The following is a 55,865-nucleotide window of genomic DNA, read 5'->3' on the forward strand; positions in this document are numbered from 1 at the left end:
GGGGTGGAGCAGCCCGGTAGCTCGTCAGGCTCATAACCTGAAGGCCGCAGGTTCAAATCCTGCCCCCGCAACCAAATCAAAAAAAAGCCCGCCGAGAGAAATCCGGCGGGCTTTTGACGTTCAAACAACACAAAACATAAACCAGAACAACCCAAAAGCCGGAGACGTCAGCCGTAAACCGCGCAACGCCAGGGTAGCGGCAGCGGCAGGGGCAGGGCAGGGCGCCAGCCGGAAAGCGCCCCGCCAGCGGCGGCACAAACGTCACCCCATAATCCGAAGGGCCAGATACCGTACCGGGGTACAGCCGTCCTTGATGCCGCGCGCTGCGCTGGACAATCGCGCAAAAATAGAAACTATCGCCGTGACCGGAACCGAAACGCGGCCCGGACAGGGCGGGGGGAGTGGCGCGGCATGAGTTATCAGGCAACCTTGGACGGTCAACGAAATCGACCGGTCCACGCGCTGTTCTTCGCTTGTGCCGGCCTCGCCGTCCTTGGCAGCCTGCTTGCGACCTCGGACGATTCCCACTGGCGCTGGATGCATTACCTGACGAAACCGACTGCGACCCTGTTGCTTCTCGTTGTGGTGTTGCGAACTCTCTCCCAGAGATCCAGCGCCTATGCCTGGGCGGTCGCGATCGGTCTCGTCTTTGCGGCGGCCGGCGACGTCTTCCTCATGCTGCCGGGGGATTATTTCCTCGCGGGCCTCGTTTGTTTCCTGCTGACCCATTGCGCCTATATCTATGCACTCACCCGCGATGCCAAATTTGCCGAAAGCAAAGGCATCTTCGCAGCCTTTGCCCTCATGGCGCTCGCCGTTGTCGGTGGGCTCTGGACCTCGCTTCCGGAGGCTATGCGCATTCCCGTCATCATCTACGCCCTGGCGCTCGGCGCCATGGCGGCGCAGGCGATTTCTCGCGCCCGGCAACTTTCGGGAACGCCTGAGGCGACGGCTGCGCGCTTCGCCGCCTATGGCGGCCTGCTCTTCATGATCAGCGACAGCATCCTCGCCTATGGTCGTTTCCGCTTCGCGATCCCTTTCAACGCGCTCTGGGTGCTTGGCACCTATTATGCCGCCCAATGGCTCTTTGCCCGCTCGACCGATGACCGTATCCGCTGACAACCCTTCAGAACTTCACGCCACCTTCGACCGCCTGCGTGCGGACTGGCGCGACAATCGGCCGTCCGTCGAGCAGCGCCGTGCGGACCTGAGCCGGCTCAGGGATCGCCTGCGCGCCCGCATGGAGGAGATGTGCCAGGCGATCGATCGGGACTTCGGCCATCGGGCGCGGCACGAGACGTTGCTTGGCGAAGGCGGCGTCGTGCTCTCGGAAATCGACCACACGCTGGCAAAGCTCAAACACTGGGTCCGGCCGGAACGACGCAAGGCCGGCTGGAAGCTGTGGCCGGCGACGGCGGAAGTGCGCTTCGTGCCGCTCGGCGTCGTCGGCATCATTTCGCCGTGGAACTATCCGGTCAACCTGGCGCTTGCTCCCTTGGTGGCGGCGATCGCCGCCGGCAACCACGTGTACCTGAAGCCGTCCGAACACACGCCGCGCACTGCGGAATTCCTCCGCTCGCTGCTCGCCGAAGTCTTTCCCGAGACGAGGGTTGCGGTCGCGCTCGGGACGGCCGAGCTTTCGGCTGCCTTCTCGGCGCTGCCTTTCGATCACCTCTTCTTCACCGGCTCGACCGCCGTCGGGCGCAAGGTGATGGCGGCCGCCGCAGAGAACCTGACGCCTGTCACGCTGGAGCTCGGCGGCAAATCGCCGGCGATCGTTGGCCAAGCCGCGGACCTTGCCAAGGCCGCCGCGCGCATCGCAACCGGCAAGTTCTTCAATGCCGGCCAGACCTGCATCGCGCCCGATTATGTGCTGATCCCTGAAGGCAGGCGCGACGCCTTCGTCGACTTGCTGAAACGGGAGATCGCCGCCCGTTATCGTTCGAAGCGCGGCCTCGACGACTACACATCGATCATCAACGACGGCCAGTACGAGCGCCTGAAGCGGCTGATTGCCGACGCGGCGGCGCGCGGCCATAGGGTGATCCCGCTTTTCGAAGGGACAGAGGGGACCGTGGCGCGTCTGCGCGTGCTGCCGCCGACGCTTATCGTCAATCCGGACCGCGACAGCGCCGTCATGGGCGAGGAGATTTTCGGGCCGATCCTGCCGGTGATCGGCTATACGTCGATCAATACGGCCATCGCCTATGTGCTCGACCGCGACCGTCCGCTGGCGCTCTACTGTTTCAGTCGCGACAAAGCCGAAATCGAGGCCGTGTTGTCCCGTGTCGTCGCCGGCGGGGTCTGCGTCAACGACACGCTTTACCAGTTTGGTTGCAACGACCTGCCCTTCGGCGGCGTCGGTGCCAGCGGCATGGGCCACTATCACGGACGCGACGGCTTCCTGACCTTCTCCAAGGCGATGCCGGTCTTGAGAAAGCTCGACCCGGCGCCGAGCGACCGGGTGAAACCGCCCTATCGCGGCATTGCCGACTGGGTCGTCCGCTTCCTGTCGCGATAATTCGCCGAAAATCCGCATTCGGGCAGCAATTTGGCCTTGTAGCTCTAGTTGCTAGAGGTCGTAGCCTTGCTTCAGAATTTGCAAGGAGCAGGTTATGGCGAGCACTATTCGGGAAGCCCGTTATCGCGTCGAAGGCATGGATTGCGCGTCCTGTGCGTCCAAGATCGATACGGCGGTGCGCAGGCTTTCGGGCGTCGAGGACGTGTCGGTTTCGGTTTCGGCGGGCACCATGTCGGTCAAGTTTGCCGACGAGAACGATCTTGCGACCTCCATTGTGATGAAGGTTGGCAAGCTCGGCTATCGGTTGCATCCGATCAACGCCGGCCAGGCGGCGGAACGGAAAACGGCGCATGTCTGCTCCGGGCACGATCATGATCATGATCATGACCATGACCATGACCATGATCACGGCAGTCACGGCCATCACCACGACCATGATCATGATCATCGACACGGCGACCACGCCCATCATCACGAGGGCAAGGCTGGCCAGAAGGGCGAGCACGCGGCGGCGATGGGCCTCCACGGCCACGACCACGGCCCGACCACTGGCCCCTGGTGGAAGTCGGGCAAGGGCAAGCTGACGATTGCCAGTGGCCTGGCGCTGATCGCCGCCTATGCCGTCGGCAAGACGATCCCGGCGACCGAGCCCTGGATCTTTACCCTCGCCATGCTCGTCGGTCTGCTGCCGATTGCGCGCCGGGCTTTTGCCGCCGCCACCATGGGCACGCCGTTTTCGATCGAGATGCTGATGACGATCGCCGCCATCGGCGCAGTCTTCATCGGTGCGACGGAAGAGGCGGCCATGGTCGTTCTTCTGTTCCTGATCGGCGAGTTGTTGGAAGGCGTGGCCGCCGGAAAGGCGCGCGCCAGCATCCAGTCGCTGACGGCGCTCGTTCCGAAGTCCGCCTTTGTCGAGCGCGATGGCCGGCTGGATGAGGTTCCGGCCGAAACGCTTCGCGTCGGCGCCGTCATTCTCGTGCGTCCCGGCGACCGGATCCCCGCCGATGGCGTCATTCTCTCCGGCGAGAGCGCCGTCGACGAAGCGCCGGTGACCGGCGAGAGCACGCCGGTGCGCAAGGAAGCCGACGACGCGGTGGTCGCAGGCACCGTCAACGGCTCCGGCGCGCTGCGCGTGCGGGTCACGGCCGCGGCTGCCGACAACACCATCGCGCGCATCGTTCGCATGGTGGAGGAAGCACAGGAAAGTAAGGCACCGACCGAGCGCTTCATCGACCGCTTCTCGCGCTACTACACGCCTGGCGTCGTCGTCGTTGCGGCGCTGGTTGCCGTGTTGCCGCCGCTGTTTTGGGGCGGCTCCTGGGATGCGTGGATCTACAAGGGGCTCGCCATCCTCCTGATCGGTTGCCCCTGCGCGCTCGTGATTTCGACGCCCGCCGCGATCGCCGCCAGCCTTTCGGCGGGTGCCCGCCGCGGGTTGCTGATGAAGGGCGGCGCCGTGCTCGAAAATGTCGGCAAGGTCACGGCCGCCGCCTTCGACAAGACCGGAACGCTGACCGAAGGCAAGCCGAAGGTGACCGACATCGTCGGCTTCGGCCGGACGGAGAGCGAGGTCTTGCGTCTGGCGGCAGCGCTGGAGCAGGGCTCCAGCCATCCGCTTGCCAGGGCCATCCTCGAGCGCAGTACGGCCGATGGCGTCGCGATCCCCAATATCGCGACCGTGAATGCGGTCGGCGGTAAGGGGCTCGAAGGCACCGTCGAGGGTGTTGCACTGTTCTTCGGTTCTCCCAAGGCCGCTGGCGAGCGGGTGGCGATGTCGCCGGACGAAAAGGCGCGCGTTGCTGCCCTCAACGATGAAGGCAAGACGGTTTCGGTGCTGGTGGCGGGCGGTGTGATCGCCGGCGCCATCGCCATGCGCGACGAACCGCGACCGGATGCGGCCGCCGGTGTGAAGGCGTTGACCGATGCCGGGCTGCGCGTCGTCATGCTGACGGGCGACAACCGTCGCACGGCCGAAGCGATCGGCCGCCAGTTCGGCATGGAGGTCCGCGCCGAACTCCTGCCCGAAGACAAGCAGCGCATCGTGCGCGAACTGAAGGCGGAAGGCTTCACCGTCGCCAAGATCGGTGACGGCATCAACGATGCGCCGGCGCTGGCGGCTGCCGACATCGGCATCGCCATGGGCGGCGGCACGGACGTGGCGCTGGAAACGGCGGATGCGGCCGTGTTGCATGGCCGGGTGGGCGATGTGGCGGCGATGATCCGGCTCTCCCGCTCGACCATGCGCAACATCGTTCAGAACATCACCATCGCGCTCGGCCTGAAGGCGGTCTTCCTGGTGACGACGATCATTGGCGTCACCGGCCTTTGGCCGGCGATCCTCGCCGACACCGGCGCCACCGTGCTGGTCACGATGAACGCGCTCAGGCTGCTTCGCCCTGTGCGCGCCGCCTGAGCGACCCCGATCTCCAAAAACGAGAGCCGGCGGCACCCGTTGTCGCCGGCTTTTCGCGTCCAAGTGCCTGTGTATATTCACGCTGGACTCTCACCAGCGATCTGATGAGAGTATAAGGAGATCACGGTTGAGGGCTTTCGCCCCGAAAAATCGATGATAAACTTAGACCAAATGGTAAAAAAATCGCCGGCACGGTTTCTGGGAAGAATGCCGAAGCGGGCCAGTTTGGGGATCGCAAGGCCAATATGGACAATATTGCCATCGAGCTGCGTGGGATCGACAAGAGTTTCGGTCCGGTCCACGCCAACAAGAACATTAATCTAAAGGTCCGCAAAGGGACGATCCACGGCATCATTGGCGAAAACGGTGCGGGAAAATCGACCCTGATGTCGATCCTCTACGGCTTCTATCAGGCCGATAGCGGTGAAATCCTCGTCGACGGCAAGGCGGTTTCGATCCGCGATCCGAATGCCGCGATCGCCGCCGGTATCGGCATGGTCCACCAGCACTTCATGCTGGTCGAGAATTTCACCGTGCTCGAAAACATCATGCTCGGCGCCGAGGACAGCCAGATCCTCAACAAGGGCATCGCCAAGGCGCGCGTCGAGTTGAAGCGGCTGGAGCGCGAATACGCGCTGGAAGTCGATCCGGATGCCGTCATCGAGGAACTGCCCGTCGGTCTGCAGCAGCGGGTCGAGATCCTGAAGGCGCTCTATCGCCGCGCCGATATCCTGATCCTGGACGAGCCGACCGGCGTGTTGACCCCGGCGGAGGCCGATCACCTCTTCCGCGTGCTCGAACAGCTGAAGAGCCAGGGCAAGACCGTCATCCTCATCACCCACAAGCTGCGCGAGATCATGGCGATCACCGACGAGGTTTCGGTCATGCGCCGCGGCGAGATGGTGGCGACGCGCACGACGGCCGAGACCTCGGTCGAGGAACTCGCCGAGCTGATGGTCGGTCGTCGCGTGCTGCTGCGTGTCGAAAAGGGCGAGGCCAGGCCCGGTGAGGTGAAACTTGCGGTCGAGGGACTGACGGTCAAGGACGGCCGCGGCGTCACCATGGTCGACAACGTCTCCTTCAATCTGAAGGCGGGCGAGATCGTCGGCATCGCCGGTGTTGCCGGTAACGGCCAGTCGGAGCTGCTCGAAGCGATTTCTGGCATTCGCCGCGCCGTCTCGGGTTCCGTGCATCTGAACGGCAAGCCGATCGAGGTCACCGGACGGGCCGATCCATCCGACCTGCGCAATCGCGGCCTCGCGCACGTGCCGGAAGACCGCCATCACGTCGGGCTCGTCTTGAAGTTCGAGGAATGCGAAAACGCGATCCTCGGCTACCATCACGACAAGCGCTACCTCAACGGCGTGTTCCTGAACGTCGATGCGATCCGCAAGGATGCCGAGAAACGTATCGCCGAATACGACATCCGCCCGCCGAATCCGCGGCTGAAGACTGCCAACTTTTCCGGCGGCAACCAGCAGAAGATCGTGCTGGCGCGTGAAATGGAGCGCGGGCCCGATGTCCTGATCATCGGTCAGCCGACGCGCGGCGTCGATGTCGGCGCCATCGAATTCATCCATAGACGGATCATCGAGATGCGCGACCAGGGCATGGCTGTTCTTTTGGTCTCCGTCGAACTCGATGAAATCCGCGCCCTGTCGGACCGTATCCTGGTCATGTTCGCCGGTCGTGTCGTCGGTGAACGTGGCCCGGACGCGACAGAAGGCGAACTCGGCCTGCTGATGGCCGGCGTTGAAGGCCGCAAGGAGGCCGCAGAATGAGCACCCCCTATGCCAAGCTTCCGGGCTGGGCCGAATATGGCCTCATCCCCCTGGTCAACCTCGCGGTCGCCTTCCTCGTTGCCGGTCTCGTCGTGCTGCTCGTCGGTGAAAACCCGCTGGAAGCGGCCTATCATCTGATCAACGGCGCCTTCGGCCGCGGCGAGTATCTCGGCTTCACCCTTTACTACGCCACCACCTTCATCTTCACCGGCCTTGCCGTCGCGGTCGCCTTCCATGCCGGCCTCTTCAACATCGGCGGCGAAGGCCAGGCCTATGTCGGCGGCATCGGCGTGGCACTCGCGTGCCTCTGGCTCGACCAGACGATGCCGTGGTTCGTGGTGTTCCCGCTTGCCATCCTCGGCTCCGCCTTCTTCGGCGCCGCCTGGGCCTTCCTGCCCGGCTGGCTGCAGGCCAAGCGCGGCAGCCATATCGTCATCACGACGATCATGTTCAACTTCATCGCCTCGAGCCTGATGGTCTACCTGCTGACGCGCGTCCTGAAGCCGCTCGGCTCCATGTCGCCGCAGACCCGCACGTTCGCCGAAGGCGGACAGTTGCCGAAACTCGACTGGCTGCTCGCGATCTTCGGGCTCGATATCGGCACGGCGCCGTTCAACGTCTCGTTCCTTTTGGCGCTGGTCGCTGCCTTCTGCGTCTGGCTGCTGATCTGGCGCACCAAGCTCGGCTATGAAATGCGCACCATGGGCCACAGCCCTTCGGCCGCGCGCTACGCCGGCATGAGCGAGAGCCGCATCACCGTCATCACCATGATGATCTCAGGTGCGCTCGCCGGCATGATGGCGCTCAACCCGATCATGGGCGAACAGGGGCGCATGCAGCTCGATTTCGTGCAAGGTGCCGGCTTCGTCGGCATCGCGGTGGCGCTGATGGGCCGCTCGCATCCGGCCGGCATCATCCCGGCTGCGGTTCTCTTCGGCATGCTCTATCAGGGCGGCGCCGAGATCTCCTTCGAAATGCCGTCGATCTCGCGCGACATGATCGTCATCATCCAGGGCCTGGTCATTCTCTTTGCCGGTGCGCTCGAAAACATGTTCCGGCCGGCGATCGCCCGGCTGTTCGCGATGCAGAGCCGCCGTTCGGCCGTCGTGGCACAGACCAAGGGAGCTTGAAGCCATGGATTTCTTCCACGTCCTCGTGGTGCTCCTTGAGTCCACCATCCGCGTGTCCGTCCCGCTGATCTTCGCAGCGCTGGCAGGGCTGTTCACCGAGCGCGCCGGCATCTTCGACATCGGTCTCGAAGGCAAGATGCTTGGCGCGGCCTTTGCCGCCGGCGCCGTCGCCGCGGTCACCCAGTCCGTCTGGATGGGGCTGCTTGCCGCCATCCTGATTTCGATCGCGCTGTCGCTGGTGCACGGCTATGCCTCCATCACCCAGCGCGGCAACCAGATCGTCTCGGGTGTCGCGATCAACTTCATCGTCGCCGGCTCGACCGTCATCCTCGGTGAAGCCTGGTTCCGCCAGGGCGGCCGCACGCCGGCGCTCGGCGAAGGCGCACGCTTCCAGACGATCACCTTCCCCTATGCCGACAGCATCCGGGAAATCCCGATCCTTGGCCCGATCTATTCGGACCTGCTCTCGGGACACTTCATCCTGACCTATGTCGCTTTCGCCATGGTTCCGATCAGCTGGTGGATCCTCTACCGCACCCGGTTCGGCCTGCGGCTTCGCGCGGTCGGCGAAAACCCGGGCGCGGTCGACACCGCCGGCATCTCGGTGATCTGGATGCGCTATCGCGCCGTCATCTGCTGCGGCATTCTCTGCGGCTTTGCCGGCGCCTATCTGTCGCTGGCGATGACCGCCGGCTTCGTCAAGGGCATGACCGCCGGCAAGGGCTATATCGCACTGGCCGCACTGATCTTCGCCAAGTGGCGACCGTTCAACATCATGCTCGCCTGCCTGCTCTTCGGCTTCCTCGACGCGCTGGCCATCCGTCTGCAGGGCAATCCGCTGCCGCTGATCGGCCAGGTGCCGGTGCAGCTGATGCAGGCGCTGCCCTATATCCTCACCGTGATCCTGCTTGCCGGCTTCATCGGCAAGGCCATCCCGCCGAAGGCCGGCGGCGTCCCCTATGTCAAGGAGCGCTAGAACCATGGAAAAGGAACTGTTCGAAGCCGCGCGTGACGCCATGGCCAAGGCGCATGCGCCCTACTCGAAGTTTCCGGTCGGCGCGGCGATCCGCGCCGAGGACGGCAAGATCTATACCGGCGCCAACATCGAGAACCTGTCCTTCCCCGAGGGCTGGTGCGCAGAGACCACCGCGATCAGCCATATGGTGATGGCCGGCCAGCGCAAGATCCTGGAAGTGGCCGTGATTGCCGAGAAGCTGGCGCTGTGCCCGCCCTGCGGCGGCTGCCGCCAGCGGCTGGCGGAATTTTCCGGCGCCAGCACGCGCATCTTCCTGTGCGACGAGACCGGCGTGAAGAAGACGCTGGCTCTTTCGGACCTGCTGCCACACAGCTTCGAGACCGAGATTCTGGGATGACCGCGGCTGCTGAACTGCTGAAGGCCCGGCTCGGCGGCCTTTCTCCGCGCTACGGCATCGTGCTCGGCTCCGGGCTCGGCTCGCTTGTCGAGGCCCTGGACGAGACGCTACGCCTCTCCTATGCCGACATCCCCGGCTTCCCGGTCAGCAGCGTCTCCGGCCATGCCGGCGAACTCGTGGCCGGAACGCTCTCGGGCGTGCCTGTTGTCATGCTTTCCGGTCGGGTGCACTACTACGAGCAGGGTGATGCCAATGCGATGCGCCTGCCGCTGGAGACGTTGAAGGCGCTTGGCATCGAATGCCTGGTGCTGACCAACTCCGCCGGATCGTTGCGGGAGGATCTGCCACCGGGATCGGTGATGCGGATTTCCGACCATATCAACTATTCGGGCTTCAACCCGCTGATCGGGGTGGAGAGCGATGATCGCTTCGTCGGCATGACCAATGCCTATGATGCCGAACACGCCGCGAGAATGCAGGAGAGCGCCGAGCGCCTCGGCATTCCGCTTCTCGCCGGCGTCTACATGTGGTTTTCCGGCCCGAGCTTCGAAACGCCGGCGGAAATCCGCATGGCGCGCATCCTCGGCGCCGACGCCGTCGGGATGTCCACCGTTCCGGAGGTCATCCTCGCGCGCTTCTTCGGCCTCCGGGTCGTCGCCGCCTCGGTGATCACCAATTTCGGCGCCGGCATGACCGGTGGCGAGATCAGCCATCACGAGACGAAGGACATGGCGCCGATCGGCGGCAAGCGGCTCGCCGCGATCCTCGCCGACATGATCGCAGCCGACGCGGTGCGCGGGTGACGATGCTTCCGCAGGAAACGATCAGGCGCAAGCGCAACGGCGAACGGCTCGCCCCGGCCGAGATCGCGGATTTCATCCGCGGCCTGTCGGAAGGCTCGATCTCCGAAGGGCAGGTCGCCGCCTTCGCCATGGCGGTCTGGTTCTCCGGCATGAGCCGCGAGGAGACCGTGGCGTTGACGCTTGCGATGCGTGATAGTGGCGAAACGCTGGACTGGAGCGGCATCTCACGCCCGATCGCAGACAAGCATTCGACCGGTGGCGTCGGCGACAACGTCTCGCTGATGCTGGCGCCGATCGCTGCCGCCTGCGGTCTTGCGGTGCCAATGATATCGGGGCGTGGCCTCGGACATACGGGCGGCACGCTCGACAAGCTCGAATCGATACCCGGCTATGATATCCAGCCGTCGGCGGCGGTGTTCCGCAAGACGGTCGACGAGGTCGGTTGCGCCATCATCGGCCAGACGGCCAATCTCGCGCCCGCCGACAAGCGCCTCTATGCGATCCGCGACGTCACCGCGACCGTCGATTCCGTGCCGCTGATCACGGCCTCGATCCTGTCGAAGAAGCTTGCCGCCGGTCTCCAGTCGCTGGTGCTCGACGTCAAGCTCGGCAACGGTTCCTTCATGAGCGACGCGCGCGAAGCCGAGATCCTGGCGCGCTCGCTGGTCGATGTCGCCAACGGCGCCGGCGTTCGCACCTCCGCACTTCTGACCGACATGAACGAGCCGCTGGCCGATGCCGCCGGCAATGCGCTGGAAATCGACAACTGCCTGGCGTTCCTTCGGGGCGAGAAGCAGGGAACGCGGCTTGAAGCGGTCGTGCTCGCCTTTGCCGCCGAAATGCTGGTGGCGGGCGGCGTCGCCGGCAATGCCGAACAGGCAGAAGCCATGGCGCGAAAAGCGCTCGGCAGCGGCGAGGCGCTCGAACGCTTCGGAAAGATGGTGCATGCGCTGGGCGGCCCAGCCGATTTCGTCGAGCGCTCGGTCGCCTATCTCGGCCGCGCGCCGGTCATCCTGCCGGTCGAAGCCGGACAGTCCGGTTATCTTGTCGCCTGCCAGACGCGGGAACTGGGCGTGGCTGTCATCGCGCTCGGCGGCGGGCGCTCGCATCCGGACGACAGGATCGACCACCGTGTCGGTTTCGACGCGCTGAAGCCGCTCGGAACACGGGTCGAGAAGGGTGACCTGATCGCCTTCGTTCACGCCGCCGACCAGGATGCCGCGGAAGCGGCCCGACGGCGCCTGTTGGAGCTCTATACGATCGACGACGTCGAACCGGAGAAAAGATCGCCGATCCTGGCGAAGATCACCTGACGAGGTGCAGGGCGCCGTCCTCGACGCGGAAGGACGACAATCGGTTGAGGAAAGTCATGCCGATCAGCGTACCGGAAAGCGCCTTGTCCGGGAGCACCAGCGCCTGCACGTCCCGCACCGATATGCCGCCGATCTCAATGCGGCTGAGCGTGGCCGGAGCTGCTTCGACGACGCCGTTGGCGGTGTTGACGCGCGCCGCCGTAAAGTCGAGCGCACCCGGAGAAATCCCGAGCCGCCGCGCGGTCGAAAGGTTGATGGCGATCGCACTGGCGCCGGTATCGACCAGTCCGCGCTCGGTTCGCCCGTTGATGCGGAAGGTTCCGAAGAAGTGGCCTCTCGCGTCCGCGCCGAGCACGACGCTGCGTCCCATCGCATATTTTGCGGTGCTCGCTGGCGAGGCTGCAAGTTCTTTTGCTGCCTTTCCGTTGTCTGCCTGGGACAGGAAGCTGGTGGCAAGATTGGGGACAACCATTGCCGCGACCGCCGCAGCGCCGGCCAATGTCAGTAGACGGGCGAGCATCGACACCACCTCTCGATCGAACGCATGCTCGCGCGAGTAGAGCGGATGACGCCTAAGACGGCATGAAAAAACCGCCGGGTTCCGGCGGTTTTTTCATCGACTTGCGATCCTGGTTAAGGATCAGGAAATCACTTCGTGCCGTACATGCGGTCGCCGGCATCGCCGAGGCCCGGCATGATGTAGCCGAGTTCGTTCAGATGGCTGTCGATCGAAGCGGTGAAGATCGGCACGTCCGGGTGGGCGCCCTGGAAGTTGCGGATGCCTTCGGGGGCGGCAAGCAGGCAGAGGAAGCGGATGTTCTTGGCGCCGCGCTCCTTCAGCTTGTCGATCGCCGCGATCGAGGAATTGCCGGTGGCAAGCATCGGATCGACGACGATGATCAGGCGCTCCGATAGGCTTTCCGGTGCCTTGAAGTAATATTCGACCGCTTCCAGCGTCTCATGGTCGCGATAGACGCCGATGTGCGAAACGCGGGCCGAGGGCACGAGTTCGAGCATGCCTTCGAGCAGCCCGTTGCCGGCACGCAGGATCGAGGCGAAGACGAGCTTCTTGCCTTCGAGGATCGGCGACTCGATTTCCTGCAGCGGCGTTTCGATGCGCTCCATCGTCAATTCGAGATCGCGCGTCACCTCGTAGCAGAGCAGCGTCGAAATTTCCCGGAGAAGCCGGCGGAAACCCGCGGTCGAGGTCTCCTTCTTGCGCATGATGGTCAGCTTGTGCTGCACAAGCGGATGATCGATCACTGTAACGCCGTTCATGGCTCACCTTTCCGGATTTTTTGTATCCGTCCTTTTTCCATGGAATGCGCCGTCGCCGCAAGGGTGTTGGCCGGCCGCAGACCGTCATCCCCAGCCGGCAATTGCGGATCCGCGGCTGCGGCCCTAGATCCGCGCGAGCAGCCGCTGGCGCGTCGCCTCGTCGACGAAGGCGGCTTCGATCGCGGTCCGGGTCATGCCGTTGATCTCCTCGTCGCTGAAACCCATCACCGCCGATGCGATGTCGTATTCCTGTGCCAACGACGTATGGAAGAACGGCGGATCGTCGGAGTTGAGCGTTACGCGCACGCCCGCTTCGTGCAACGCGCGGAGCGGATGCGAGGCGAAATCCGGGAAGACCTGCAGCGAGATGTTGGAGCCCGGGCAGACCTCGAGCACCACACCGGCGTCGGCCAGACGCCGCACCAGATCCGCGTCTTCGATCGCCCGCACACCGTGGCTGATGCGCGAAGGGCGCACGTGGTCGAGCGCGTCGCGTACGCTGAAGGCGCCGGAGAGTTCGCCCGCATGGATCGTCAGCCCGAGGCCGGCGTCGCGCACGATGTCGAAGGCGCGGGCGAAGTCGGCGACCTTGTGCATGCGTTCCTCGCCGGCAAGGTTGAAGCCGGTGACGAGCTTGTGTTCGCGCTTGGCGGCGAACTCGGCGGTCTTGATGACCGATTCCGGGCCGAGATGGCGGATGCCCGTGATCAGCATGCGCGATTCGATCCCGGTCTTCTGGCTTGCGGCCTCCATGCCGGCCGCAAGCCCTTCCAGATAGGCGTGGGCGCCAAGGCCGATCGTGTTGCCGTGATCGGGCGAAACGATGATTTCGCTGTAGATCGTGCCGGCTTCGGCAAGTTCCGTCAGATAGGCTTCGGCCAGCAGCGCGTAGTCTTCCTGGGTGCGAAACAGCGAGGCGATGGCATCGTAGCACTTCACGAAGCTGGTGAAGTCTTCCCAGACGTAGGCCTTGTCGCGGATGATCGCGCTCGTGTCGATGCCGTATTTTTCGGCCTGAGCCAAAGCCAGTTCGGGCGGCGTCGCGCCCTCGATATGGCAATGCAGTTCCGCCTTCTTCAGATGTGCGATCAAATGAGGCTTCTCCCATGCTGGCCCGGCGCGATGCCGAGATGCTTGGCGACGGTTTCGCCGATATGCGTGAAGGTGTTGGCGACGCCGAGCGAGCGGCTGCGCAGCGACGGCCCGAACATCAGCACCGGGACGCGCTCGCGCGTGTGGTCGGTGCCGCGCCAGGTCGGGTCGCAGCCGTGGTCGGCCGTCAGGATGACGATGTCGCCCGTCTGCAGGCGGCGGTCGAGATCCGGAAGGCGCGCGTCGAAGGCCTCGAGCGCCGCCGCATAGCCGGCAACGTCGCGGCGATGGCCGTAGAGCATGTCGAAATCGACGAAATTGGTGAAGACCAGACTGCCGTCCTCGGCCTCGTCGATGGCGGCAAGACTTGCGTCGAACAGAGCCATGTTGCCATCGGCCTTGGTCAGCTTCGTCACGCCCTGATGGGCGAAGATGTCGCCGATCTTGCCGATGGCGTGAACCGTGCGCCCCGCCTCCGACAACCGGTCGAGGACCGTCGGCTCCGGCGGCAGCACGGAAAAGTCGCGCCGGTTGCCGGTGCGCACAAAGGTCTGCGGGCCCGTGCCGACGAAGGGGCGGGCGATGACGCGGCCGATGTTGTAGTCGTCGAGAAGGCGGCGGACGATCTGGCAAAGCTCGAGCAGGCGGTCGAGGCCGAAGCTCTGCTCGTGCGCGGCGATCTGGAAGACCGAGTCCGAGGAAGTGTAGCAGATCGGCTTGCCGCTGCGCATATGCTCTTCGCCGTGGCGCGCGATGATGTCGGTGCCGGATGCATGGCAATTGCCGAGGATGCCGGGAATGTCGGCCTCGCGGCAGATCGCTTCGACCAGCTCCGGCGGAAAGGCGTCGCCTTCGGCGGAGAAGTAGCCCCAGTCGAACATGACGGGGGTTCCGGCGATTTCCCAATGACCAGAGGGCGTGTCCTTGCCGCGCGACACTTCGCTCGCAGCGCCATAGGCGCCGTAGACGCGATTGGGCACCGGCATGCCCTGGGGAATGCCACCGGTCGCAAGCCTGGCCGCATGCATGAGCCCGAGCGCCGACATGTTCGGCAGGCTGAGCGGACCTTCGCGCAAACCTGCCCGATCGGCCGCGCCCGCGGCGCAGGCCTCGGCGATATGGCCGAGCGTGTTGGCCCCGAGATCGCCGAAGGCTTCGGCGTCCGGCGCTCCGCCTATGCCGAAGGAATCGAGAACGAATAGAAATGCACGCGCCATGATGCACCTGACAGCGGGCGCGGTGGTCGCGGCCCGAAACTTCGTGAAGGCGCCGGCGCCCTTCTAGGGGGCCGGCGCAATCTCGAAGGGATAGCGCCGCTCGGTGCTCAATGCAATTGCGTCGGACGACTGTCCGATCAGCAATCCGTGCATTTTATCGGCTGGGCAAGGCGTGCGTGGAAGTAGGCCGTCTTGGAGATGTCGATGGTTTTCGCCGTGGCCTGAAGGCCCGACGCATAGATCAGAAGCTCGTGCGGCACGGTCAGTTCGGTGCGAATGACAAAGGACTGGCCGACCGCGAACTGACCGGGCAGGGAAACCTTCGTGTTGGCGGTGTAGGGCGTGCCGCCGCTTTGATCGCGTGACCACCGGATCGTGCCCTCATTGCTGTTCGTGACCTCGATGCCGGTGATCTTCAGCGTGTAGTTGGCATTTTCGTAGGGCGCCAGGATGCTCTTGGCGATGTTCGACATGTTGGCGAGGAAGGCCTTGTTCACCTCCGTCTGTTGCGCGACGACGTCGGCGGTCGCACTTGCGGCGCGCGCGGTCTTGCCGGCAACGGTAAACCCGACCGAGAACTCGAACGCGGTGAGATAAGCCACCACCAGCAGCGGGGCGACGATTGCGAATTCGACCGCGCCGACGCCGCTTCGGTCGCGCCGCAGCGCGCCAAGGGTATTGGTGATCGGCTTGAGGCGCAGGATTTCTAACGCGGAATACGGCTTCACGGGCGCCTCACTCGCTCTCGTTTCGGAAGGTGGCAGTCGCCACCATGAGATAGTCCTTCGGCATGCTTGAACCGGCGGGCCGCAGGTTGGTGATGAACGGTCGGACGAGGTCCGTGTACACGCTCCAGCGATAATAGGCGCGAAGCATGTTGAAGGATCCGGGGCCGCCCGGGGCAAACTTGAAGCCGGTCGTGTCGATGTCGTTCGAATCGGTCCTCCGGGGGATCAGCACGGGAAACTTGCTGAGGTCGTTGACCGCCTTGACGTCCAGGAAGAACCGCGAGGGCTGGCCGGCTTCGGTGGCCGAGCACTTCATCAGAACCGAGATCTCGTCGCAAAATGCCTGACGGAACTCGGTCTCGCTCATATCGGTCGGTTTACCCTGCTGGAAGGTAATCTGGCCGGTGCGGACCTTGCGCGCCATCGTCTCCGTCGCGTTCGCCAGCAACTGGTCGCCGTAGAAGGCGGCAAAGGTTTCAAGCGAGGCGAAGATCACCACGAAAAAGGGGAGTGCGAGGATGGCGAACTCGATGCTCGTCGTGCCCTTGCGGTTGCGAAGGAAGCGACTGAAAATGCCTTTTCGCCTGTTTTCGGCCGCCTCGCTCGGCAACCCCATGCCCTGCTCGATGTTCATTGCACCGTCCCATCATGTTACGCCAGACGGGCGGCACATTATGAGGCAACCGTTGATATTTCGTTCTCAGGGGTCATGCGCATTTTAACGAATCACGGGCTTTGGACCCATAAAAATCAATTGGTGCTACCTGCGGTTTTGCGATCCGCGTGCCGCTCGCAATTTGGCGTGCAGGAAAGAACGGTGCGGGACGTCTGTTTGTAGACGCGCACGGTGTTGCCCTCGTCGATCGATACCAGGATTCGTTCGTCGACCATGGCGTTGCCATCCTGATCGAGGATCACCAGATTGGTCGTTCCGAAGTTGCGGCCGGTAATGACGATCGTACGCGCATCCGCGACCGTTGCGTCCGCCACCTCGGCGTTGCCGATGATGACCTTGCTGATCGGCCGATCGAGCTTCAACACGCGCGCGTGATCCATATACACGCGCATCATGTCGCTTTCGGCGGCAGCTGCGGCCGATGGGACGAGGGCGGCGATCGCGAATGCGAATATGGCGGCGCGGCCGGCCGCGGATGGCGTGGTCATGGCGGGTCCCTGAGATGGTGGTCACGCCATACTCACCGGTCTTGGTGAATGAACCGTTAAGTCGGTCATGTCGAGGCTTTGCGTAGGCTTCGCCGTTTTCTGTTCGTTTACCCAAAAATCAGGGACGTCTCGTTAACCTTCAGGTAACCGCCTTCCTTAAGTCGATGGCAATGCGCCAGGACTAGTTTGAGGTTCATCCGATCAACGGCAACAGTTGGCGGAAGTGCTGAACAACAAACGTGAAGTAGGAGAATCATCATGAAGAAGATTTTTGCCCGTCTGATGAAGGACGAGTCCGGCGCGACCGCCATCGAATACGGCCTGATCGCAGCCCTCATCTCGGTTGCCCTGATCGCTGGTGCCAGCACCCTCGGCAACGCGCTGAACGATGCATTCGACACCATTGGTGACACGATCCAGACGAAGACGGACGCCATTCCGTAAGCAAGACCCTGAGGTGGAGCCGCTTCAAAGGCGGCTCCACCGCTATCTGGACTCCTGACGCGCAACGAAGGTTGCGTGTGTCACCTCGGAGGCGGGGATCATGACCGAGGCTGCGATCTTTGTGATTTTCCCCTTTTGCCTGGGGTTTGCAGCGTTTTCCGACCTGCTGACGATGACGATCCCCAATCGTGTCTCCGCGATCCTGCTGGGCGCCTTCGTTCTCGTCGCGCCGATGGCGGGACTGGGCTTTGCCGAGATCGGCCTGCACCTGGCCGCTGCCGCACTCGTCTTTGCCGTATGCTTTGTCCTGTTTGCTGCCAACGTTATGGGCGGCGGCGATGCGAAGCTGCTGACGGCCAGCGCCCTCTGGTTCGGCCTGACGCCGTCGTTGACGGCCTTTCTGCTCTACGTCTCGATCTTTGGCGGCCTGCTGACGCTTGCGGTCCTTTTGCTGCGCCGACAGGAGAACACGATTCTCGCGAGCGGCATTCCCTTCCCGCACCTGCTGCTGACGGCCAAGAAAATTCCCTACGGGATAGCGATCGCGCTTGGCGGCTTTGCTGCCTACCCCTCGTCGCCGCTCGTGGAAGCGGCCTTTGCGCGGCTGACTTGAGAGGCTCTTGCGCGCCGCCGGTCAGCTTTCGTTAACCGCCCTCATAAGTAATCCGTTAACCATAATTACACCAATTCCTGATCAATCTGAGCCTGGCATTCTTTCGGGGCTCGGAAACAATCATGAAACCGGTTCGCATCATCATACTGGCAGTGGCCGTTCTCTCGGCTGCGATGGCCGGTCTTTTGGCGATGAAGCTGACGCGCGCCCCTGCGCCGCGGCTGGCTGAACCGGTCCTTGAGCGCGCCCCCACCGTCAACGTGCTTGTCGCCAGCAAGAGCCTGCCCGTCGGGTCGCGATTGGGCGGTGATGCCATCCACTGGATGGCATGGCCGAAGGACGGGGTGGTCGATGGCGTCATCACCGAAGAAAGCCAGCCGTCGGCGATCGACGATCTGAGCGGCGCAGTCGTGCGCCTGCCGATCTTCAACGGCGAACCGGTGCGGCGCGAAAAGGTCGCAGACAGTTCCAGCCGCATCATGTCGTCGCTGCTGCCGGCGGGCAAGCGTGCGGTGGCGACCGAAATCACCGTCGCCACCGGTGCCGGCGGTTTCATCCTGCCGAACGACCGTGTCGACGTGATCATGGTGCGCAAGGGCGGCGGCGAGCTCTATCTGACCGAAACCGTGCTCAGCAATGTGCGCGTGCTCGCGATCGACCAGCAGGTCGAGGAGAAGGATGACGGCACGAAGGCGGTGGTCGGAACCACGGCCACGCTGGAGCTTACGCCCGACCAGTCGAAGGTGATGACGGTCGCGCAGCAGATGGCGGAACGCATATCGCTGGCGCTCAGAAGCGTCGCCGACGCGCAGGAGCCCGACACGGACGCCGCGGACTATCTGCTGAGCGGCGACGGTCAACCGAGCATTCAGGTCATCAAGTCCGGTTCCATCGTCAACAGCGATGGCTCGGTCGGCCAGACACAGCAGTAAGAAACACGAGCGGGAACCAGGGTAGAACGGGGCATATGGTGAAACGGAGCGGAAACACATTTCGGGCGTCTGTCGCAGCCGGCCTGTCATTCTGCCTGGCGGTTACCGGCATGTATCTGCCGGCGCCGACGGTGGCGCTGGCCGCTGCGTCCTCGGTCGTGCGGATCGTCGAAAGCGGCCCCGGCGCGAAGAAGAAGGTCAGCCTCGGCTTGAACAAGGCCGTGGTCGTCGATTTGCCCGCGGACGCGCATGACATCCTCGTCGCCGACCCGACGCTCGCCGACGCCGTGACCCGTACCTCGCGGCGCATCTATCTCTTCGGCAAGTCCGTCGGCCAGACCAACATCTTTGTCTTCGGCCCCAACGGCGAGGAGATCGTCTCCCTCGACATCGAGGTCGAGCGCGACATCGCCAACCTCCAGTCCAACCTGCGCCGCTTCATTCCGGACGCCGATATCAATGTCGAGATCATCTCGGACAACATCGTCTTGACCGGGACCGTGCGCACGCCGCTCGATTCCAGCCGCGCCGTCGACCTCGCCAAGGCCTTCCTCCAGGGCGGCGAGGCGACCACGCGCAACATCACCGCCCAGGGCAACAATGGTGACGCCGACATCTTCGCCGAAGACCGGCAGGTGTCGCAGATCGTCAATCTGTTGACGATCGACGGCGACGATCAGGTCAATCTCAAGGTCACCGTGGCCGAGGTCAGCCGGCAGGTGCTGAAACAGCTCGGCTTCAACGGTCGCGTAGGCGACGGTGAGAGCGGCATCGCCTTCCGCAACCCGGCCAACCTCGGCGACGCGGTCGGCGTCGGCGTGAATGCCATGATCAACAAAACCATCGGCGGCACCACGATCTCCAGCTACATCAACGCGATGGAGCAGGCCGGCGTGATGCGAACGCTGGCTGAGCCAAGCCTTACGGCAATTTCAGGACAGGAAGCCAAGTTCTACGTTGGCGGCGAATTCCGCCTGGCGGGAACGCAACAGGTCCAGGAAGACTCGGTCACCCGCGAAGTCAATGATGTCGAATATGGCATCCGCCTGAACTTCAAGCCGGTCGTGCTCGGACCCGGGCGCATCAGCCTGAAGATCGAAACGAACGTTTCCGAGCCGACCTACGAGGGTTCCGTCGTCACCGGCAACGGCAAGACCTCCATTCCCGGCAACACCTTCCTCGGGATTCGCAAGCGCGAGGCCTCCACGAGCGTCGAGCTGCCGTCCGGCGGCTCGATCGTGATCGCCGGTCTCGTTCAGGACAATATTCGCCAGGCGATGTCCGGTCTGCCAGGTGCGGCGAAGATCCCGATCCTCGGAACGCTCTTCCGCAGCAAGGACTTCGTGCGCAACGAGTCCGAACTCGTCATCATCGCCACGCCCTACTTGGTTCGCCCGGTCGCCAGAAGCGCGATCGCCCGGCCCGACGATAACTTCAATCCGGTCAACGATCTCGACAGCTTCTTCCTCGGCCGGGTGAACCGCATCTATGGCCGGCCGGAGGCAGCGGCGCCTGCGGGCCGCTACCACGGCAACGTTGGCTTCATCTACAAATAGGCTGGGTCATGACGCTTCGAACCGATTCCCACGCGAATTCCGAAAGGACGAATGCCATGTCCTTAAGCCCGTCCGAACCATCCCTTCGCCGCGCAGCCCATGTGGCCGTCCTGGCCCTGGCCGGCGCCTTGCTTGCCGCTTGCGGCACGAAGGACAATCTTGCGACCGGCTCCATCCCCGACGACTACCGCACCCGGCATCCGATCGTGCTTGCCGAAGGGGAGCGCGTTCTCGATATTCCGATCGCGTCGGGCGATCGCCGTCTGACCCAGGGCACGCGTGACGTCATCGCCGGTTTCGCGGCCGACTATCGCAACGCGGCAAGCGGCGTCGTGCAGATCATGATGCCGCGTGGTGCGGCCAACAGCCACGCAGCCCAGGCGATGCGCCGGGAGATCCGCGGCGTGCTCGCTGCCGCCGGCGTGCCGGCCAAAAGGTTGCTGGAGACGAGCTACGATGCGGGACCCTATGGCGACGCGGCGCCCATCCGCCTGAGCTACGTGGCGATTACCGCACAGACGGGGCCTTGCGGCACCTGGCCTGAGGACCTGAACCTCAACACCCTGGAAAACAAGAACTACTACAATTTCGGTTGCGCCTCGCAATCGAACCTTGCGGCCCAGCTTGCAAACCCGACGGACCTCCTCGGTCCGCGCCAGATGTCGCCGATCGACGCTACGCAGCGTGGCCAGGTGATCACGGATTGGCGTGGAACCGGGAAGAAGGGCAGCCCCACCAACTGATATCGGCTGGATGAAGAGATGAGTACGATCGATTACAGGATCGAGACCGGCGGCGACAGGGACGAACCGTCCTTCGAGGCACGGATGAGCGAACTGGAGCAGGTTCGGCCGCTGCCGCGGATTTCGATCCATGCGTTCTGCGAAAGCAACGCGATGCTGCGGCTGATGGAGCAGTGCGGGCAGGATCGCCGCATGGCGAAGGTAAGTCTGCGCATCAACAGCGGCAGCATCGATGCCGCCGCAAACATGTTTGCGACCGTATCGACGCCCAACCTTATCATTCTCGAGACGACGACGGAGCCGCAGTCGCTGCTGTCGGAGCTGGCGCCGCTGGCGGAGGTCTGCGACCCGAGCACCAAGGTAATCCTCGTCGGCAAGCACAACGATATCGGGCTCTACCGCGACCTCATCCGCAACGGCATCTCCGAATACATGGTCGCGCCGGTGTCGATGCCGGACATTCTGACCGCCGTGTCGGCGATCTTCGTCGATCCCGATGCAGAGCCCCTGGGGCGCAGCATCGCCTTCATCGGCGCCAAGGGCGGCTGCGGCTCGTCCGTGATCGCGCACAATTGCGCCTGGGGCATCTCCAGCCTGTTCTCGACCGAGACGATTCTTGCCGACCTCGACCTGCCCTATGGCACCGCCAACATCGACTTCGATCAGGATCCGCCGCAAGGAATTGCCGAGGCGGTCTTCGCGCCGGAGCGGCTGGACGAGGTCTTCCTCGATCGCCTGCTGACCAAGTGTTCCGAACACCTGTCGCTGCTTGCCGCCCCTTCGATGCTCGACCGCGCCTACGATTTCGAGACCGGGGCTTTCCACCCGATCCTCGAGATCCTGCAGCGTAGCGCCCCCTTCTCCGTTCTCGACGTTCCGCATCTGTGGACCGACTGGACGCGGTCCGTGCTTGGCGAGGCCGACGAAGTGGTGATCACGGCAATTCCCGATCTTGCAAGCCTGCGCAACACCAAGAACTTGCTCGACGCGATGAAGAAGCTGCGTCCCAACGACAAGCCGCCGCACCTGGTGCTGAACCAGGTCGGCATGCCGAAGCGTCCGGAGATCGCCGCAAACGAGTTCTGCGATTCGCTCGAAATCGAAGCGGCTGCCATCATTCCCTTCGACGCAGCCCTGTTCGGCAACGCGTCCAACAGCGGCCGGATGATCGCCGAGATCGACAAGAAGGCGCCCGCCGCCGAAACCTTCTCGCAGCTTGCGCATCTTCTGACCGGCCGCGTGACGATGAAGAAGGCGCGGCGTGGCGGCCTTGGCAAGATGCTCGCAGCGCTCGGCAGGAAATAGGACGTAGGGTTACTGAGATGTTTGGCAAACGCGGAAACGAAGGCTTCGGCAAAGGCGGTACCCCGGGTTCCGCCCCTCCGCCGATCGTGACTGCTGTGCAAGCGCCGGTGGTCGAGCGTGTCGTCCCGGTTCTGGCCGATACGCCGTCCGCAAGTTCGAGGGTGCAGCCGCCCGCCCCGCCGGCTAGGCGGCGTCAGGCGCGCACGGAAGACTACTACGACACGAAAACGCAGGTCTTTTCCGCGCTGATCGATACGATCGATCTGTCGCAACTCGCCAAGCTCGACACCGAGAGCGCGCGCGAGGAAATCCGCGATATCGTCAACGACATCATCACGATCAAGAATTTCGCGATGTCGATCTCCGAGCAGGAGGAACTGCTCGACGACATCTGCAACGACGTGTTGGGTTATGGTCCGCTCGAGCCTCTGCTCGCCCGTGACGACATCGCCGACATCATGGTCAACGGCGCCGGCCAGACCTTCATCGAAGTCGCCGGCAAGGTGCAGGAATCGGAGATCCGGTTCCGCGACAACGCGCAGCTTCTTTCGATCTGCCAGCGCATCGTCGGCCAGGTCGGCCGCCGCGTCGATGAATCGAGCCCGATCTGCGACGCCCGCCTGCCGGATGGATCCCGCGTCAACGTCATCGCCCCGCCGCTCGCCATCGATGGCACGGCACTGACGATCCGCAAGTTCAAGAAGGACAAGCTGACGCTCGAGCAGCTCGTCCGCTTCGGTTCGGTCACGCCGGAGGGCGCCGTTCTCCTGCAGATCATTGGCCGCGTCCGCTGCAACATCGTCATTTCCGGCGGCACCGGTTCGGGCAAGACGACGCTGCTCAACTGCCTGACGCGCTATATCGACACGGACGAGCGGGTGATCACCTGCGAAGACACCGCCGAGCTGCAGCTGCAGCAGCCGCACGTCGTGCGGCTCGAAACCCGCCCTCCCAACATCGAAGGCGAGGGCGAGATCACCATGCGCGATCTCATCAAGAACTGCCTGCGCATGCGGCCGGAGCGGATCATCGTCGGCGAAGTGCGCGGTGCGGAGGTCTTCGACCTGCTCCAGGCGATGAACACCGGCCACGACGGGTCGATGGGGACCATCCACGCCAACACGCCGCGCGAATGCCTGAGCCGCATGGAATCGATGATCGCGCTTGGCGGTTACTCGCTGCCGGCCAAGACCGTGCGCGAGATTATCGCAGGCTCGGTGGACGTGATCATCCAGGCCTCCCGCCTTCGCGACGGTTCGCGCCGCATCACCCACATCACCGAGGTCGTGGGCATGGAAGGCGACGTGATCATCACACAGGACCTGATGCGCTACGAGATCGACGGCGAGGATGCAGGCGGACGGATCATCGGCCGCCACGTCTCGACCGGCATCGGCCGACCGCATTTCTGGGACCGCGCCCGCTACTTCAACGAGGACAAGCGCCTGGCCGCGACCCTCGACGCGATGGACAAGAGCTAGGAGCTGCGATGTTCGGGATAGACATCACCGTTCTGGCGTTGGCCGCCCTGGTCGCCATATCGGCCGCGGCGCTTGCCTACGGCCTGCTGTTCTCGCGCATCGAAAGCGAAAAGAAGGCGGAAGGCCGGGTGCGCAGGATCAGCGCCGCGGAAACCGACCGTGCCAAGGTGAAGGCTGCGCGCGACCGCGTCAGCGAGCTGTCGAAACGACGAAAATCCGTCCAGGATTCGCTGAAGGAACTGGAAAAGAAACAGCAGGAGCGCTCGACCAGGGCGGCACCTTCGATGAAGGTGCGACTGACCCAGGCGAACCTGTCGATCTCCATCGGGCGCTTCTACCTGTTCAGCGCGCTCTTCGGCCTGTTTGCCTTTCTGGTGGTGCTGACGCTGGGGACCGGGGTCGCCATTGGCCTCGGCATCGCCGTGATTGCCGCTCTCGGCCTGCCGCGCTGGTTCGTCGGCTTCCTGATCAAACACCGCTGCAAGAAGTTCCTCGAAGAGTTCCCGAATGCGCTCGAAATCATGGTCCGCTCGATCAAATCGGGGCTTCCCCTCAACGACGCGCTGCGCCTCATCGCCTCGGATGGCCAGGAGCCGGTAAGGACGGAGTTTCGTCGCGTGGTGGAATCCCAGCAGGTCGGCTTGAGCGTTCCCGAGGCCTGCGCTCGCATGGTCAACAGCATCCCGCTGCCGGAAGTGAATTTCTTCGCCATCGTCATCGGCATCCAGGCGCAGGCAGGCGGCAATCTGTCCGAAGCGCTCGGCAACCTGTCGAAGGTTCTGCGCGAGCGCAGGAAGATGCGGGCGAAGGTCAGCGCCATGTCGATGGAAGCCAAGGCTTCCGCCTGCATCATCGGCGCCCTGCCGTTCATCGTCGCGCTTTTGGTCTACCTGACATCGCCCACCTACCTGATGGTGCTGTTCACCGACCCGCGCGGTCATCTGATCATCGGTGGCGGCCTGTTCTGGATGAGCATCGGCATCTGGGTGATGCGCAACATGATCAACTTCGACATCTGAGGGGGCGGCGATGAGCACGAACCTGATCAAGACCCTGACCGATCCCAACGTCGTCATCGCCGTTCTCGTTTCGCTCGCCGTGCTCGCGACCATCTATTCGTTGATCGTACCCTTCTTCGAGCGCGGCGACCTCGGCAAGCGGATGAAGTCGGTTGCGACCGAACGCGAGCAGATCCGGGCACGCGAACGGGCGCGGCTTGCGGCCGACGTTCAAAACGGCCGGGCAGCCCTGCGCGGGCAGAACAACGCCTCCATCCGGCAGATCGTCGAACGCCTCAACCTGCGCTCCGCCCTTGTCGACGACAACACGGTCAACCGCTTGAAGATGGCCGGCTTCCGTTCGCAGAACGCTCTCAACACTTTCCTGTTCGCGCGCTTCTGCCTGCCCTTCCTGTTCCTGCTGGTCGCGCTCGTCTACATCTTCGTGCTCGGCAACTTTGTCGACAAGCCGTTCATGGTGCGGCTGTTCTTCGCCATCGGCTTTGCCTATCTGGGCTTCTATGCGCCGAACATCGCCGTGACCAACGCCATCTCCAAACGGCAGGCGTCGATACGCCGGGCCTGGCCGGATGCGCTGGATCTCCTGCTGATTTGCGTCGAATCGGGCGTGTCGATGGAGCTCGGCATGCGTCGTGTCGCCGACGAGGTGGCTTCGCAGTCGCAGCCGCTGGCGGAAGAGCTGGTGCTGACGACGGCGGAACTGTCGTTCCTGCCCGAGCGCCGGGCGGCGCTTGAAAACTTCGGGCAGCGCACCGGTCTCGAAGAGGTCAAATCCGTGGTCCAGGCGCTGATCCAGGCGGACCGCTACGGCACGCCGATCGCCCAGGCCCTGCGCGTCCTTGCGCAAGAAAGCCGCGACCAGCGCATGACGGCCGCCGAGAAGAAGGCCGCAGCGCTGCCGCCGAAGCTGACCGTGCCGATGATCCTCTTCTTCCTGCCGGTGCTGATCGCCGTCATTCTCGGACCGGCAGGCATCCAGGTCGCCGACAAGTTCTAGGTCACACCGATCGAAGGCGTTCCGGCTGTCACTCCCTTAGAAAGTACCGAGCGGATGCGGCCGCGGCGCCTGCCATCCGGCAGCGCGGCTGTCGCTTCTCAAAAGCTGCCGGTCGGGAAGGTTGCTTGGGCGCTTGTTTGATAGGGCGGGCCATGCAGATGCGCGCGGCTGCCTTCGAATGGCAACAGGCGAAAAGTCGGAAGCTTAAAGCGCCAAAAGCGTGCGCGGGGGATCGCGACCAGCCCTAGTTGGCGACCTTCTTTTCGTCGGCCTTGGCGAGTTCCTTCCATGCGCCCTGCTGCGACAGCATCGAGCGCAGATAGGCGACGTTCGCTTCCGCCTGTTCGCTGGAAAGCTCCTGGCGGGCGATCGTCTCGGCTTCCTGGAAGCGCCCCTGAAGGCCGACGGCGAGCGCCAGGTTCTGACGCACGCTGCTGTCGGCGCCGGGCTGGCTCGCCGCCGACTTGAAATAGGTTTCGGCCGTACGCAGATCCTTGGTCAGGAGATAGGACATGCCGAGATTGGAGAGCACCGACGGTTCGTTCGGCTTGAGATCGAGGGCTTCACGATAGCGCAGGCGCGCTTCCTGGGCCCGGCCCAGCTGGTCGAGGATCGCGCCCTCGGCCGATTTCAGCTTCCAGTCCGGCCGGTCGGGCGTCTGCGCCCGGCCGATCGTCGCAAGCGCCTGCTCGAGCTGGCCGGCGGCGGCCTGTGCCTTGCCGTAGGCGCCGAGCACCTCACGGTCGGACGGGTGGTTGATCGCGACCTGCTGCATGACGGCGAGCGCCTGCTCGTTGCGGCCGGTCATGCGCAGCACATTGGCGTAGTTGAGCCCCGCTTCGCGGTCTTTCGGGTTCTTCTCGTAAGCCTGGCCGATGCTTTCGGTCGCTTGCGACAGTTCCGTCGCCGTCATCGACTGCACCGGCTTCGATGTGCGCGCGATCGAGCCCGTCGTCAGTTCCTTCTTCGGCTGGTTGGCGCAGCCCGCAAGCGAAAGCGCCAGGAGCGCCATGGCAGCACCCTGGCACAGTCGAGCGGCGGTGAAGGATGAGATCGTGCGTTTGGCCATAGGTGTCCCCAGCATGCATTCGCGCACCTGAACTTCAGACAACACCGGCGCAACTTTCACTCCAGCAATAATCTGTTAACCCTAACAGAGCGTTAATGGCGCGATTCCATCTCTGTCAGCCGAGGACTTTCATGGCTCCCTATCAGTTCATCGAGCGGCCGTCGCCGTTCAACACCAGCGCCGGCAAGACCCTGCCGATCTTCGCCGTCACGCCGGCGCATATCGAGACGGGGACGATCGACCCGATCGCTTTGGACTGGGCGCGCAAGGCTGGCTTCACGGCCGAATCCGGTGCGGTGCTGTTGATTCCGTCCGCCGACGGCCATCTCGGCGGCGCGCTCTTCGGCCTCGGCAGCAACCCGTCGGAAGCGCCGTTTCTTGCCGGCAAGCTCGCGCGGGCGCTGCCGGCGGGCAAGTGGCACGTCGAAACCGCGCCGCTCACCGCCAACCGGCTGGCGCTCGGCTACGGCCTCGGCTCCTATCGCTTCGAGCGCTACAAGTCCTCCAAGGGCGAGCCGCCGACGCTTTTGATCCCCGCCGACGCGGATGCGACCGACATCAAGCGCCAGCTCGCCGGTGTGTTCCTGGCGCGCGACCTCATCAACACGCCGACCAACGACATGGGGCCGGAAGCGCTCGAAGCGGCGTTTCGCGCGCTCGCCGCCCACTATAAGGCCGATGTCTCCGTCATTACCGGCGAGGCGCTGCTGACGCAGAACTTCCCACTGGTCCACACCGTCGGCCGCGCCAGCGCCGAGGCGCCGCGGCTCATGGAGCTGCGCTGGGGCAAGAAGGGCCACAAGAAGGTGACGCTCGTCGGCAAGGGCGTGTGCTTCGATACCGGCGGTCTCGACATCAAGCCGGCGGCCTCCATGCTGCTGATGAAGAAGGACATGGGCGGTGCCGCCAACGTGCTCGGCCTGGCGCTGATGATCATGGACGCCAAGCTCAAGGTGGACCTGCGTGTCATCGTGCCGGTGGTGGAAAATTCGATCTCGGCCAATGCCTTCCGGCCGGGCGACATCTATCGCAGCCGCAAGGGGCTCACGGTTCAGATCGACAACACCGATGCCGAGGGCCGGCTGATCCTGGCTGATGCGCTCGCCTATGCCGATGAAGAAAAGACCGACCTGCTCGTCGACATGGCGACGCTCACCGGCGCGGCCCGCGTGGCGCTCGGCCCGGACCTGCCGCCCTTCTTCACCGACGATGCCGATCTCGCCCATGATCTCTCCGAGGCGAGCCTCGAGGTGGACGATCCGATGTGGCGCATGCCGCTCCACAATGGCTACGACAAGGATATCTCGGCCCGTATCGCCGACCTGACCAATGCGCCGGCCGGCGGCATGGCCGGGTCGATCACTGCCGCGCTCTTCCTCAGGCGCTTCGTCACCAACGCCAAGAGCTGGGTGCATTTCGACATCTTCGGCTGGGCCCAGTCCGAACGGCCGCATTCGCCCGTTGGTGGCGAGGCACAGGCGATCCGCGCGCTCTACCAGCATATCCAGAAGATGGCGAAGTAGCTGCACTCGGCATATCCCGCGAAAGAAACGCTTGCGTAACGATCCGCCGCTATCGTGGCGGATCAGTATCACGCGTAGGAGCCGCCATTGCCGATCGAGCTAACGCCCTCCCAGGCCCTCGGGCTTTGGCATTCGGTGTCGCTCGCCCAGGTCCGCGTCGACAGCCGCGATCTGACCTTGCGCCAGCTGGCGATCCTCCTGCACATCTACCTCGTGCCGCCGCCGCACACCGTGCGCGGGCTGGCGGCGACGCTTGGCGTCACCAAGCCGGTCATCACCCGTGCGCTCGATACCATGGGCGCGCTTGGCCTTGTCGATCGCGCCCGTGATGACCGCGATCGCCGCAACGTCGTCATCAAAAGGACAGTCGAGGGTGCTCTCTATCTTGAAAAATTCGGTGATCTGATCATTGATCAGGGCCGCAAACAGCTGAAGTGAGTAGCCATGTCGACACTGCCCGATCGCCGCCTGAATGCCTATCGCCCCGATCTCGCGGAGAGCCGCCTTCGCGGTGTCGTGCAAGCCGAACGATACGTCGAGGGCAGCGTTGCCCGGATCTCGGTTCCGGTTGCGCCGCTGCGGGCGAAACCCGACCTCACCTGCGGGACCGATACCGAACTGTTGCTCGGCGAATCGGTACGGGTGCTCGACACCAGCGAGAGCTGGTGCTGGGTGAAGGCCGATCTCGACGGCTATGTCGGCTACCTGCCGGAATACTGCCTCGCGCCGGTGGTCAGGAGCCCGACACATATCGTCTCCGCGCCGCGCACCTTCGTCTATATCGGTCATGATCTGCGCTTTCCGACCGTCTATCCGCTGTCGATGGGCAGTCGGTTGACGGTTGTCGATGAGCGCGAGACCCGGGGAACGCGCTATTTCCTGCTCGACGGCGGCCAGGCGGTCATCGCCAATCACTGCATCGAGGTCGGCAGTGTCGTGCCGGGAGACTATGTCTCGGTCGCTGCCCGCTTCGTCGAAACGCCCTACCTCTGGGGCGGTCGTTCCGGCTTCGGCATCGATTGTTCAGGCCTCGTGCAATTGTCGATGATGATGGTCGGCAGGCAAGCGCCGCGCGATTCCGACATGCAGGCGACGGGGCTGGGAACGCCGATCGCGCGCGAAGAGCTCACGCGCGGTGACCTCGTCTTCTGGAAGGGCCACGTCGCGCTGATGGAGGACGACGAAACCCTGATCCACGCCAACGGCCACACGATGACTGTCGCGCGAGAGGGGTTGGAAGCCTCGATCGAGCGGATTGGTTGGCTCTATGAGCAACCGACGGGCTATCGCCGCCCCTGATCCGGTAGCCGGCCGCCGCGGCAGGCCGGCGCGTCATCAATAGCCGGCTACTTTATCAACCACATGTTCGAGCGCCTGTCCGCTTTCGAAGCGCGCGATCTGCTGCTCCACATGGCGGAAGAGCGCCTTGACGTCGGAGGATGCCGCCACGTGTGGCGTGACATAGACGTTGGGCATCGTCCAGAAGCGGCTGTCAGTCGAAAGTGGTTCCTGCTCGAAGACATCCAGCGAGGCGCCGCCGAGAACGCCGCTGTCGAGCGCCTTGAGGATATCGGCTTCCACCTGGCTGCCGCCGCGGCCGGCATTGATGAACACGGGCGCGCCGAACGGTCCGTCGCGGCTCAACCGGGCAAACAGGCGCAGGTTGAAGATGCCGCGGGTATCCGGCGTGAGCGGCAGCAGGCCGACGAGAAAATCCGTGCGCGCCAGGAAGGTGTCGAGTTCGTCGCCGCCGAAGGTCTCGATGCCGGCGACGTCGCGCTTGCCGCGCGACCAGCCGATCACCTTGAAGCCCATGGCCGAGAGCTTGCGGGCGGCGTCCTGGCCGAGCACGCCCATGCCCATGATGCCGACGGTGATGTCGGCGGCTTCGGGCTGGGTCAGGTCGCGCCATTCGCGCCTTGCCGCCTGCGCCTCGTAGGCACGGTGCTGACGCAGGTGCAGAAGGCACTGCATGACCACCCACTCGCTCATGCGCGTCGTCAGCGTCTGGTCGACGAAGCGCACCAGCGGCACCTCGGGGAGACCGGGCAGCGTCAGCACATGATCGACGCCGGCGCCGCCGGAGAACACCACCTTGAGGTCCGGCGCCCGGTCGAAAAGATCCGGTGCCGACTTCCACACCACCGCATAGTCGATGCCGGAGAGGTTGCGGCTGTGGTGCACGGCATCGGCTCGGTTGATCACCTCGCGATCGGGGAAAGCGCCGCGAAGCGCCGCCTCGACTTCCTCTGGAATGAATTTCAGATCGACGATGACGGGGCTCTTTGCGGACATTCGGACACCTATTGGCGGATCGCGGTCAAGTTGACGGCTTCGAGGTTGAAGGCGGCGGCCATCAGGGCCTTGGTATAGTCCTGGCTCGGGTCGTTGAAGATGCGCTCGGCCGGGCCCTGTTCCACCACCTTGCCCATGCGCATCACGATCATCTCGTTGGCAAGCGCGCGTACGACCTTGAGGTCGTGGCTGATGAACAGATAGGCGAGATCGTGTTTGCTCTGCAGGTCGCGCAACAGATCGACCACCTGCGCCTGCACGCTCATGTCGAGCGCCGATGTCGGTTCGTCGAGCATGACGAATTGCGGTTTCAGCACCATGGCGCGCGCAATGGCGATGCGCTGGCGCTGGCCGCCGGAGAACTCGTGCGGATAACGCCAGCGGGTCGAGGGATCGAGGCCGACCTCTTCGAGCGCTGCGGCGACCCGGGCATCACGTTCGTTGTCCGAAAGCGCGCGCTCGTGGATTTTCAGCCCCTCGGCAATGATGTCGGCCACCGACATGCGCGGGCTGAGCGAGCCATAGGGATCCTGGAAGACGATCTGCATCCGGTTTCGAAGCGGACGCATCTCGTTGAAGCTGTAGCGGTCGATGTCCTTGCCGATGAAGGCGATGCGGCCCTTCGACGAGATCAGCCGCGTCAATGCCAGCCCGAGCGTCGTCTTGCCTGAGCCGGATTCGCCGACGACGCCGAGCGTCTGGCCGGCGCGAAGCTTCAGGTCGATGCCGTCGACCGCCTTCACATGGTCGACCACCTTGCGCAGGAACCCGGCCTTGATCGGAAACCACACCTTCATGTCGGAGGCTTCCATCACGATCGGCTTCGATGCGTCTGATGGCGGCGGGTTGCCCTTCGGCTCGGAGGCGAGCAGATGGCGGGTATAGGCGTGCTGCGGGTTGGCGAAGATCTCGGCGGTCGGCCCGGTCTCGACGATCTTGCCCTTGGTCATCACGCAGACCCGGTCGGCGATCTTGCGCACGATGCCGAGGTCGTGGGTGATGAACAGCATCGACATGCCATGCTCGTCCTTGAGCGTCTTCAGGAGCTCGAGGATCTGCGCCTGCACGGTGACGTCGAGCGCCGTCGTCGGCTCATCGGCGATCAAGAGCTCCGGCCGGTTGGCGAGCGCCATCGCGATCATCACGCGCTGGCGCTGGCCGCCCGAGAGCTCGTGCGGATAGGCGCTGAGGCGCTTCTCCGGCTCGCGGATGCCGACCTGGTTCAAGAGTTCGAGGATGCGCGTGCGTCGCGCTGCGCCCTCCAGCCCCTGATGCAGCTCCAGGATCTCGCCGATCTGCCGCTCGATCGAATGCAGCGGGTTGAGCGAGGTCATCGGTTCCTGGAAGATCATGGTGATGTCGTTGCCGCGCGCATGGCGCAGCTCGGCATCGCTGGCCTTCAGCAGATCCTTGCCATTGAAGACGATCTCGCCGCTCGGGTGGCTGGCGGACGGGTAGGGAAGCAGCTTCAGGATCGAATTGGCCGAGACCGATTTGCCCGAGCCGGATTCGCCGACGAGCGCCACCGTCTCCCCGCGTTTGATCTCAAAGGAGATGTGGTCGACGGCAACGGAGGTGTTGCCGCCCTGGTGAAAGGCGACCGAGAGGTCGCGGACCGAGAGAATTGGATCTGTCATCGTCGCGCTCACCGGAACGTCTTTCTCGGATCGAAGGCATCGCGCGTCGCTTCGCCGACGAAGATCAGCAGCGACAGCATCAACGACATGACGCAGAAGGCCGTCAGCCCGAGCCAGGGCGCCTGCAGGTTGGATTTGCCCTGGGCGATCATCTCGCCAAGTGACGGCGATCCCGGCGGCATGCCGAAGCCGAGGAAGTCGAGCGAGGTCAGAGTCGTGATCGAACCCGAGAGGATGAAGGGCAGGAAGGTCAGCGTCGCCACCATCGCGTTCGGCAGGAGGTGGCGATACATGATCGTGCCATTGCCGACGCCGAGCGCCCGCGCGGCGTTCACATACTCGAAATTGCGCGCCCGCAGGAACTCGGCGCGCACGACGCCGACGAAGCCGACCCAGGAAAACAAGAGCATGATGCCGAGCAGGATGAAGAAGCCGGGCGGCAGGATCGCGGCGATGATCAACAGGATGTAGAGCACCGGCATCGACGACCAGATCTCGATGAAGCGCTGCATCAGGAGATCGGTCCAGCCGCCGAAGTAACCCTGGATGGCGCCGGCGGTAACACCGATCACCGCCGAGGCAATGGTCAGTGTCAGGCCAAAGAGCACCGAGATGCGGAAGCCGTAGATCATCCGCGCAAAGACGTCGCGGGCCTGGTCGTCGGTGCCGAGCCAGTTGAGGTTGCCGACGATGCAGTTGCGATCGTTGGTCTTGTCCGGATAGGCGGAGCAGCGCTCCTCCTTGTCCATCAGCCAGAAGGGCTTGGTCGGTGCCGAATGCGGGATGTTGGAATTGACCGTCTGATAGGAATAGCGCACCGGCGGCCAGATCATCCAGCCATTGGCCTCGATCTCGTCGCGGATGAAGTCGGAGCGGTAGTCGGTCTCGGCAAGAAAGCCGCCGAACCTTTCCTCCGGATAGTCGATGACGACGGGGAACAGAAGCTCGCCCTTGTAGGAGGCGACAATCGGCCTGTCATTGGCGATGAGCTCGCCGACCAGGCTGAGCCCGAACAGCGCCAGGAACAGCCAGAGCGACCAGTAGCCGCGTCGGTTCGCCTTGAAATTCTGCCAGCGGCGCTGGTTGACCGGCGAGAGCCAGCCACGCGGAGCCGCAGCCGTCGGGGAAGCCGTCACATCAGCCATCAGACATCCCTCCGCTCGAAGTCGATGCGCGGATCGACCCAGGTGTAGATGAGGTCCGAAAGCAGGCTGACGAGCAGTCCCATCAGCGAGAAGATGAAGAGGGTGGCAAAAACGATCGGATAGTCGCGCTTGACGACGGAATCATAGCCGAGGCGCCCGAGGCCATCGAGCGAGAAGATGTATTCGATCAGAAGCGAGCCGGTGAAGAAGGCCGAGATGAAGGCGCCGGGAAAGCCGGCGATGATGATCAGCATGGCGTTGCGGAAGACGTGACCATAGAGCACCTGGCGGTCGGTGAGCCCCTTGGCCCGCGCCGTCGTCACATACTGCTTCTTGATCTCGTCGATGAACGAGTTCTTGGTCAGCAGCGTCGTCGTCGCGAAGGCCGAAAGCAGCAACGTCACGAGCGGCAGCGTCATGTGCCAGATGTAGTCGAGGATCTTCTGCCACCAGGGCAGATCCCAGAAATTGTCGGAGACGATGCCGCGCAGCGGGAACCAGTCGAAGAACGAGCCGCCGGCAAAGACGACGATCAGCAGGATGCCGAAGAGGAAGCTCGGCACGGCATAACCGACGACGATGATGCCGGAGGTCCAGACGTCGAAGGCGGAGCCGTCGGACACCGCCTTCTTGATGCCGAGCGGGATCGAGATCGCGTAGGAAAACAAGAGGATCCAGAGACCGAGCGAGATCGAGACCGGCATCTTCTCCTTGATGAGATCGATGACCGAGGTGTTGCGGAAGAAGCTCTCGCCGAAATCGAAGCGCATATAGTTCCACATCATCGTGGCGAAGCGCTCGAGCGGCGGCTTGTCGAAGCCGAACTGCTTTTCGAGTTTGGCGATGAATTCCGGGTCGAGCCCTTGAGCGCCGCGATAGCGCCCGCCTTCGTCGCCGCCGGCTTGCATCAGGTCGCCGCTGCTGCCCGACAGGCGATCGGAGCCGCCGGCATTGGTGAGGTCCGAAATCACCTGTTCGACCGGGCCGCCCGGCGCGAATTGCACCACGATGAAGGAGATCGCCATGATCCCGAAGATCGTCGGGATCATCAGAAGCAGGCGGCGCAGGATGTAGGCACCCATCAGGCGAGCCTTTCGATCGACGTGTGGGCGCGGGCCCGGACCGGCGAAGCGTCGGCATGCCGTCTATGATGTCTCAATCCCTGTGTCTCCTTGCGGGGCCCGCATCGGGGCCTGTTTCAGTGATTCGTTTTTTTGCATTTGGAATCGAGACGCCATTCGAGCGCAAGGACTTCATTTGGGGGAGGCGTTTTTCGACCACCAGATCGTCGGGAAGCCGATCGCGTAAGTCGGAAGTTCGGCGGGACGGGAAAATTTGTCCCAGTAGGCGATGTTCATGTCGCGCTTGTAGTAAAGCGGCACGACGTAATTGTGGGCGAGCAGCACGCGGTCGAGCGCCTTGGTCGCCGCCACCAGCGTGTCGCGGTCCTTCGCGAAGATGACCTTGTTGATCAGCGCGTCGACACCCGGATCGGCAATGCCGGCATAGTTTCTGGAACCCTGTTCCGTGGCGGAACGCGAACCCCAGTAGTCGAGCTGCTCGTTGCCGGGGCTCAGCGTCTGTGCCCAGACGATCCACGTCATGTCGTAGTCGAAGGCGCGTGTCCGGTTGGTGTACTGCGAGGCATCGACGGTGCGCACACGCGCGTCGATCCCGATCTTCTTCAGGTTCTGGGCATAGGGAAGCGCCACGCGCTCGAGCGTGTCGCTGCTGAGCAGGATCTCGAACGAGAAGGGCTTGCCTGTCTTTGCCTCGACCATCCGGTTGCCCTTGAGCTCGAAGCCGGCCTCCTTCAGGAGCGCGATCGCCTGGCGAAGGTTGTCGCGTCCCGCCTGCGGGGTGCCGCCGACCGGGTTCTTGTACGGTGCCGTGAACACTTCCGGCGGCACCTTGTCCTTCACTTCCTCGAGGATCGCCAGCTCCGCGTCCTGGGGCAGGCCCGACGAGGCAAGATCGGTGTTCCAGAAGTAGCTGTCGACGCGCGTATACTGGTTGTAGAACACCGTGCGGTTCATTTCCTCGAAGTCGAGGGCAAAGTTCAGCGCCTGGCGCACCCTTTCGTCATTGAAGGGCGCCCGGCGCATGTTCGGGACCAGGGCCTGCATGACGCCGGTGGCCCGCAACGGATTGGGCAGGCTCTCACGCTTGACGCGACCGTCCTTGACAGCCGGGAAATCATAACCGGTCGCCCAGCGGGCCGCGATGTTCTCAAGCCAGTAATCGCTGTTTCCCGACCGAAACGCCTCGAACTCGACATCCCGGTCGCCGAAGAAGGTGTAGCTGATCGAGCCGAAATTGTTCTGACCGACATTGACGTTCAGTGATTTGCCCCAATAGTCGTCTCTCAGCTCGTAGCGAACGGACGCGCCGGCCGAAAATGCGGCGATCTTGTAGGGGCCGGATCCCATCACCGGTTCCAGCGTTGTCTTGGTGATGTCGCGCGGCTTGCCGTCCGGTCCCTGCCCTTCCCACCAGTGTTTCGGTAGAATCTGCAACTGGCCGAGGATGTTGGGCAGCTCGCGGTTGTTCTTCTGGTCGAAGTGGAAGGTGACGTCGCGTTCGCCGGTCTTTTCCGCCGAGGTCACGTGCTTGTAATAGTTGGCGTAGAGCGGATCGAGCTCCTTGCTCTTGTCTAGGCTGAAGACGACGTCTTCCGGGGTCACAGGCTTCCCGTCCGCCCACTTGGCTTCCTGCCGCAGGCGGAACGTGGCGGACGAAATGTCTGCGGGGTACGATACGCCTTCCGCCAGCAGCCCGTAGCCGGTGGAGATCTCGTCGTCGGCGGATTTCAGCAATGTGTCGAAGACGAGCGCCAGTCCCACTGCGGGCTGTCCCTTGTCGAGAACCGGGTTGAAGGTGTCAAAGGTTCCGGTGGTCGACAGTTTGACGTCGCCGCCCTTCGGCGCCTCGGGGTTGACGTAATCGTAGTGGGGGAAATCCGGGGCGTATTTCAGCTTGTCGATGAGGGAGAGGCCGTGATGCCAATCGGCGTGGTCGGCTTGCGCTGCAGGAGGAAGAAGGAGAAGTGTCGCTGCCAAAAGCGGCGCTGCAATCCCAGATTTCACGATCCTGCAGAAGTGTGGCATCCAGCCTGTACCCCTTAAATTCAATGTTCTTTTTCGCGAGCATAGGCCAAATCCGGGCAATTGACAGGCACTGCCGCAAATCAGGCGAATTTTTTGAGTCACATCGAGGTGAGGCGCGTGATTCACAAGGCTGAGGCAACGACGGGGCCCTACATTGGGGGCTCGCTGGGTCTGGCGGCCGTGCTCCGCACCGGCGAGACAAACGGGACGAGATTCAATGATTGCTCCATTTCGACGTTGCGGCTCGGCGTTTCTTGCGCTGTTGCTCGGAACAAGCCTTCTGATCGCCGATAGCGCCGCGGCGGACGAAACGCCGGCCAAGACGCTCTTCGGTGCCAAGGCTCTGCCTGCCGAGATGGCGGCAAATTCCTACGGCTTCTATGCGAAAGGATGCCTTGCCGGCGGGGTCGCCATTCCGACCGACGGGCCCACCTGGCAGGCGATGCGGCTGTCGCGCAACCGCCGCTGGGGCCACCCGCAGATGATCGCGCTGATCGAGCAGTTTTCCCACGACGCGGCCGACAAGGTCGGCTGGCCGGGGCTGCTGCTCGGCGATATCTCGCAGCCGCGCGGCGGGCCGATGCTGTCGGGCCACGCCTCGCACCAGATCGGGCTGGATGCCGATATCTGGCTGACGCCGATGCCTCAGCGCACGCTCACCTATCGCGAGCGCGAGGACGTCTCCGCGACCTCGATGCTGCAGAAGAACAAGTTCCTGACGGTCGATCGGTCGATCTGGACGCCGAAGCACGCGCAGCTGATCATGCTGGCGGCGAGCTATCCGCAGGTGGAGCGCGTCTTCGTCAATCCGGCGATCAAGAAGAAGCTTTGCGATACCTGGACGGGCGACCGCACCAACCTCGGCAAGGTCCGGCCGATCTACGGCCACGACTACCACTTCCACATTCGCATCAAGTGCCCGGCGGGCGCGTCGACCTGCAAGGACCAGGCGGCGGTGCCGGAAGGCGATGGCTGCGACAAGTCGCTGGCCTGGTGGTTCACGGACGAGCCATGGGCGAAGCCGACCAAGAAGCCGGACGCAAAGCCGGTCAAGCCGAAGGTGACGACGCTCGCCGATCTGCCGAAAGCCTGCGCTCTGGTGCTGAACGGCCCGGCGCCCGCTTCGGAAGCGGCCGTCACCTATGGCACGGCCTATCGGGCCGCCGCACCGGTCGCGGCGACCGAAAGCATCGAGCAGGTGATCGGCGCTTCCGGCGACGTTCCTCCGGCCGATATCCCCGTGCCGATGGCGCGTCCGGCGCTGCAATAGGGCAGGGACGCGGGCAATGGGGAGGCATCAGCCTTCCCAATCCCGCGGCGCTCATGTATAGGGCAATCAAATCGATTTAAATACGGATGCGAGGCCCGCAATGGCGGATCGGAAATGTGTTGCGCTGATCGCGCATGATCAGAAGAAGGACGATCTTGCCGCCTTTGCCAAGGCGCACGAGGACGTTCTGAGCGACTGGCGCATCGTCGCCACTGGCACGACCGGCGGCCGCGTCCTCGACGTTTGCCCGGGCCTCGATATCACCCGGCTGAAAAGCGGGCCCCTCGGCGGCGACCAGCAGATCGGCGCGATGATCGCCACCGGCGAGGTGCAGTTGCTGATCTTCTTCGTCGATCCCCTGACCGCCATGCCGCATGATGTCGATGTCAAGGCGCTGATGCGTCTCGCCATCGTCTACGACATTCCGATGGCGCTCAACCGCGCAACGGCCGAGCAGTTGATCGACCTGAACCCCAGATGATTCGGGCAATCGCCTCTCGGCGGGCGGATGCGAACTGAAATCCTCCCGCACTTTTCCTCGTCCCGCTCTGTCTGATAGACAGTCCAGCAAACCAAGATGACGATCAGGATGGATCTTGCGATGTCCGGCACCAGTGAACACAGCTTTCCCTTTCCGATCCTGATCGGCGATATCGGCGGCACCAATGCGCGGTTTGCCTTGCTCATCGACGCCTTTGCCGAGCCGAAGCAACTGCCGCCGATCAAGACCGGCGATTTCGAGACGATCGAGGAGGCGCTGCAAAAAAGCATTCTCGACAAGACCTCCGTGCAGCCGCGCTCGGCGATCCTGGCGGTGGCCGGTCCGATCCGTGGCGACGAAATTCCGCTGACCAATGCCGGCTGGGTCATCCGGCCGAAGGACATGCTTTCGAGCCTTAGCCTCGAAGACGTGCTTGTTATCAACGATTTCGAGGCGCAGGCGCTCGCCGTGGCTTCCCCTGCGGACGAGGACCTGGTCCAGATCGGCGGCGGCAGCATCAGGCCGCTGACCTCGCGCGTCGTGCTCGGTCCGGGAACCGGCCTCGGCGTCGGTGGTCTGGTCTTTGCGCAGCACACCTGGTTTCCGGTGCCGGGCGAAGGCGGCCATGTCGACATCGGCCCGCGCACCGAGCGCGACTTCCAGATCTGGCCCTTTCTCGAGCCGATCGAGGGCCGCATGGCGGGCGAGCAGATCCTCTGCGGTCGCGGCATCATGAACCTATACCGCGCCGTCTGCGCCGCCGATGGCGTGGAGCCGGTACTGACCGATCCGGCTGAAGTGACGACGCATGCGCTCGCAGAAAGTGACCGCGCAACGATCGAGACCATCTCGCTGTTTTCGACCTATCTCGGGCGGGTCGCCGGCGACATGGCGCTGATCTTCATGGCCCGTGGCGGCGTTTTCCTTGCGGGCGGCATCTCGCAGAAGATCCTGCCGGCGCTCATGAAATCGCCCTTCCGCGCGGCCTTCGAGGACAAGGCGCCGCACTCGGCGCTGATGCGGACGATCCCGACCTTTGCCGTCGTTCATCCGATGGCAGCGCTCTCGGGATTGGCCGCCTTTGCCCGCACGCCGACGGATTTCGGTGTGGCAACTGAGGGACGCCGCTGGAGAAGCTGAACCTCTTGCGTGCGCAAAGACTCGCCAAAGCGGCATCAAACCACTATAGAGCCCCGGGAAAGATCGGGCCGGGTATCGGCTCGTCAGATAGGTTCCAGGGAAGACGGGCTTTTTGAGCGCCAGCAATAAAAAACAGCACGCGGTCGACTCCGATACGATCAGCGGAATTCTGAAGCGGGTTATCGCAGAAAACGGTCGTGACCACATTCGCGGCTATGCTTTTGCCATCGGCTGCCTGGCCGTGGTCGCCGCGACGACCGGTTTTACCGCCTCGATCATGGAAACCGTGATCAACGAGGCCTTCGCCAACAAGCGGGCGGACATCGTTCTCTACGTCTGCGGCGCGATCCTCGGCGCCTTCGTGTTGCGCGGCTTTGCCACCTACGGCCAGGCTGTCGCGCTTTCGAAGATCGGCAACAACATCGTCGCACGCTACCAGCGTCGTCTTTATGCCCATCTGATGGCGCTCAGCGTCGGCTATTTCAACGAGACCCGATCGGCGCAGCTTGCAGCCCAGATCAGCCAGAACGTCAGCGGCATCCGCGACGTGCTCAACCTGACCGTCACCTCGATCGCCCGCGACCTGCTGACGCTGATCGGCCTGGTCGGGGTGATGTTCGCCAAGGACTGGTTGCTGTCGATCATCGTCTTTGTTGCAGCACCGCCCCTGCTCTTGGGCCTGCGCTATGTGTCCAGGCGCCTGCGTTCGGCCACGCGCGAGGCGATCGAAGTCAACAGCCGCGTTCTCGGCGCGATGCAGGAAACCATTCAGGGCATCACCATCGTCAAGGCCTTTACGATGGAGAGCGAGCTCCGCGGCAAGGTCGAGACGATCATCAGCCGGGCCGAGAACCGCGCCAACCGCATCGCCCGGTTGAGCGAGCGCACGGCGCCGATGACCGAAACCTTCGCCGGCCTCGCGATCTCGGCCGTGCTTGCCTATTCGGCGTTCCGCGCCATCTATGCCGACGTGCCGCCCGGCGCCTTCTTCGCTTTCGTCGTCGCCCTGCTGATGGCCTATGATCCCGCCCGCCGTCTGGCGCGGCTGCAGGTCTCGCTCGAGCGCGCCGCCGTCAACGCCCGCATGGTCTATGAGATCCTCGACACCGTGCCGCACCAGCGCGACAAGCCCGACGCCAAGGAACTGGCCTTCACGAGTGCGGCCGTCGAGCTGCGCGACGTGCGCTTCAAGTATGCCAATGGCGACGAGGTGCTGAAGGGCGTGAACTTCGTCGCCGAGGGCGGCAAGACGACGGCGCTCGTCGGCCCGTCCGGGGCCGGTAAGTCGACGGTCATCAGCCTCATTCCGCGCTTCTACGATCCGGCCTCCGGCCAGATCCTGATCGACGGGCAGGACATCGCCGACGTCACCAAGCAGTCGCTGCGCAAGGGCATCGCCTATGTTTCGCAGCAGCCCTATCTTTTCGAAGGCTCTATCCGCGACAACATCCGCTACGGCCGCATCGAAGCGACGGATGCCGAGGTGGAGGAAGCCGCACGGCTCGCCTACGCCCATGATTTCATCCTGGCGCAGCCCCAGGGCTACGATACGCCGGTTGGCGAGAACGGCATGACGCTTTCGGGCGGCCAGCGCCAGCGCCTGTCGATCGCGCGCGCACTCGTGCGCAACGCCCCGATCCTGCTGCTCGACGAGGCCACCTCCGCGCTCGACACCGAGTCGGAACTTGCCGTGCAGAAGGCGCTCGACCACGCCATGAGCGGGCGTACGGTCATCGTCATCGCACATCGTCTTTCGACCGTCGTCAATGCCGACAAGATCATCGTCATGAAGGATGGTTCCGTCGTCGAGGAAGGCACGCATGTCGATCTTGCACGGCGGCCGGACGGTCTCTACGCTCGCCTGCACAATCTCCAGGGCCAGTCGCCTGACGGCGAAACGCCCGAAGCGCCGGCCGGCGTCGAAATCCACTAGCGGACAGAAGGAAATCACCGATGGGCGCGAACGATATGAAGCTCGTGGTGGTGGGTGCGGCGGGCCGTATGGGCCAGACGTTGATCAGGACGGTCCACGCGATGGAGGGCGTTCGCCTGCATGCGGCGGTCGAGCGTCCCGGCTCGGTCTTCATCGGCCGCGACGCCGGTGAACTGTCCGGCCTCGGCCCGATCGGCGTGCCGGTCACCGATCGGCCGCTGGAAGCCTTCGTCGAGGCCGAGGGCGTGCTCGATTTCACCGCACCGGCAGGTTCCGTCGAGTTTGCCGCTCTCGCCGCCCAGGCCCGCATCGTCCATGTCATCGGCACCACCGGCTGCTCGGCCGCCGACGAGGCGAAGATCCAGGCTGCCGCCCGCCATGCCCGCATCGTCAAATCGGGCAATATGAGCCTCGGCGTCAACCTGCTTGGCGTGCTGACGGAGAAGGCGGCGCGCGCGCTCGGTCCGGCCGATTGGGATATCGAAATCCTCGAAATGCACCACAGGCACAAGGTCGATGCCCCCTCGGGCACGGCCCTGCTTCTCGGCCAAGCGGCGGCGACGGGGCGCGATATCGCGCTTGCCGAGCATTCCGTGCGCGTGCGCGACGGCCATACGGGACCGCGCCCGGCGGGCACGATCGGTTTTGCCACCCTGCGCGGCGGCTCGGTCATCGGCGAGCACTCGGTCATTCTTGCCGGCGAAGGCGAGCAGGTGACCTTGTCGCACAGTGCCACGGACCGTTCGATCTTCGCGCGCGGTGCCGTCACCGCCGCACTCTGGGCCCGCAACCAGAAGCCCGGTTTCTATTCGATGCTCGACGTTCTCGGGCTCAACTGACCTTTCCACTCTCAAGTCTCAAGGGGAATTCGACATGAGCGGTACTCTCGTCCTCGTCCGGCATGGCCAGAGCGACTGGAACCTGAAGAACCTGTTCACCGGCTGGCGTGATCCGGATCTGACGGAACTCGGCGTCGAGGAAGCCAAGGCTGGCGGCAAGGCGCTTGCCGACTACGGCATCAAGTTCGACATCGCCTTCACTTCGGATCTCGTCCGCGCCCAGCGTACCTGCCAGTTCGTGCTCGACGCCGTTGGCCAGTCGTCGCTGGAAACCATCCGAGACCAGGCCCTGAACGAACGCGACTATGGTGATCTCTCGGGCCTCAACAAGGATGACGCGCGCGAGAAGTGGGGCGAAGAGCAGGTGCATATCTGGCGCCGCTCCTATGACATTCCGCCTCCGGGCGGCGAGAGCCTGCGCGACACCGGCGCCCGCGTCTGGCCCTATTACCTGACCGAGATCCTGCCGCGTGTGCTGTCGGGCCAGAAGGTCCTGGTCGCTGCCCACGGCAACTCGCTGCGCTCGCTGGTCATGGTGCTCGACCGCCTGTCGAAGGAACAGATCCTGAAGCTCAATCTCGCGACCGGCGTGCCGATGGTCTACAAGCTCAACGCCAATTCGACCGTCGCTTCCAAGGAAGTGCTCGGCGACATGTCCGCCGCCCACTGAGCGCTGACAGACAGGGAATGAAAAAAGGGGCGCCGAGCGCCCCTTTTTTGTCTCCGATGATTCGGGAAGCTGGTGATCAGATCGTGCCGTCCGCCGCCTGGCCGGCCTCCCAGCCGAGGATGGCGCGCTTGCGCGTCAGGCCCCAGTGGTAACCAGTGAGATCGCCGCTCTTTCCGAGCGCGCGGTGGCACGGAACCACGAACGAGATCGGGTTGCGCCCGACGGCAGCACCCACCGCGCGCGATGCCGTCGGCTGGCCGATGTTGCCGGCGATGTTCGAATAGGTGGTGGCGCAGCCGAGCGGGATCTTGAGCAGCGCCTGCCAGACCCGGATCTGGAAGTCGGAACCGATCAGGAAGATGCGCAACGGCTCGTTCTGGCGCCAGCGCGACGGATCGAAGATGCGCGCGGCGTATTGGGACGTCGCCGCGCTGTCCTCGATGTAGCGGGCGTTCGGCCAGCGCTGCGCCATGTCCTCGAAGCTCGCCTGCTCGCCGCCCGCATCGTTGAAGGCAAGGCCTGCAAGCCCGCGGTCGGTAATCATCACGAGCGCCGTGCCGAAGGGGGAGGGGTGGTAGCCGTAGCGGATCGTCAGGCCTTCGCCGCGCGCCTTCCACTCGCCCGGCGACATCGCCTCGTGGGTGACGAACAGGTCGTGCAGGCGGCTTGGTCCCGACAGGCCCACTTCGATGCTGGTCTCGAGCAGCGGCATGTCTTCCTGGCGCAGCAGGCGCTTGGCGTGGTCGAGGGTGACGGCCTGCAGGAAGGCTTTCGGCGACAGCCCGGCCCAGCGGGTAAAGACCTTCTGGAGCTGCGTAGGCGACTGCTTCAGGCGTTGCGCCACCACTTCGAGCGACGGCTGGTCGCGATAGTCTTCGGTGAGCATTTCGATCACGCGGCTGACCGTATCGTAATCGGTGCCCTTCGGCGTGATGTCGGTGGGTACGGATGTCGCAATGTTCATGGCTCGTCTCCTGTCATCTCACAGGTAACCATTTGCTGGCCCCGTCAACCACCCGAAACTTGAAAAGATGCGATCGTCTGGCGCGGCGTTGCAATTGTCGGGGTCAACGGCGGCGAACGGTGGCAAGCGCGCCCGACAGCGCCAGCGCAAAGGTCTCGCGATCATCGCGGTTGAGAAACGATCCGATGTCGGTCCGCCGCCCGCCGCCGCTGATGGTCATCGAAACGATGCCGATCTCCTGGTGGCGGGCGATGTTGAAGCGCGCCCAGAACGGGTTGAAGCGATGTTCGGTGATCTGACCGGAGGGCGTGAACTTGCGCACGGAGACGTCGGTCCTGCTAACGCTGACCTCTTCGCGGCTGAGGGCCGAGCGGTTGTTCAGCCAGAAGGCGCCGAACAGCAGGAGATAATCGAGCCCGAAGAAGAACACGACCGGCCACGCGCCGATGACGAAAAAGACGAAAGCGTGCACCAGGCTCAAGAGCCCGGCGATCAGGAAGAAGACCTTGACGCCACGACGGCCGAGCGAGCGATAGGGCGTCAGCTCGGCGGTGAAGACCGGCGCATCCTCGGGTGGGGTGGTGGCGTTGCCATTGATCATGGCCTTTGACTATAGATGCATCATGAAAAACGTGAAGCCGAAATTGCCCCCAGGCGTCGCAAAACGGGGCGCTGCAAAACCGAAGTCGAGCCGGCGCGCCACGCCGCGGGTGAAGAGCCTCTACAGCCAGGACGAGCTCAAGGAGATCTTCCGCCGCTTCTCGATCCAGCGCCCCGAACCGAAGGGCGAACTGGAGCACGTCAACCCGTTCACGCTGGTCGTTGCCGTGGCGCTTTCGGCGCAGGCGACCGATGCCGGCGTCAACAAGGCGACGCGCGCGCTTTTCGCCATCGCCGACACGCCGCAGAAGATGCTGGCGCTCGGGGAAGAGAAGGTCCGGGACTACATCAAGACCATCGGTCTCTATCGCAACAAGGCCAGGAACGTCATCGCGCTCAGCGAGATGCTGATCCGCGACTTCGGTGGCGAGGTGCCGCGCACACGCGAAGAGCTGGTGACGCTTCCGGGCGTCGGGCGCAAGACCGCCAATGTGGTGCTTTCCATGGCATTCGGCCAGTCGACCATCGCCGTCGACACCCACATCCTGCGTATCGCCAACAGGATCTGTCTGGCGCCGGGCAAGACCCCGGACGAAGTGGAAGACAAGCTGATCCGGATCATCCCGGACGAATATCTCTATCACGCCCATCACTGGCTGATCCTGCACGGGCGCTATTGCTGCAAGGCGCGCAAACCCGAATGCGAGCGCTGTGTCATCGCCGATCTCTGCAAGTCGCCGGAAAAGACCTGCGACATCCCGGCGCCGCTCGTCGAACTGCCGCCGCAGATGATCTCGGCCGCAGGCTGAGCCTGGGGCGAAATCCGGCATCGGCGTCAGGCCGACACCATCCGGTCGATCAGCGTGCCGATCGTTTCGACATAGATCTCGCTCGGCGCACCGTCGGCAATGTCGAGCGCGGCGCGATCGAAGGCGGCCGAAAGCAGCGAGGCCATGGCCGATAGCGTTGCCGCATCGGGTGCAGCCGGCGCCATTGCTTCGGCAATGCCTTCTTCCAGCGTTCTCTGGGCATGGGCGGCATCGATCGCCATCATCTCCTTCTTGCCGAGCACGGCGGGTCCGTCGAGCAGAAGAAGGCGGATGCGGCCCGGCTCGCCCATGGCGTCGAAATAGGCGCGGGCGCCGACCTTCAGCGCCTCGCGCGGCGTCAGATCGTTTGCCGTTTCCCGCTCGATCGTCGCCGCCACCGCGCCCGCTTCCCGCTCCGCCACGGCGCGGAACAGCGCCTTCTTGTCCTCGAAATGGTGATAGAGCGCGCCGCGGGTCAAGCCGGCGGCGGACACGATGTCCGGGGTCGAGGTATCGGCGTAGCCGCGGCTGACGAAGAGACCGCGGGCGGCATCGAGGATTGCGGCACGCGTCGTGTCGGAGCGCTCGCGGTTGGAGCGTCGGGAAACTTCCTGTTGCATACATTCAGCCTGTATGTTAATTAAAGAAACATACAGATTGTATGATATTGCCCGAGCGAGGAAAAGCCATGAAATCGACGAGCTACTACCCGGTCATCATGACAGCGGACGTTGCCGCCACCGCCGCCTTCTACATCGATCATTTCCGTTTCCAGGCACTCTTCACCACCGACTGGTATGTGCACCTCCAGTCGATCGAGGACGAGCACGTGACGCTGGCCGTGCTCGATTACCGACACGAAACCATCCCCGAAGAGGCGCGCGCGCCGACCCGCGGTCTTCTCCTGAACTTCGAGGTCGAGGATCCGGACGCCATCCATGAGCGATTGGCCGCCGCCGGGCTGCCGATCCTGAAGGCCTTGCGCGACGAGGACTTCGGCCAGCGCCATTTCATCACCGCTGACCCGAACGGCGTGCTGATCGACATCATCAAGCCCATTCCGCCAAGTGCTGAATTCGCCGCCGCCTACGACGAAAGCGCGCTTCCTACGGTGTGAAGCGACCGGCACGCGTCTTTTGTCTTCCAAATGGCCGGAAAACCGGTATTAACGAACACCGGCCATCACGGAGACCGGATAAGGTTCATGACAAAATACGACGTGCTGACGATCGGCAACGCCATCGTCGATATCATCGCGCGCTGCGACGATGCTTTTCTCAATGAAAACGGCATCATAAAGGGCGCCATGAACCTCATCGACGCCGAGCGGGCCGAGTTGCTGTACTCGCGCATGGGCCCGGCGGTCGAAGCCTCCGGCGGCAGCGCCGGCAATACGGCAGCCGGTGTCGCCAGCCTCGGCGGCCGTGCCGCCTATTTCGGCAAGACCGCAAGCGACCAGCTCGGCGAGATCTTCGCCCACGATATCCGCGCCCAGGGCGTCTACTTCCAGACGAAGCCGCTCGAAAACGTGCCGCCGACGGCACGCTCGATGATCTTCGTTACCGAAGACGGCGAACGCTCGATGAACACCTATCTCGGCGCCTGCGTCGAACTTGGCCCCGAGGACGTGGAGCCCGAGATCGTCGCTGAAGCCAAGGTGACCTATTTCGAAGGCTATCTCTGGGATCCGCCGCGCGCCAAGGATGCCATCCGCGAGACCGCCCGCATCGCGCACGAGAACGGTCGCGAAACCGCGATCACGCTGTCCGACAGCTTCTGTGTCCACCGCTACCGCGACGAGTTCCTGGATCTCATGCGTTCCGGCACGGTCGATATCGTCTTTGCCAACAAGCAGGAAGCGCTGGCGCTCTACGAGACCGAGGATTTCGATCTGGCGCTGGAGAAGCTGTCGAAGGATTGCAAGCTTGCGGCGGTGACGCTGAGCGAAGAGGGTTCGGTCGTCGTGCGTGGTTCCGAACGGGTTCGCGTCGGTGCGACGCCGATCGCCCAGGTCGTCGACACGACGGGTGCCGGCGATCTCTATGCTGCCGGATTCCTCTACGGTTACACGACCGGGCGCTCGCTCGAAGACTGCAGCAAGCTCGGCAACCTCGCCGCCGGCATCGTCATCGGCCAGATCGGGCCGCGGCCGATGGTCTCGCTGGAAACGGCCGCCAAACAGGCTGGTCTTGCCTGATCCGACCGAATTGATTTTTGGCTAAGGACGGGCGCGGCCTTACTTGAAGGCCTCGCCCGGATAGGCGCCCCAGATTTCGCCCTGGGCGATCCAGCCTTCGACGCCTTGCGCTTCGGCATGGCACCAGTCGCCATTGCACTCGCCGACTTTCACGATGACACCGGGCTCCATGCGGGCGACGATCGGGGAATTGCCCTGCGCGTCGCGGCGCATGTTGACGAAGACGCCTTCGCCCTTGCCGCGCATCCAGGGAGCGGCAACGGCGGTGCGGTCGCCGGAAAGCAGCGCCTGGTTCACCCAACCCTCGGTGCCGTCGGCGTCACGGATCCGGCGCCAGTTGTCGTATTCCTGGATGATCTCCACCGGCACGCCCGGCTTCATGTAGCGGAAGGCGACCGCGTAATCGACGCTCGGACCGATTCTCAGATTGACGCTCTTGGACTTGAGGCTGACGAAGCGCGGCAGTGGCAGCCCGCTGGCGCCCTTGGCGGCCTGGGCGTAAGCGGCGGACGCCATGATCCCGGCGCCAAGGCAGGCGGCGATCAAAGCGAGCGAGAATCTGGAAATGACGTGACGCATGACGAAGCCCATATTCCGTGGCACTAGCTTTTGCAGGCGCAGTTCACTTGAGGCCCATGGGACGGGCGGAAATCGCGGGGACGACGACGCGAGTTTTGTTTGTCTTCCCGGTGGGGTCTGGTAGAAATTGCGGCTACAGGGAGAAAGTATCGCCCAACTTGGTTAAGGACCCGTCAACAAGGCCCGTCGCAGCAATGACAAGCAAGAAGAAGCCCACGGTCTACATCACCCGCAAACTGCCTGACATCGTCGAGACGCGCATGCGCGAACTCTTCGATGCGGAGCTGAACATCGACGACACGCCGCGCAGCCAGCCGGAGCTTGTCGCCGCCGTCAAGCGCGCCGACGTGCTGGTGCCGACGGTGACCGATCGCATCGACGCGGCGCTGATCGAGCAGGCCGGCCCGCAGCTGAAGCTGATCGCCAGTTTCTCGAACGGCGTCGACAACATTGACGTCGATGCCGCAGCCCGCAAGGGTATCACCGTCACCAACACGCCGAACGTGCTGACGGAAGACACCGCCGACATGGCGATGGCGCTGATCCTCGCCGTGCCGAGAAGGCTTGCCGAAGGTGCGCAGATCCTGACCGACCGCAAGGGCGAATGGGCCGGCTGGTCGCCGACCTGGATGCTCGGCCGCCGCATCGCGGGCAAGCGCATCGGCATCGTCGGCATGGGCCGGATCGGCACCGCGGTCGCCCGACGTGCCAAGGCCTTCGGCCTTTCGATCCACTATCACAACCGCCACCGGGTGAAGGCCGAAACCGAGGAGATGCTCGAGGCGACCTATTGGGACAGCCTCGACCAGATGCTCGCCCGCGTCGATATCGTCTCGGTCAACTGCCCGTCGACGCCGGCGACCTACCACCTGCTCTCGGCACGGCGATTGGCGCTGATGCGGCCGGACAGCTACATCGTCAATACCGCCCGCGGCGGCATCATCGACGAGACGGCGCTGATCAAGTCGCTGCGCGAAGGCAAGATCGCTGGCGCCGGCCTCGACGTCTTCGAAAACGAGCCGGCCGTTAATCCGAAGCTGATCAAGCTTGCCGGTGAGGGCAAAGTGGTGCTCTTGCCGCATATGAGCTCGGCGACGCTCGAAGGCCGCATCGACATGGGCGAGAAGGTGGTGATCAACATCCGCACCTTCTTTGATGGCCATCGACCACCGGACCGGGTGCTGCCCGGGCGCGACTGATCGCCGGGCGCCGCATGCCTGCGGCGCGGGTTCTCCCGAGCTTGGCGTGTTCGAAGTCCTAAAGCGTCTTGCGCATCTCGATTGCCGTCGGCCGGGTAAAGCCGGGATGGCACATCGTGCCGCTCTGGACGAAACCCCAGGCGGCAAACGCCCGGTGATTGTCGACGAGTTCGATGCGGGTGAGGAGCCTCAGCGCCGGAAGCTTCAGCGCACGCGCCGTCGCCTCCGCTTCGGCGAGCAGCAGCCGGCCGATGCCCTTTCCTTGCGTCTCCAGCGCGACGGCAAGCTTGCCGATATAGAGGCAATCATCCTCCGGCTTGCAGAAGATACAGCCGACGAGCCTTTCGCCGTCGCGGACGCCGAAGGCGATTTCGTCAACGATCTTCTGCCGGAGCAACTCGAAGTTCAATGCATGCGCCGACGACGGTGGATCGATCCGCCCGTCCATGTAGGAGAAGGCGCCAAGGATCAGCGCCAACAGTTCCTCGTGTCGGTCGAATGCTTCGTCGATGCGAAAGATCTGCGCCATGGTCGGCCTATGCTCTGCGACGATAGCGGATGGTGTTGAACTGCGCCGTCAGCGCATCATACATCAACAGCCGTCCGACCAGCGGTTCGCCGAAACCGGCGATCACCTTGATCGCCTCCATCGCCTGCAAAGTGCCGATGACGCCGGTCAATGCGCCGACGATGCCGGCCTCGGCGCAGGACGGCACGACGCCGGCCGGCGGCGGTTCGGGAAAGAGATCGCGGTAGGAGGGGTTCGGCCGTCCATCGGCGCCGGCGCTGTAGGGCATCAGTACCGTGAGCGACCCGTCGAAGCGGCCGACGGCGCCGGTCACCAGCGGAATGCCGACCGCTGCCGCCGTATCGGCGGCGAGATAGCGGGTATCGAAATTGTCCGAGCCATCGATCACCAGGTCATACTGCCGGAACAGAGCCTCGGCATTGTCGGGGTTGAGCCGCAGCCTGTGTTCGTCGACGCCGACATGCGGATTGAGCGAGGCGATGGCTTCGGCGGCTCTTTCGACCTTGGCGCGGTCGATGTCTTCGGTGCGGTGGATGATCTGCCGCTGAAGATTGGAAAGCGCGACCGCATCGTCGTCGACGATGCCGATCCGGCCGATGCCGGCGGCGGCAAGATAGACGAGCACCGGAGCGCCGAGCCCGCCGGCCCCGATCACCAGCACACGGGCCGCCTTCAGCCTTTGCTGGCCGGCGCCGCCGATTTCCGGCAGCACGATATGACGGGCGTAGCGGGTGATCTCCGATTGGTCGAGCTTGTTCTCACCGGTCATGGCAAAATCCTCCTCGGTGACCCCTTGCTTATCCCGTAACACTGCCGTGCGAAACCGTCAGAAAGCGGCCGCGCTCGCCGAGCGCCTCGAACATCGCCTGGTCCGTCCCGGTCATGAAGGTCTGGCCGCCAAGGCCATCGACGAGATCGAACAGAGCGGCGCGCCGGTTGACGTCGAGATGGGCGGCGATCTCGTCGAGCAGCAGGATCGGCGCGTGGCCCGTCATGTCGCCGACGAGGCGTGCATGCGCCAGCACCAGGCCGACGAGCAGTGCCTTCTGCTCCCCGGTCGAGCAGCGGGCTGCCTCCATGTCCTTTTCGCGGTGACGCACGAGCAGGTCGCTCCGGTGCGGCCCGTCGAGCGTGCGCCCCGCCGCCGCGTCGCGTGGACGCCCGTCACGCAGCATCGTCAGATATTGTTCTTCCAGATCATAGGCCGGACGATGGCCCTCGTCGTCGAGAAAGCCGGAAAGGGCGAGCCGTGCTGACGGAAAGACGCTTTCGTCGACAGTGCGCTCGACGAGCGCCGTCAACAGACCGAGCATTTCCTGCCGTGCCAGCGCCATCGAGACGCCGAGACCTGCCATTTCGCGCTCGATCGCCGTCAGCCAGGCCGGGTCCGGGCGAAATTCGCCGAGCAGCCGGTTGCGGCTGCGCATCGCCCGGTCGAATTCGCTGGCGCGCCGGCCATGCTCCGGATCGAGCGAAAGCACCAGCCGGTCGAGAAACCGCCTCCGGTCGGCCGAAGGCCCGGTAAAAAGCCCGTCCATCGAAGGTGTCAGCCAGAGAACGCGCAGGTGATCGGTCAGTTCGTCGACGGTCGCTGCCGGTGTTCCATTCAGCCGCAGCCGCCGGGATTGCCCTTCCGTGATGCCGGCAGTCCCGGTGCCGATCTCGACGGTCCCCTCCATGCCCTCGACTTCCGCAAAGACCGAGAACCCGTCGCTGGCACCGACCCGGGTCACGTCCGCATAGGCTGCGCGCCTGAGGCCGCGGCCGGGCGAAAGGAAAGAGACGGCTTCCATGAGGTTGGTCTTGCCGGCGCCGTTCTCCCCCGTCAGCACCACATGGCGCTGATCGAGCTCAAGCGAGAGGGCCGCATAGTTGCGGAACTCCGTAAGCTTCAGGCGGTTGAGAAAGACCTTGTTTGGCATCGGCAGTCCGGATTCGACAGTGGGCGCCAGCTAGGACGAAAGCGCCTGCCAAGGCAAGGCGAAATGGGAAGCGTTGCCATATCGTGCAGGATAGGCCGATTCGACAGGGGAAAGGCGACAAACCCCTTTGATTCGGTGCTTTTCATAAAGGACCTGGTGAAATATGACAGCCGCATGACAATCCACAGATGGATATACGTGTGATGCTGGCCTGGTTCCGCAAACTTCTTCCCCGCGAGGATCGCTTCTTCGACCTCTTCGCAAAACATTCGCGCACCGTCGTCGGTGCTGCCGATGCGCTCGACAAGGTTCTCGCCGGTGGTGACGATCTGGAAAAACACTGCGACCGGATCGTCGCGCTCGAGGATGAGGCGGACCACATCACCGCCGAGGTGCTGCTGGCCGTGCGCCGGTCCTTTATCACCCCCTTCGACCGCGGCGACATCAAGGATCTGATCCAGTCGATGGACGACGCCATCGACATGATGCACAAGACGGTCAAGACGATCCGGCTTTACGAGCAGAAGAGCTTCGATCCCGGCATGCGCGAAATGGGCACGACGGTCGTCAAGGCCGCACACCTGATCGCCGAGGCCATTCCGCTGCTCGACCGGATCGGCGCCAATCACGACCGGCTCATCGCCATTGCCGAGGAGGTCACCCGCATCGAGGGTCGTTCCGACGAATTGCACGAACAGGGCCTCAAGGATCTCTTCCGCCGCCACGGCGCCGAAAACCCGATGGCCTACATCATCGGCAGCGAGATCTATGGCGAACTGGAAAAGGTCGTCGACCGCTTCGAGGACGTCGCCAATGAAATCAGCGGCATCGTGATCGAGAACGTCTGATGGATGCGACGCTCGCCTTTCCGTTGCTGGTCGGGCTGATCGGCATCGCGCTGTTCTTCGACTTCCTGAACGGTCTGCACGACGCCGCCAACTCGATCGCGACGATCGTCTCGACACGGGTGCTCCGGCCGCAATATGCGGTGATGTGGGCGGCCTTCTTCAACTTCATCGCCTTCCTGTTCTTCGGCCTGCACGTGGCCGAGACGCTCGGCAAGGGCATCATCGACCCCGGCATCGTCACGCCGCTGGTGATCTTCTCGGCGCTGATCGGGGCGATCGTCTGGAACATCGTCACCTGGCTCTTCGGCATTCCGTCGAGCTCGTCGCACGCGCTGATCGGCGGCCTGGTCGGCGCCGGCCTCGCCTCCACCGGCTTCAGTTCCATCGTCTGGACCGGCCTTCTGAAGACGGTCGGCGCCATCTTCATGTCGCCGGCGATCGGCTTCTTCCTGGCGCTGCTCCTGGTGTTGCTCGTCTCCTGGATCTTCGTGCGCCAGACGCCCTTTGCCGTCGACCGCACCTTCCGCGTGATGCAGTTCATCTCGGCCTCGCTCTATTCGCTCGGCCACGGCGGCAACGACGCGCAGAAGACCATGGGCATCATCGCCGTGCTTCTGTTCTCGCAGGGCTATCTTGGCTCGGAATTCTACGTGCCCTTCTGGGTGGTGATCACCTGCCAGGCGGCGATCGCGCTTGGCACGCTGTTCGGCGGCTGGCGTATCGTCCACACGATGGGCTCGAAGATCACCAAGCTCAATCCGATGCAGGGCTTCTGCGCCGAAACCGGCGGGGCGATCACGCTGTTTGCCGCCACCTGGCTCGGCATTCCGGTCTCGACGACCCACACCATCACCGGCGCGATCATCGGTGTCGGTGCCGCCCGTCGCGTTTCGGCGGTGCGCTGGGGGCTTGCCGGCAACATCGTCATTGCCTGGTTCATCACCATGCCCGCCGCGGCGGCGATTTCGGCGCTGAGCTACTTCGCCATCGATCTGTTCTTCTGATTGAAGCAGAACCTGTCCCCCGCCTGCCAGGCAGGCGGGGACAACCCTACTTTTCGACCCGCGGCGCGGGCATGTCGCGCCCGCCCTGATGCAAGGTCAGGCTGTCGGCGCGGTCGCCATTGAGCGTGAAGCTGATCTGCGCATCGATGAGCTTCGTAAAGAAGCGATGCTCCGCTTCAGGCACGATCTCGAGCCGCTCCTGCCCCGTCGCCTGGGCAAACAGGCTGTCGCCGTCCCGAAAGATCGTGAGTTCGAAATCCGGCGCCAACCTGTAGATGCCGACATAGGCGTCGTAGCGCGCCGGATCGATCGTTATCGCCGTATGCTTGACGATCGGCGGCGCAAGCGGCGCGTCGCGATTGAGCAGATGGCGGCCGATGTCGTCGACGCCGACGTCGGTCGACGCATTGGAAAGGGCGACGACCCCGACACCGGTCGACGGACGGTAGCCGACGAAGGATCGGTAGCCGCCGGTCCCGCCATTGTGCCAGATGAACTGCTGGTCGCCCTTGCCCGAGATCACCCAGCCGAGCGCCTGCTGGTCGCCGTCGCCGTTGCCGAGCGGCTGGCGGGTGGCCAGCAGCGTGGCGAAGGCGGGAGCGAGCGGCGACGCCGTCTTTCCCATGGCCGCTTCAAGGAAAAGCAGAAGATCGTCCACGGTCGAGCGCAGGGCGCCAGCGCCCTGTAGCGCGTCGAGATCCCAATCGCTCACCGGCTCCATTGCCGCATCGTGGCCCGTTGCCCGCCGTTTGGCCCAGTCGGGCCGCGACGAGATCGCCGTGTCCTTCATGCCGAGCGGCGCCGCGATGCGGCTGACGACGAGCTGTTCATAGGAGGAGCCCGCCTGCAGGGCGATCGCGTGGCCGAGAAGCCCGGCGCCGAGATTGGAGTATTCATGCTCGACACCAGGGCGCCGCAGCGGCTTGTGGCTGGAAAGAAAGGTATAGAGCTTTGCCGCGTCGTAGCCGGCATAGGGATTGCTCATATCGGTCGGCACGAGATTGGTCGGCAAGCGCGGCAGGCCGGACATGTGGGTGGCGAGGTCGCCGAGCGTGATCGGGGTCTGCTTGTCCTCGGGCATGATGACGCTGGACGGAAGAAGGGTGGCGACGGGCGTGCCGAGGCTGAGCGTGCCTTTCTCCATCGCATCGGCAAGCAGCAGCGCGGTAAAGACCTTGGTGATCGAGCCGATCTCGAACACGGTCTGTCCATCGACGGGGCTCGGATCGCCTTTGGCCGGGTGGCCATGTGCGATGATGCGCCGGCCATTGGCGTCGATGATGCCGACGACGATGCCGACCGACTGCTGCTGCTTGTCGATCCGGTCCGTCAGGATCTCCAGAATTTCTGCGTCGGTCGGAGGGGTAAGCGGGCTCGCGTGAGCGTTGGTGCCAAGCGCCATGAGGACGATCCAGTTCAGAAAGCGGTTCCGCATGAGAGGTAGGAATCCAATTTTCGGTTGTCAGGGATGCGCCGATGATGCCAGCCGGTTTCGATCAAGCCTTCGTCAAGACTTGAACGGCGATCGGCGCGATACCGTCGCCCGCAACGATTGTGCCGAGATTGCAGGAGCCTTTAAGCATCCCAATAGGGCGGATCGCCGAAGGTTTCCTTCAGGTGCTGGGCAATGGCTCTGAGCTTGGCGGAGGCGCGTCGGCCCTCCGGATGCGCCATGTAGATGAACTCCGGCTCCGGACGCAGCCCGACATCGATCTCCATGAGCTGCCCCTCGCGTACCGAAGGACCGGCGATGAAGGCGGGCAGGAGCGCGATGCCGATCCCGGAGACGGCGGCATCGTGCAGCATGTCGCCATTGTTCATGCCGAGCGCCAGGTGTGCCCGCACGACCGTCGCACCGGAGGGGCCTTCGAAGCGCCAGTCGGCAGCACCCCGGTTGGTGTAGAAGATGCCGCGATGGCCCTCGAGTTCGGCGAGCGACGCCGGCGTGCCGTGCCGGTCGAGATAGTCGGGCGAAGCGACGAGCAGACGTCGGCTTCTGGCGAGTTTCCAGACGACCAGGCGGGAATCGGCGATGACGCCATGGCGCACGATCGCATCGTAGCCTTCAGAGGCGGCATCCACCCGCCGGTCGTCGAGATCGAGCGTCAGCTCGATCTCCGGATGCTGCGCGAGGAACGGGTAGAGCGCCGGGCCGAGGTGCCGGCGGCCGAAGCTGACCGGGGCCGCGATCCGGAGCGG

55 protein-coding genes (1 of these 55 running past the window's edge) are annotated in these 55,865 nt (G+C 64.0%); 33 read left to right on the forward strand and 22 right to left on the reverse strand.

What is annotated here, in order from left to right; translation table 11 throughout:
• The first annotated feature begins 411 nt into the window (after positions 1-411).
• From C1A35_RS00010 to deoA, 9 genes are all read left to right on the forward strand, one after another.
• Positions 412-1,119 (forward strand): lysoplasmalogenase, encoded by a 708-nt coding sequence (locus tag C1A35_RS00010; protein WP_104662353.1) that lies wholly within the window; start codon positions 412-414, stop codon positions 1,117-1,119.
• A complete protein-coding gene (locus tag C1A35_RS00015) occupies positions 1,103-2,521 on the forward strand; it encodes a coniferyl aldehyde dehydrogenase (RefSeq protein ID WP_234822687.1) in 1,419 nt (472 codons plus the stop codon). Before C1A35_RS00010 ends, C1A35_RS00015 begins: the two co-directional genes overlap by 17 nt.
• Positions 2,522-2,615: 94 nt before the next feature.
• Entirely contained in the window at positions 2,616-4,937 is a 2,322-nt protein-coding gene (locus tag C1A35_RS00020) for a heavy metal translocating P-type ATPase (RefSeq protein WP_104662355.1), read from the forward strand.
• Between the two features lie 245 nt (positions 4,938-5,182).
• Positions 5,183-6,718: an ABC transporter ATP-binding protein gene (locus C1A35_RS00025; protein ID WP_104662356.1), complete on the forward strand. Its 1,536-nt coding sequence runs from the start codon at positions 5,183-5,185 to the stop codon at positions 6,716-6,718.
• Entirely contained in the window at positions 6,715-7,848 is a 1,134-nt protein-coding gene (locus C1A35_RS00030) for an ABC transporter permease (RefSeq protein WP_104662357.1), read from the forward strand. Before C1A35_RS00025 ends, C1A35_RS00030 begins: the two co-directional genes overlap by 4 nt.
• A 4-nt stretch (positions 7,849-7,852) precedes the next feature.
• Positions 7,853-8,824, forward strand: coding sequence for an ABC transporter permease (locus C1A35_RS00035; protein WP_077962891.1), 972 nt, complete (start codon positions 7,853-7,855; stop codon positions 8,822-8,824).
• 4 nt (positions 8,825-8,828) lie between these two features.
• The gene (locus C1A35_RS00040) at positions 8,829-9,221 is read left to right on the forward strand and encodes a cytidine deaminase (protein ID WP_043622805.1); all 393 of its coding nucleotides are present in this window, start codon (positions 8,829-8,831) and stop codon (positions 9,219-9,221) included.
• Positions 9,218-10,024 (forward strand): purine-nucleoside phosphorylase, encoded by an 807-nt coding sequence (locus C1A35_RS00045; protein WP_104662359.1) that lies wholly within the window; start codon positions 9,218-9,220, stop codon positions 10,022-10,024. Before C1A35_RS00040 ends, C1A35_RS00045 begins: the two co-directional genes overlap by 4 nt.
• Positions 10,021-11,337: a thymidine phosphorylase gene (gene deoA / locus C1A35_RS00050; protein WP_104662360.1), complete on the forward strand. Its 1,317-nt coding sequence runs from the start codon at positions 10,021-10,023 to the stop codon at positions 11,335-11,337. Before C1A35_RS00045 ends, deoA begins: the two co-directional genes overlap by 4 nt.
• On the opposite strand, the gene C1A35_RS00055 is transcribed toward deoA, so the two are convergent.
• The 7 genes from C1A35_RS00055 to C1A35_RS00085 form a co-directional block, all read right to left on the reverse strand.
• Positions 11,330-11,857, reverse strand: coding sequence for a TIGR02281 family clan AA aspartic protease (locus tag C1A35_RS00055; RefSeq protein WP_104662361.1), 528 nt, complete (start codon positions 11,855-11,857; stop codon positions 11,330-11,332). The genes deoA and C1A35_RS00055 overlap by 8 nt on opposite strands.
• A 128-nt stretch (positions 11,858-11,985) precedes the next feature.
• A complete protein-coding gene (gene upp / locus C1A35_RS00060; RefSeq protein ID WP_104662362.1) occupies positions 11,986-12,615 on the reverse strand; it encodes a uracil phosphoribosyltransferase in 630 nt (209 codons plus the stop codon).
• A 123-nt stretch (positions 12,616-12,738) separates the two neighbouring features.
• Positions 12,739-13,707 carry an adenosine deaminase gene (locus tag C1A35_RS00065; RefSeq protein WP_104662363.1) on the reverse strand — a complete coding sequence of 323 codons (969 nt, stop codon included), beginning with the start codon at positions 13,705-13,707 and terminating at the stop codon, positions 12,739-12,741.
• Positions 13,704-14,924: a phosphopentomutase gene (locus tag C1A35_RS00070; protein WP_104662364.1), complete on the reverse strand. Its 1,221-nt coding sequence runs from the start codon at positions 14,922-14,924 to the stop codon at positions 13,704-13,706. The genes C1A35_RS00065 and C1A35_RS00070 overlap by 4 nt, the downstream gene beginning before the upstream one ends.
• Before the next feature lie 137 nt (positions 14,925-15,061).
• A complete protein-coding gene (locus C1A35_RS00075) occupies positions 15,062-15,628 on the reverse strand; it encodes a TadE/TadG family type IV pilus assembly protein (protein ID WP_104662879.1) in 567 nt (188 codons plus the stop codon).
• Positions 15,629-15,659: 31 nt separating this feature from the next.
• Positions 15,660-16,268, reverse strand: coding sequence for a TadE/TadG family type IV pilus assembly protein (locus tag C1A35_RS00080; RefSeq protein WP_104662880.1), 609 nt, complete (start codon positions 16,266-16,268; stop codon positions 15,660-15,662).
• Positions 16,269-16,402: 134 nt separating this feature from the next.
• Positions 16,403-16,816: a pilus assembly protein N-terminal domain-containing protein gene (locus C1A35_RS00085; RefSeq protein WP_104662365.1), complete on the reverse strand. Its 414-nt coding sequence runs from the start codon at positions 16,814-16,816 to the stop codon at positions 16,403-16,405.
• A gap of 258 nt (positions 16,817-17,074) precedes the next feature.
• On the opposite strand from C1A35_RS00085, the gene C1A35_RS00090 reads away from it, so the two are divergent.
• The 9 genes from C1A35_RS00090 (at position 17,075) to C1A35_RS00130 (ending at position 25,906) form a co-directional block, all read left to right on the forward strand.
• On the forward strand, positions 17,075-17,260 hold the full coding sequence (locus C1A35_RS00090; protein WP_104662366.1) for a Flp family type IVb pilin: 186 nt from the start codon (positions 17,075-17,077) through the stop codon (positions 17,258-17,260).
• A 100-nt stretch (positions 17,261-17,360) separates the two neighbouring features.
• A complete protein-coding gene (locus C1A35_RS00095; RefSeq protein ID WP_104662367.1) occupies positions 17,361-17,873 on the forward strand; it encodes an A24 family peptidase in 513 nt (170 codons plus the stop codon).
• A 122-nt stretch (positions 17,874-17,995) separates the two neighbouring features.
• Positions 17,996-18,805, forward strand: coding sequence for a Flp pilus assembly protein CpaB (cpaB, locus tag C1A35_RS00100; RefSeq protein WP_104662368.1), 810 nt, complete (start codon positions 17,996-17,998; stop codon positions 18,803-18,805).
• Between the two features lie 35 nt (positions 18,806-18,840).
• Positions 18,841-20,361, forward strand: coding sequence for a type II and III secretion system protein family protein (locus C1A35_RS00105; protein ID WP_104662369.1), 1,521 nt, complete (start codon positions 18,841-18,843; stop codon positions 20,359-20,361).
• Between the two features lie 56 nt (positions 20,362-20,417).
• Positions 20,418-21,104, forward strand: a complete 687-nt coding sequence (locus C1A35_RS00110; protein WP_104662881.1) for a CpaD family pilus assembly protein — start codon at positions 20,418-20,420, stop codon at positions 21,102-21,104.
• An 18-nt stretch (positions 21,105-21,122) separates the two neighbouring features.
• Complete coding sequence (locus C1A35_RS00115; protein ID WP_104662370.1) at positions 21,123-22,409, forward strand: AAA family ATPase; 1,287 nt, start codon at positions 21,123-21,125, stop codon at positions 22,407-22,409.
• A gap of 17 nt (positions 22,410-22,426) precedes the next feature.
• Positions 22,427-23,890, forward strand: coding sequence for a CpaF family protein (locus tag C1A35_RS00120; protein ID WP_199772823.1), 1,464 nt, complete (start codon positions 22,427-22,429; stop codon positions 23,888-23,890).
• Between the two features lie 8 nt (positions 23,891-23,898).
• Complete coding sequence (locus tag C1A35_RS00125) at positions 23,899-24,909, forward strand: type II secretion system F family protein (protein WP_104662371.1); 1,011 nt, start codon at positions 23,899-23,901, stop codon at positions 24,907-24,909.
• 10 nt (positions 24,910-24,919) lie between these two features.
• Positions 24,920-25,906: a type II secretion system F family protein gene (locus tag C1A35_RS00130; RefSeq protein ID WP_104662372.1), complete on the forward strand. Its 987-nt coding sequence runs from the start codon at positions 24,920-24,922 to the stop codon at positions 25,904-25,906.
• 244 nt (positions 25,907-26,150) lie between these two features.
• On the opposite strand, the gene C1A35_RS00135 is transcribed toward C1A35_RS00130, so the two are convergent.
• Positions 26,151-26,975 carry a tetratricopeptide repeat protein gene (locus C1A35_RS00135; protein ID WP_104662373.1) on the reverse strand — a complete coding sequence of 275 codons (825 nt, stop codon included), beginning with the start codon at positions 26,973-26,975 and terminating at the stop codon, positions 26,151-26,153.
• Positions 26,976-27,106: 131 nt separating this feature from the next.
• Between C1A35_RS00135 and C1A35_RS00140 the strand changes: the two genes are divergently transcribed.
• From C1A35_RS00140 to C1A35_RS00150, 3 genes are all read left to right on the forward strand, one after another.
• A complete protein-coding gene (locus tag C1A35_RS00140; RefSeq protein ID WP_104662374.1) occupies positions 27,107-28,498 on the forward strand; it encodes a leucyl aminopeptidase family protein in 1,392 nt (463 codons plus the stop codon).
• Between the two features lie 87 nt (positions 28,499-28,585).
• On the forward strand, positions 28,586-28,936 hold the full coding sequence (locus C1A35_RS00145) for a MarR family transcriptional regulator (RefSeq protein ID WP_104662375.1): 351 nt from the start codon (positions 28,586-28,588) through the stop codon (positions 28,934-28,936).
• Between the two features lie 6 nt (positions 28,937-28,942).
• A complete protein-coding gene (locus C1A35_RS00150) occupies positions 28,943-29,797 on the forward strand; it encodes a C40 family peptidase (protein WP_104662376.1) in 855 nt (284 codons plus the stop codon).
• A 36-nt stretch (positions 29,798-29,833) separates the two neighbouring features.
• Here C1A35_RS00150 and C1A35_RS00155 read toward each other — a convergent pair whose 3' ends face one another.
• From C1A35_RS00155 to C1A35_RS00175, 5 genes are all read right to left on the reverse strand, one after another.
• Positions 29,834-30,793, reverse strand: a complete 960-nt coding sequence (locus C1A35_RS00155; protein ID WP_104662377.1) for a 2-hydroxyacid dehydrogenase — start codon at positions 30,791-30,793, stop codon at positions 29,834-29,836.
• Between the two features lie 8 nt (positions 30,794-30,801).
• Positions 30,802-32,430 carry an ABC transporter ATP-binding protein gene (locus tag C1A35_RS00160; protein WP_104662883.1) on the reverse strand — a complete coding sequence of 543 codons (1,629 nt, stop codon included), beginning with the start codon at positions 32,428-32,430 and terminating at the stop codon, positions 30,802-30,804.
• 8 nt (positions 32,431-32,438) lie between these two features.
• Positions 32,439-33,575, reverse strand: coding sequence for an ABC transporter permease (locus tag C1A35_RS00165; RefSeq protein WP_104662378.1), 1,137 nt, complete (start codon positions 33,573-33,575; stop codon positions 32,439-32,441).
• The gene (locus tag C1A35_RS00170) at positions 33,575-34,657 is read right to left on the reverse strand and encodes a microcin C ABC transporter permease YejB (protein WP_104662379.1); all 1,083 of its coding nucleotides are present in this window, start codon (positions 34,655-34,657) and stop codon (positions 33,575-33,577) included. Before C1A35_RS00170 ends, C1A35_RS00165 begins: the two co-directional genes overlap by 1 nt.
• A 171-nt stretch (positions 34,658-34,828) precedes the next feature.
• Positions 34,829-36,682: an extracellular solute-binding protein gene (locus C1A35_RS00175; protein ID WP_104662380.1), complete on the reverse strand. Its 1,854-nt coding sequence runs from the start codon at positions 36,680-36,682 to the stop codon at positions 34,829-34,831.
• Between the two features lie 217 nt (positions 36,683-36,899).
• Here C1A35_RS00175 and mepA point away from each other — a divergent pair, with 217 nt between their 5' ends.
• The 6 genes from mepA (at position 36,900) to C1A35_RS00205 (ending at position 43,015) form a co-directional block, all read left to right on the forward strand.
• Positions 36,900-37,952: a penicillin-insensitive murein endopeptidase gene (mepA, locus tag C1A35_RS00180; protein ID WP_104662381.1), complete on the forward strand. Its 1,053-nt coding sequence runs from the start codon at positions 36,900-36,902 to the stop codon at positions 37,950-37,952.
• Positions 37,953-38,052: 100 nt separating this feature from the next.
• On the forward strand, positions 38,053-38,433 hold the full coding sequence (locus C1A35_RS00185) for a methylglyoxal synthase (RefSeq protein ID WP_104662382.1): 381 nt from the start codon (positions 38,053-38,055) through the stop codon (positions 38,431-38,433).
• A 120-nt stretch (positions 38,434-38,553) separates the two neighbouring features.
• Complete coding sequence (locus C1A35_RS00190) at positions 38,554-39,573, forward strand: glucokinase (protein WP_104662884.1); 1,020 nt, start codon at positions 38,554-38,556, stop codon at positions 39,571-39,573.
• 112 nt (positions 39,574-39,685) lie between these two features.
• Complete coding sequence (locus C1A35_RS00195; protein ID WP_104662383.1) at positions 39,686-41,506, forward strand: ABC transporter ATP-binding protein; 1,821 nt, start codon at positions 39,686-39,688, stop codon at positions 41,504-41,506.
• 20 nt (positions 41,507-41,526) lie between these two features.
• A complete protein-coding gene (dapB, locus tag C1A35_RS00200) occupies positions 41,527-42,345 on the forward strand; it encodes a 4-hydroxy-tetrahydrodipicolinate reductase (protein WP_104662384.1) in 819 nt (272 codons plus the stop codon).
• A gap of 34 nt (positions 42,346-42,379) precedes the next feature.
• On the forward strand, positions 42,380-43,015 hold the full coding sequence (locus C1A35_RS00205; RefSeq protein ID WP_104662385.1) for a 2,3-bisphosphoglycerate-dependent phosphoglycerate mutase: 636 nt from the start codon (positions 42,380-42,382) through the stop codon (positions 43,013-43,015).
• 76 nt (positions 43,016-43,091) lie between these two features.
• Here the strand turns inward: C1A35_RS00205 and C1A35_RS00210 are convergent, their stop codons facing one another.
• Positions 43,092-43,979: a methylated-DNA--[protein]-cysteine S-methyltransferase gene (locus C1A35_RS00210; RefSeq protein WP_104662386.1), complete on the reverse strand. Its 888-nt coding sequence runs from the start codon at positions 43,977-43,979 to the stop codon at positions 43,092-43,094.
• A gap of 103 nt (positions 43,980-44,082) precedes the next feature.
• Positions 44,083-44,580, reverse strand: coding sequence for a DUF2244 domain-containing protein (locus C1A35_RS00215; RefSeq protein ID WP_104662387.1), 498 nt, complete (start codon positions 44,578-44,580; stop codon positions 44,083-44,085).
• Positions 44,581-44,602: 22 nt separating this feature from the next.
• Between C1A35_RS00215 and nth the strand changes: the two genes are divergently transcribed.
• A complete protein-coding gene (nth, locus tag C1A35_RS00220) occupies positions 44,603-45,388 on the forward strand; it encodes an endonuclease III (RefSeq protein ID WP_104662885.1) in 786 nt (261 codons plus the stop codon).
• Positions 45,389-45,414: 26 nt separating this feature from the next.
• On the opposite strand, the gene C1A35_RS00225 is transcribed toward nth, so the two are convergent.
• Positions 45,415-46,008, reverse strand: a complete 594-nt coding sequence (locus C1A35_RS00225; protein ID WP_104662388.1) for a TetR/AcrR family transcriptional regulator — start codon at positions 46,006-46,008, stop codon at positions 45,415-45,417.
• Positions 46,009-46,076: 68 nt separating this feature from the next.
• On the opposite strand from C1A35_RS00225, the gene C1A35_RS00230 reads away from it, so the two are divergent.
• Positions 46,077-46,505: a VOC family protein gene (locus tag C1A35_RS00230; RefSeq protein WP_104662389.1), complete on the forward strand. Its 429-nt coding sequence runs from the start codon at positions 46,077-46,079 to the stop codon at positions 46,503-46,505.
• An 87-nt stretch (positions 46,506-46,592) separates the two neighbouring features.
• The gene (locus tag C1A35_RS00235) at positions 46,593-47,585 is read left to right on the forward strand and encodes an adenosine kinase (RefSeq protein WP_104662390.1); all 993 of its coding nucleotides are present in this window, start codon (positions 46,593-46,595) and stop codon (positions 47,583-47,585) included.
• A gap of 39 nt (positions 47,586-47,624) precedes the next feature.
• On the opposite strand, the gene C1A35_RS00240 is transcribed toward C1A35_RS00235, so the two are convergent.
• Positions 47,625-48,176, reverse strand: coding sequence for an SH3 domain-containing protein (locus C1A35_RS00240; RefSeq protein ID WP_104662391.1), 552 nt, complete (start codon positions 48,174-48,176; stop codon positions 47,625-47,627).
• 182 nt (positions 48,177-48,358) lie between these two features.
• On the opposite strand from C1A35_RS00240, the gene C1A35_RS00245 reads away from it, so the two are divergent.
• The gene (locus C1A35_RS00245; RefSeq protein WP_034804939.1) at positions 48,359-49,363 is read left to right on the forward strand and encodes a 2-hydroxyacid dehydrogenase; all 1,005 of its coding nucleotides are present in this window, start codon (positions 48,359-48,361) and stop codon (positions 49,361-49,363) included.
• Between the two features lie 58 nt (positions 49,364-49,421).
• On the opposite strand, the gene C1A35_RS00250 is transcribed toward C1A35_RS00245, so the two are convergent.
• Genes C1A35_RS00250 through recF form a run of 3 tightly spaced genes read right to left on the reverse strand, consistent with a single transcriptional unit; the run spans position 49,422 to position 51,814 of the window.
• The gene (locus C1A35_RS00250) at positions 49,422-49,892 is read right to left on the reverse strand and encodes a GNAT family N-acetyltransferase (protein ID WP_104662392.1); all 471 of its coding nucleotides are present in this window, start codon (positions 49,890-49,892) and stop codon (positions 49,422-49,424) included.
• Between the two features lie 7 nt (positions 49,893-49,899).
• On the reverse strand, positions 49,900-50,661 hold the full coding sequence (locus C1A35_RS00255) for a molybdopterin-synthase adenylyltransferase MoeB (RefSeq protein WP_104662393.1): 762 nt from the start codon (positions 50,659-50,661) through the stop codon (positions 49,900-49,902).
• 28 nt (positions 50,662-50,689) lie between these two features.
• Positions 50,690-51,814: a DNA replication/repair protein RecF gene (recF, locus tag C1A35_RS00260; RefSeq protein WP_104662394.1), complete on the reverse strand. Its 1,125-nt coding sequence runs from the start codon at positions 51,812-51,814 to the stop codon at positions 50,690-50,692.
• Between the two features lie 203 nt (positions 51,815-52,017).
• Here recF and C1A35_RS00265 point away from each other — a divergent pair, with 203 nt between their 5' ends.
• The gene (locus tag C1A35_RS00265; protein ID WP_104662395.1) at positions 52,018-52,662 is read left to right on the forward strand and encodes a DUF47 domain-containing protein; all 645 of its coding nucleotides are present in this window, start codon (positions 52,018-52,020) and stop codon (positions 52,660-52,662) included.
• The gene (locus C1A35_RS00270) at positions 52,662-53,666 is read left to right on the forward strand and encodes an inorganic phosphate transporter (RefSeq protein ID WP_104662396.1); all 1,005 of its coding nucleotides are present in this window, start codon (positions 52,662-52,664) and stop codon (positions 53,664-53,666) included. The genes C1A35_RS00265 and C1A35_RS00270 overlap by 1 nt, the downstream gene beginning before the upstream one ends.
• Before the next feature lie 46 nt (positions 53,667-53,712).
• Here C1A35_RS00270 and C1A35_RS00275 read toward each other — a convergent pair whose 3' ends face one another.
• Together C1A35_RS00275 and C1A35_RS00280 are read right to left on the reverse strand one after the other, a co-directional pair.
• Complete coding sequence (locus tag C1A35_RS00275; RefSeq protein WP_199772824.1) at positions 53,713-55,101, reverse strand: serine hydrolase; 1,389 nt, start codon at positions 55,099-55,101, stop codon at positions 53,713-53,715.
• 140 nt (positions 55,102-55,241) lie between these two features.
• Positions 55,242-55,865, reverse strand: the 3' portion of a protein-coding gene (locus C1A35_RS00280; RefSeq protein WP_104662397.1) for a LysR family transcriptional regulator. 276 nt of this gene lie beyond the right edge of the window; 624 of the gene's 900 nt are visible here — the last part of the coding sequence; the start codon falls outside the window, past its right edge; the stop codon is at positions 55,242-55,244.

Source organism: Ensifer adhaerens, from assembly GCF_002940685.1.
GTDB lineage: Bacteria > Pseudomonadota > Alphaproteobacteria > Rhizobiales > Rhizobiaceae > Ensifer > Ensifer adhaerens_E.

Bases quoted from the DNA above. Each gene is read 5' to 3' on its own strand.
- C1A35_RS00250 (WP_104662392.1), bottom strand. From the start codon at position 49,892: ATGGCGCAGATCTTTCGCATCGACGAAGCATTCGACCGACACGAGGAA.
- C1A35_RS00090 (WP_104662366.1), top strand. From the start codon at position 17,075: ATGAAGAAGATTTTTGCCCGTCTGATGAAGGACGAGTCCGGCGCGACC.
- C1A35_RS00105 (WP_104662369.1), top strand. From the start codon at position 18,841: ATGGTGAAACGGAGCGGAAACACATTTCGGGCGTCTGTCGCAGCCGGC.
- C1A35_RS00085 (WP_104662365.1), bottom strand. From the start codon at position 16,816: ATGACCACGCCATCCGCGGCCGGCCGCGCCGCCATATTCGCATTCGCG.
- C1A35_RS00185 (WP_104662382.1), top strand. From the start codon at position 38,053: ATGGCGGATCGGAAATGTGTTGCGCTGATCGCGCATGATCAGAAGAAG.
- C1A35_RS00020 (WP_104662355.1), top strand. From the start codon at position 2,616: ATGGCGAGCACTATTCGGGAAGCCCGTTATCGCGTCGAAGGCATGGAT.
- C1A35_RS00035 (WP_077962891.1), top strand. From the start codon at position 7,853: ATGGATTTCTTCCACGTCCTCGTGGTGCTCCTTGAGTCCACCATCCGC.
- C1A35_RS00160 (WP_104662883.1), bottom strand. From the start codon at position 32,430: ATGACAGATCCAATTCTCTCGGTCCGCGACCTCTCGGTCGCCTTTCAC.
- C1A35_RS00120 (WP_199772823.1), top strand. From the start codon at position 22,427: ATGTTTGGCAAACGCGGAAACGAAGGCTTCGGCAAAGGCGGTACCCCG.
- C1A35_RS00270 (WP_104662396.1), top strand. From the start codon at position 52,662: ATGGATGCGACGCTCGCCTTTCCGTTGCTGGTCGGGCTGATCGGCATC.
- C1A35_RS00070 (WP_104662364.1), bottom strand. From the start codon at position 14,924: ATGGCGCGTGCATTTCTATTCGTTCTCGATTCCTTCGGCATAGGCGGA.
- C1A35_RS00235 (WP_104662390.1), top strand. From the start codon at position 46,593: ATGACAAAATACGACGTGCTGACGATCGGCAACGCCATCGTCGATATC.
- C1A35_RS00025 (WP_104662356.1), top strand. From the start codon at position 5,183: ATGGACAATATTGCCATCGAGCTGCGTGGGATCGACAAGAGTTTCGGT.
- dapB (WP_104662384.1), top strand. From the start codon at position 41,527: ATGGGCGCGAACGATATGAAGCTCGTGGTGGTGGGTGCGGCGGGCCGT.
- C1A35_RS00190 (WP_104662884.1), top strand. From the start codon at position 38,554: ATGTCCGGCACCAGTGAACACAGCTTTCCCTTTCCGATCCTGATCGGC.
- C1A35_RS00175 (WP_104662380.1), bottom strand. From the start codon at position 36,682: ATGCCACACTTCTGCAGGATCGTGAAATCTGGGATTGCAGCGCCGCTT.
- C1A35_RS00095 (WP_104662367.1), top strand. From the start codon at position 17,361: ATGACCGAGGCTGCGATCTTTGTGATTTTCCCCTTTTGCCTGGGGTTT.
- cpaB (WP_104662368.1), top strand. From the start codon at position 17,996: ATGAAACCGGTTCGCATCATCATACTGGCAGTGGCCGTTCTCTCGGCT.
- C1A35_RS00055 (WP_104662361.1), bottom strand. From the start codon at position 11,857: ATGCTCGCCCGTCTACTGACATTGGCCGGCGCTGCGGCGGTCGCGGCA.
- recF (WP_104662394.1), bottom strand. From the start codon at position 51,814: ATGCCAAACAAGGTCTTTCTCAACCGCCTGAAGCTTACGGAGTTCCGC.
- C1A35_RS00030 (WP_104662357.1), top strand. From the start codon at position 6,715: ATGAGCACCCCCTATGCCAAGCTTCCGGGCTGGGCCGAATATGGCCTC.
- C1A35_RS00010 (WP_104662353.1), top strand. From the start codon at position 412: ATGAGTTATCAGGCAACCTTGGACGGTCAACGAAATCGACCGGTCCAC.
- C1A35_RS00080 (WP_104662880.1), bottom strand. From the start codon at position 16,268: ATGGGGTTGCCGAGCGAGGCGGCCGAAAACAGGCGAAAAGGCATTTTC.
- C1A35_RS00230 (WP_104662389.1), top strand. From the start codon at position 46,077: ATGAAATCGACGAGCTACTACCCGGTCATCATGACAGCGGACGTTGCC.
- C1A35_RS00275 (WP_199772824.1), bottom strand. From the start codon at position 55,101: ATGCGGAACCGCTTTCTGAACTGGATCGTCCTCATGGCGCTTGGCACC.
- C1A35_RS00255 (WP_104662393.1), bottom strand. From the start codon at position 50,661: ATGACCGGTGAGAACAAGCTCGACCAATCGGAGATCACCCGCTACGCC.
- C1A35_RS00115 (WP_104662370.1), top strand. From the start codon at position 21,123: ATGAGTACGATCGATTACAGGATCGAGACCGGCGGCGACAGGGACGAA.
- upp (WP_104662362.1), bottom strand. From the start codon at position 12,615: ATGAACGGCGTTACAGTGATCGATCATCCGCTTGTGCAGCACAAGCTG.
- C1A35_RS00045 (WP_104662359.1), top strand. From the start codon at position 9,218: ATGACCGCGGCTGCTGAACTGCTGAAGGCCCGGCTCGGCGGCCTTTCT.
- C1A35_RS00205 (WP_104662385.1), top strand. From the start codon at position 42,380: ATGAGCGGTACTCTCGTCCTCGTCCGGCATGGCCAGAGCGACTGGAAC.
- C1A35_RS00110 (WP_104662881.1), top strand. From the start codon at position 20,418: ATGTCCTTAAGCCCGTCCGAACCATCCCTTCGCCGCGCAGCCCATGTG.
- C1A35_RS00165 (WP_104662378.1), bottom strand. From the start codon at position 33,575: ATGGCTGATGTGACGGCTTCCCCGACGGCTGCGGCTCCGCGTGGCTGG.
- C1A35_RS00130 (WP_104662372.1), top strand. From the start codon at position 24,920: ATGAGCACGAACCTGATCAAGACCCTGACCGATCCCAACGTCGTCATC.
- C1A35_RS00015 (WP_234822687.1), top strand. From the start codon at position 1,103: ATGACCGTATCCGCTGACAACCCTTCAGAACTTCACGCCACCTTCGAC.
- nth (WP_104662885.1), top strand. From the start codon at position 44,603: ATGAAAAACGTGAAGCCGAAATTGCCCCCAGGCGTCGCAAAACGGGGC.
- C1A35_RS00225 (WP_104662388.1), bottom strand. From the start codon at position 46,008: ATGCAACAGGAAGTTTCCCGACGCTCCAACCGCGAGCGCTCCGACACG.
- C1A35_RS00135 (WP_104662373.1), bottom strand. From the start codon at position 26,975: ATGGCCAAACGCACGATCTCATCCTTCACCGCCGCTCGACTGTGCCAG.
- C1A35_RS00040 (WP_043622805.1), top strand. From the start codon at position 8,829: ATGGAAAAGGAACTGTTCGAAGCCGCGCGTGACGCCATGGCCAAGGCG.
- C1A35_RS00215 (WP_104662387.1), bottom strand. From the start codon at position 44,580: ATGATCAATGGCAACGCCACCACCCCACCCGAGGATGCGCCGGTCTTC.
- C1A35_RS00125 (WP_104662371.1), top strand. From the start codon at position 23,899: ATGTTCGGGATAGACATCACCGTTCTGGCGTTGGCCGCCCTGGTCGCC.
- C1A35_RS00245 (WP_034804939.1), top strand. From the start codon at position 48,359: ATGACAAGCAAGAAGAAGCCCACGGTCTACATCACCCGCAAACTGCCT.
- C1A35_RS00155 (WP_104662377.1), bottom strand. From the start codon at position 30,793: ATGTCCGCAAAGAGCCCCGTCATCGTCGATCTGAAATTCATTCCAGAG.
- C1A35_RS00170 (WP_104662379.1), bottom strand. From the start codon at position 34,657: ATGGGTGCCTACATCCTGCGCCGCCTGCTTCTGATGATCCCGACGATC.
- C1A35_RS00265 (WP_104662395.1), top strand. From the start codon at position 52,018: ATGCTGGCCTGGTTCCGCAAACTTCTTCCCCGCGAGGATCGCTTCTTC.
- C1A35_RS00140 (WP_104662374.1), top strand. From the start codon at position 27,107: ATGGCTCCCTATCAGTTCATCGAGCGGCCGTCGCCGTTCAACACCAGC.
- C1A35_RS00150 (WP_104662376.1), top strand. From the start codon at position 28,943: ATGTCGACACTGCCCGATCGCCGCCTGAATGCCTATCGCCCCGATCTC.
- C1A35_RS00240 (WP_104662391.1), bottom strand. From the start codon at position 48,176: ATGGGCTTCGTCATGCGTCACGTCATTTCCAGATTCTCGCTCGCTTTG.
- mepA (WP_104662381.1), top strand. From the start codon at position 36,900: ATGATTGCTCCATTTCGACGTTGCGGCTCGGCGTTTCTTGCGCTGTTG.
- C1A35_RS00210 (WP_104662386.1), bottom strand. From the start codon at position 43,979: ATGAACATTGCGACATCCGTACCCACCGACATCACGCCGAAGGGCACC.